Below are 55,327 nucleotides of genomic sequence, written 5' to 3'. Positions count from 1 at the left end.
CTCGGCGAGGTCCCGGGTCTGCGTGCGCAGCGCCACGGAGACGAGCGCCCCGCCGAGCGCCTGGGCCTGCACGCACGCGAGCCGACGGACCGCCTCGGCGGGGGTGAGGGCATCGGACCCGACGAGACCTGAGGAGATCATGCGAGCCGCCGAGATCTGGGCTGAGTCCATGGACTCAGCGTAGCGCGCGGACCTCACCATCTATTACGGTCGAATAACGAGTTGCGCCTCACATCATGACTGACAGCATCTGTTGTGAACGATGTCCGATCATGGAGGGGCAGCACTCCCCACCCACAAAGGAATCCCGAAGTGACTTTGAGCCCCATCAGAGCACGCGACCGCCTGGTCGACGACACCTGCACACGGGCCGTGACCGAGCACGGCCTGCTCTTCATGGTCTCCGGCTACGCGGGGACCGGCAAGACCTGGCTGCTGCGCGCGATCGGCGAGCGGATGATCACAGCGTCGACGGTCTGCTTCGCCACCGCCGACGAATTCGAGAAGGAGATCCCGTACAGCTTCATCGAACGGCTCCTGAGCACGTGCGCCGCTCCCTTCCCGATCATCGATCCGACGCGTCCGCCGATGGAGATCGCCCGGGAGATCCTGCTCGGGCTCATGGACAAGGGCGACGGTCGGCTGCGGACGATCATCGTCGACGACGCCCAGTGGATCGACATCGAATCCCGGCTGGTGCTCCGCTACATCGTGCCGCGCGTGATGCGACAGGGACTCTTCATCGTCGTTGCCGGACGACTGCCCGACATGGATTCGACCGCGATGACGTTCTTCGCCGATCTCGCCGAATCGACCCCTGGAGGGATCACGAAGGTCCTCGAGCCGCTCAGCGTCGAGGAGATCCGGGCCCTGGCCGTCGACGTGCTCGGGGCGTCGATCTCCCCGTTCACCGCCGAGACGCTGCGCAATTCGACGGGTGGGTCGTTCCTCGGCATCGACAGCATCTTCCGCCGTATCACCCCGCAGGAGCGCAACAAGCTCCACCTCCTCTGGGACATCCCCATCCGCGGCGTCGAACCGGCGCGCAACCCCCTTCTCGGACCGTTCCACACGCTGCCGCCCGCCGCGAAGGCGGCCGTGGAGATCGTCTGCTGTGCGGGTCCGGAGACCAGACCGACGACCGTCGCCGAGGTGGCCGACCGCCTCGGCGAGGACGTCGAGATCGGTCCCGCTGTCGCCGCCTCCGTGCTCACGGAGTCCGGGTTCGGTTCGACGGTGTCCCCACGGCATTCGCTCATCGCCCACGCGGTGCGGCAGATGCTCCCGCGCGCTCGGGCCCAGGCGATCTACCGGGCCCTGGCACCGAGTGCGCAGGGGTTCCGGAGGATGTGGTATTCGCTCAGCGGGGCCGCCGAATGGAGTCCGGAACTCGCCGAGGCGGTGCGGGAGTTCATCGACGACGCCGTGGTCAGACGCAGCTATGCGACGATCAACGATGTGCTCCGGCGGAGCCTCGACTTGGCGACCGGCAGCGACCGGGATGCGCTCCTCATCCGGCTCGGCCTCATCAATATGGAGAAAAAGACCGTGTACTCGCTCTTCGACCTCGCCCCCGAGTTCGAAGCGCTGCCGGAGACTCCGGTGAGGGAGTGCATCATGCTCACGATCATGGCCTACCGCAAGGACCAGGAGTTCCCCCGGGCGCGGTTGGCGAAGTTCCTCGCGCTCGAGCACACGGATGCCGATGTGCGCACTCTGCAGGCCTATGCCGGCTTCCTCTCCGTCGTCGAGGTCATCCGCAGTCAGGACTACGACCAGCTGCCGGCCGTCGTCGCCGAGGCCAAGGCGATCATCGCCCGCGGACCGGAGACACCGGAGGAGGTGAGCGATCCCGCTCTCGCGTGGATGGTCGCCCCCGGACCGGTCCTCGTGCTCCTGGACACCCTGACGATGCTCCAGTCCGTCGTCGTCTCCGATGCCGTCACCGTCTCCGGCATGCTCGATGACCTTGTGCCGCAGGTCCTCGCCCTCCCGCCGTCGCCGCACAAGGTCGATGCGCTCACGCCGCTCGCGATCGTGGCGATGATGATCGGTGAGATCAACCGGTCCCGTTCGCTGGCGGAGACCGCCGTCGACCTCCTCGAGCAGGTGGGACGCACATGGGGAGAGGGCACGGTCCGGCTCATCCACGCGCACACGACCTCGCTGCTCGGATCGCTCGATGAGGCGGCCGAGCTCGTCGAACTCGCCACGGAGTCGAGCGGAAGCACGATCGACGTCGAGACGAGGCTGCCGCTGAGCGGACTGCAGGCGTGGGTGAATGCGGTCCGCGGGGTGCCCGACTTCATCGACCTCGACGCGCAGACGGACCGGCAGACGAGTCTGGCCTGGCAGCCGTACGCCGCTGACATGATCGTCAACGCCGAGTGCGAGCGGGCGCGGGCCGCCGGCGATCCGCAGGGCGTCATCGACGCCTCGGCCCCGCACAGGGTGCGCTCGCTCGTCGGCACCCAGCGGGGGTTCCTCAACTATCGGACTCATGCGCTCATCGACCTCGAACGCCTCGGCGAGGCTGCCGAGCTCATCGGCACCCTCATCGACAAGCGGGGCCGGGGGTGGCAGCCGTACTGGGGATCACTCGAATGGGCGCAGGCCAGGCTGCTCTCCGGGTTCCTCGGCACCGCCTGGGCCGGGAGCGAGGAGGCGCGGGCAGGTGTCGAGCGGGCGGGCCTCTCCCCCGATCGGATCGGCGCGGAGGAAGTGGCCCGACTCTTCGACGAGGCGGTCGGGGACGACCGTTTCCCACTCCCCCACGCGCTCACCCTCCGCGACTACGGAATGTTCCTCATCGCCGAGGGCCAGCGGGCGCGGGCGCGGACGATGCTCGAGCGATCCCTGGCGACGGTGCGGCGGATCGGCGCGGCGGCCTATCTGCCGAGCATCCGCGACGTCCTCGGCTCGGTGTCGCAGGCGGAGCGGGATCTCCTCTCCTCGCTCACCGCGCGTGAGCGGGAGATCAGTCGTCTGCTCGCACAGGGGCGGAGCAATCAGGAGATCGCCGCCGAGCTCTTCGTCGCCCCTGCCACGGTCCGCTATCACGTCTCGAACGTGCTCCGGAAACTCGAGCTGAGCAGACGCAGCCAGGTCGCCGCCGTGTTCCACGAATCGGGCATCGCCGTCGGGGACTGACCAGGCGCCGCGCGGGGCAGGCGGTATGCGGGAGGCTGGACCGGGTGACGTGGTCGCGGCCGGGTGCCTTAGTCGCGGCGGGTGTTTCAGTCGCTGCGGGTGCTTCAGTCGCGGCGGCGGACGGTGCGTACGAGTGCCGCACCGACGCCGGCGAGGATCGCACCGACGACGGCGAGCCACCACATCGCACCACCGGTGCGCGGCAGGTCGCCCCCGCCGTCGCCGACCACGGCAGAGCCGTTCGCCGACGACTCTGCGTTCGCTGCGGCATCGGCGTCAGCGCTCGCTCCTGCGGAGGCAGAGCTCGAACCGGAGGCGCCGTCGGGATCCGCTGACGCGTCGGAGGAGGCAGCAGCGGCTGTCGAGTCAGAGCCCGCCGTCGCATCCGACTCCGCAGTCGCGTCCGAATCAGCCGTCGCACTCGAGTCCGTGCTCGAATCATCCTCCGCGTTCGACCCGGCGTTCGAGTCGGGGCTGTCGTCCGCCTCGGCGTCATCACCGCCGAGTTCGAGGAGCACATCGAAGCTTCCCTGCCGGAGACCCACATTCGACCTGTTGCCCGATGTCGCCTCGACCGGGAAGTCGTAGCCGATGGTCACCGGAGTCGTCGCACCCTTGGCCAGCGGGATCTCCATGACCTGCGTCGTACCGGCGGAATCGAGCTCCCTGATCGAGGAGGAGCCCCGGTTCCAGGTGATGCGGAGGTCGTCGTAGAACTCATCGGCGATCGGAGTCTCGAGGAGGTCGACGTTGACGATGCTCACCCGCAGAGTGCCGCCGGTAGGGCCGTCGTTGCGGACCGTGAGAGTGCGCGACGTGGAGTCACCGGGGACGGTGACGGGGAACCCGACGAAGCTCTCGGTCGTCGTGTCGCTGTAGGCACTGCCGTCCCAGGACATCTGGATGGCTCTGCTGCTGTCTGCCGCGAGGGCCGGAGCCCCGGGGATCAGGACGGCGAGGAGGGCGACGAGAAGGGTGCGGACGAGTCTCACCGGCCGACACCTCCCGGACGGAAGGTCTCGTACTTGAAGACGATGTCCCGGTTCGGCTCCTGCTTCGGGTCGAGCCCGAGGCGAATCTTCGCGTTCCACGAGTCCTTTGCCTCGACCTTCGTCCCGGCGGGATCCTCTGCGGTGACGGTCGCAGTGTTCTCGTACTGGCCGACCTCGCCGTTGTTCTTCAGCTTCGCGCTCACGCACCAGTACTCGATCGTCGGATCGGTGGTCTCGGAGTACTCAGCGCTCACCGGGGTCGACCGGAGGTCCTGCGCTGTGGTCGGGGTGTTCGCGACCGTGCACTCGCTCGGTGCTCTCACCCGGAAGACGCTGACATCGGAGGCACCGAAGATGCCTCCGGACCAATCCGGTGGGGTGAGTTCGTACCGCAGGCCCTTGTTGCCCTGGCTGAGCGAGTCCGTCTGCAGCGCAACAGCGACCTCGCCGTCCTTGAGCAGCGTCTCGGCTTCGGCGGCGCCGAGGCTGACGGAGGCCTTCTTGTCCTTTGCCGCCTGCGTGTCATCGACTCGACCCGCGGCGAAGTACTCGTAGCCGCTGGAGATCTCACCGGTCCCGGAGGCGTTGTCGCTCCACAGGGCGAGTGTGCCGCCGCCGATGCCGAGGAGGATGCCGAGCACTGCCGCGAGACTGAGGATGAGGGTGTTCTTGAGTGAGATGTTCGACTTCACGGGCGCACTCCCGGCTCCCGCACCTGGTCGAGGGTGAAGGTGAAGCGGCCGAGGTCGGCCACCTGGACGGGACTCTCGGCCCCGACGCGGTCGCTCATATCGGCGAAGTCGAGGGTGACGGCCACGGAGAAGTCATCGGTGCGTCCGTCGTTGCCGGTCACCAGACGGTTCTCGTCGAGGACGAGATCCGAGCCGACGGGGGTGGGCTCGCCGAGGCGGGTGCCCGTCGAGTCGAGAACTGTGTAGTCCGCGGTGACACCCTCGGGCAGCTCAGCGGGTTCGGCCCAGTCGACGGCGATCCGGGCGGACATGTTGTCGCCTTCGATGCGCGTGGTGAAGTCCTGGGTCATCTCCACGGTGTCGCCTTGGCGGACGAGAAAGGTCTCCGGGTCGATCGTCCGGCCGGAGTTCGCGACATCGCTCGACGTCTCCGTCCACGTGGTCTCCCCCGCAGTGACGTCGAGGTCGCCGGCGATGATCGCTGCCGGCGCCGTGTTGCCTGCGGTCTTCCACAGGGCCATGGTGCCGCCGCCGGCGGCCGTGCCCGCGATGAGGACTGCGGTGGCCAGGAGCGGCAGGCGCCAGCTGGTCCTCGTCGTCATGATCTCGCCTCCGTCTCGGATGCCTCGGTACTGTGTGTCTCAGCGCTGCTGCCCGCGGATCCCACGGCAGCGCTGCTCATCGCGGGCGCCGCATCATCGCCTGCCGCGGATGCCTGGGAAGCCGTCGTCTTCCGGCGCCGGTCCACGGCCGCGGAGACGAACGCAAAAGCGGCGTAGGCGATGAGAAGAACGCCGATGCCGGCCACCAGCAGTCCCGTGTTGCCCCCGACGGCCTGCTGGACGTAGCCGAGTTTGGGGATCGAGTAGAGGACCTTGCCCATCACCTGGGCTTCGACGATGGGGGCGTCGTCGCTGCCGTTGGCGTCCCCGCGGGTGACGAAGGTCCGGCCCTCGTCGGTGTCGGTGACGGCGACGATTCGGTGGGTGATGAGCATCGGGTCGCCTGACCGGGGTTGGAAGGTCACCGGATCGCCGATGCGGTACTGCTCCTGCGGCACCGAGACGACGATGTCGCCGGGTTCGTACGTCGGCTCCATCGACCCGGTGAGCACGGTCAGGGCCGCACCGTTCATCACCTTGGGCACGACGCCCACGGCGACGACGAGGCCGAGGAGACCGAGGAGGAGGATGGCGAACACCCCGGACCGCAGTCCGCGTGCGAATCCTGAAGTCCGGGAGTGCCGCGCCATTCTCATCAACCTCGTGTCTCAGCCGCCTCGGCGGTGTTCAGTCTGCTCAGCGGTCCTGCTGGAGCTGGATGTTCGAGCCGGCCAGAGCAGCCTGCTGCTGGACGAGCTCGCGGTTCGGGGTGTCCTTGGCGAATTCGGCGGTGACGACGACGTTGAAGTCGGCGGTGCCGTCGACGACCGTGCCCGCTGCCACCTGGGTGCCCCCGGGAGCGGTGTTGTCGGACGAGACGAGGGAGACCTCGACACCGGCGTTGTCACCGGTCGCGATCTCCTTGCCCGCGGCGTCCTGAACGCTGTACTTGAGGCTCAGACCCTCGGCGAGAGCGCCTTCGAGCTGGCCGCCGCCGGCGAGCTTGAGCTTCGCGACCATGTTGTCGCCTTCGAGTCCGACGTCGACGCCGTACGTGCCCTGGACGGTGTCGCCCGGGATGATCTTGAAGGTCTTGAGGTCGATGTCGTGCGGGTTGTCGGGGCGGTCGGCCGAGATGTCCTGCCAAGCGGAGCCGGTGACGGCGACGTCGAGGTTACCTGCGGTGATCTGGCCGCCGTCGGCCTCGGCGCTGTCGGTCCAGAGGGCGAAGGTTCCGCCGCCGAGGAGCAGGGCTGCTCCAGCTGCTCCGGCGACGATTCCGAGGGTCTGCTTCTTCACGATTCTCTCCTGTTGTCGTGTATCGGTTCTACTTCACTGCGCCAGAGGCGGAGCAGGTCATGGATTCGCCTGGATTCAGGCGGGTCTTCGGGCACTTCACCGAGGAAGTGGGAAGTCTGTCGTCGACGACGGTGATGCCGTCGAGGGGGGTCTTGCCTGTGTTCGTCACGAGGTAGGTCCAGGTCACGGTCGTGCCGTCTGGGACCGAGTCACCGGCGGGGATCTCCTTCGCCCCGTCGAGTCCCGCTGCGGTCGGGGTGTCCCACGCCTTCTTCTCGATCGAGATGCCGGGTACGAGCGTCTGCTTGTTCGTCACTGTGCATTTGACCGTGTCGCCGGCGGTGACGTCGAAGCCGATGCTGTCCGCGGTCACGGAGATCTTCTTCCCGTTGATGCGGCATTCGGCGCCGTCGAGCTTCCACCCCTCAGCGGTCTGCTTGTCGCTGAGGAGCTCCTCGATGGTCACCTTCGAGGCGCTTGCGGGCTTCGGGGTGGAGAACTTCACCTGGTAGTCGACCGTCGACGTGTCCCCGGTCGTCTGCTGCCGGGCCGGGGCGAGGGTTCCCGGCGCCGAGGCGGTGGCTGAGAAGGTCCATCCCGCACCGCCGGGGCTCGGGCTTGCGGCTCCGTAGGCGAGGGTCTTCTTATCGATCTCGATGTCGGCACGGCACGTCGCTCCCTTGGCCATGCTCGCCATGAGGTCGGCGAGCTCCTCCCACCCGGCTTGGAAGTAGTCGGCGTCGTTGATCGACTCGCCGGTGGTGTACTTCGTGCCGCCGGAGATCGCTGCGAGGTTGGCTCCGCCGCTCGAGACTCCCTCACCGACGCCGACGGCCATGACACGGCTGCCCTTGGCCTTGACGGCGTTGGCGGAGAAGACTGCTGATTCGATCTCGTCGAAACTGGTGGTCGAGCCGTTGGAGTCGGCGTTGCTCGTGTTGTTGATCGAGTAGGTCGGCATGCCGTCGGTGACGACCACGACGAGGTCGTAGGGGTCTGCGGTGTTGGCGACCTCCCACATCGCGCTGTCCCAGTTCGTGCCGCCGCCTGTGGCGTAGGCGTCGATGCGGGACTTGATCGTCTCGGCGTTGCTGCCTGGGTCGATCGACATCGACGGCCAGTTGCGGCCGTCGTCGGTGTTGCTGCGCGGCGAGTCATTGGAGAAGGTGTAGAGGGCCATCGACGAGCTCGTGCCCTTGAGCGCGTCGACCATACCCTTCGACGCGTCCTTGAGGGTGCCCAGGGCGCCGGAGTTCGACACGGAACCTGAGAGGTCGAGGACGAGGGCGACACGGAGGCCGGCCGAGCATGAGACCTGCAGGGCGGGGTTGCGGCGGGTGTTCTGCCAGGTGCCCGTCGAATTCGTCGTGATGTTGCGGCGGCCGGTGTTCATGAACTGGTCACCCGAGCGGTATGTCTGTCCATTGCGCAGCTCTGTTCCGGTGCGGAAGGCGTAGCGTTCGCTCGAGTGGTTCGATGAGGTGCCGACGATGAGGCGGTCGTTGGCGCTCCACCCTTCGGGAGCGGATTCCTGGACGACCCAGAATCGCTTGTCGCGGTTGGCCTGGTTCTCCCACCCACAGAAGACGAGGAGCGAGCAGACCCATTTCCGGTTGGTCTGGGGAACGGTGAACGAGCAGTCGCCGTCGCGGTCGGAGGTGCATGACGCCCAGGTCTCGCTGAGCGGGCTGCCGATGCTTCCTGAGCGGTCAGAGTAGAGGCGCAGCTTCACGCCCTGGAGTCCGTTGACGGTGGTCTCGCTGGTCCGGTCACCGCCGACCTTGACGGTGATGACGGCGTTGTCGCCGGAGGCGCTGGGAACCGATTGAGGCGCGACGGACTTCGGGGATGTGGCGCGTCTGCCGCTCTCCGGAGAGTCCTTCCCCTCTGACGCGTCGCTCTTCGCGGGAGTCTCGCTCTTCGCCGGAGCATCGTCCTTCGCCGGGGTCTCGCCGTCGGTCGGCGCGCTGTCCTTGTTCGACGGGACATCGCCGGTCGCAGGCGGCTCTTCCTGGGCGAGGTTCTGTGCCGAGGTGGGGGCCTCGGCGGGGATGGGGGCCTCGGAGGGGGATGTCGCCTGTGCTGCGGGGACGATGGAGAATACGGTGATCAGGACGGCGGCGATGGTGATCCCGGCCCGGGTGAGCCGGTTCTTCTGCGGGTTTCTCAACGATCTCCTCGAACAGCATGAAGCAACGGTTCGAGTCTAGGAATCTGCGGGCGTTTCGACCCTGGCCGAATGGATGGGTTCGGCGTTGGGAAAGTGTTGGGTTCGGCGTTGGGTGTGAGCCCACAGCCCTGATGCCGGCATTCACGTCGCCACGGGCCGCCTCAGCCACCGCGGGCCTTCTGCACCGCTGCCGCCTGGGCCGGCAAGGGCACCCCGGGCCGCCAGAGCCGCCACAAGCCTTCTGCACCGCTGCCACCTGAGCCGGCAAGGGCATCCTGGACCGCCTCAGCCGCCATAGGTCGATTGCGCAACCACGGGCCGATTGAGCAACCACGGGCTGCACAAGCTAACACGGCTCGCGCGAGCCATCACGGCCCTCCCGAGCCACCGCGGGCTACCCGAGCCACCGCGGGTCCAATGCCCGCTTCACTGTGCGCGGGGTTCGAATCCGGCCCTGCGACTCAGCAGTCCGACGGGCTCAGCAGCCCGACCGGCTCAGCAGCCCGACGGGCTCAGCAGTCCGACCGATACGACAGCGCAGACTCCGAACTCCGCACTCGGTGGTCGGCAGGCTGCCTTTCCAACTGTGACACCTCAGGGTACATGGTTCTCGAGGTGCAGGCGCGTCACGGAGGCGCTCTCATCGACGCTACGGAGGCACTCCTATCGGCAGGACCCGGTCGTCCGGGTCGCATAGTCGCTATGCTGCCGCGCCTCTGAGCTTGTCGACCCGCGCCATTCATCGAGCACGTCGACCTGACCCGGATCGACCGAGGGGGTCGAGACCGGTCATTCACCCGAGGATGTCGATGAGTCCTGGAACCGCGATCCTCGGAAGGGATCCCGAGGTCGCGAAACGGCCCCAGATCCTCCGCAGCTCAGGGCCGGCCACCTCGGCGGCGACACCGTAGTTGAGGAAGCTCGAGTCCCAGACCGGACCGGGGAAGAGCAGCGGCAGGTCTCCGGAGTGGGCGGCGTCGAAGAAGCTGCCGTCGCCGCGGGAGACGATGAGAAGGCGGGCGCCCTGACCGCCGGCCATCCGGTGGCGGTCGTAGAATTCCTTGGCCGCTCGGGTGTAGACCGCCGAGGTGATGCCCGAGATGAGGGATTCGAGCATCGGCGAGGTGAGCCTGCGGTCGTGGAGGCGGTGGAAGGCGGGAACGAAGCCGGCGAAGAATGCGATCTCGCGTTCGGTGCGGGTCATGAGCACGTCGTACTTCGGCGCCTCCCGCGCCCATGCCGCTGCCGCCTCGGAGCGGGACGGCAGGGGGTAGTCGCCGTAGTGGACGCCGTAGCACATGCCGGCGTGGAGTCCTCCGACGAGAGCGGCCTTGTGCACCTCGTCCTGAGCGGCGAGGATCTCGGAGACGGTCGCGCCGTCGGGGATGCGGGCTGCGACCTTCGCCATGGCCCAGTTCATCGAGTCGGTGCCGCCGGAGAGCCCCAAGGGGGCGGAGGCCATGATCACGCGCGAGAACAGGCCGTCGGTCGCCTCGGCGATCATGAGATGGGCGCACGCGTCGGCACCGGCACTCTGACCGGCGAGGGTGACGTTGTCTGGGTCGCCTCCGAAGGCGGCGATGTTGCGCTGCACCCACCGAAGCGCGGAGATCTGGTCGAGCAGTCCGAGATTGGAGTGCTCGGGTCTGCCCTGGCCCAGGTAGCCGAGCACGCCGAGGCGGTAGGTGACGGAGACGACGATGATGTGCTGTTCGTCGACGAGGGTGTGCGGGTCGTAGATCTCGGCGTCGCCTGCCCCGGTGACGTACGCACCGCCGTGGATCCATACGAGCACGGGCAGTCTTGGACCGTCTCCGGTCAGCGGCGTGTCGATCGGCATCGTCACACTCAGCCGCAGGCAGTCTTCGCTGGTGCTCAGTCCGCCGATCTGGTCGAAGCTGATGTCGGCGTTGGGATCGACCCGGTGCTGGGGGCTCGCGGGACCTGGCCTCGTGGCGTCGATGACGTCGACGGCGGGTTCGTCGACGGGGTGGGCGAACCGTTCGGCCCTCGCATAGCGGATGCCGCGGGCGCGCACGACGGTGCCGTCGACCGTCGCACGTACCCGTCCGCAGGGAGCGGGGATGTCGAAGGGTGCGCTCATCCTCGGCGGGTCAGCGCGAGGGCTGGACCGGGGGTTCGGCAGACCAGGGGAAGACGATCCACTGGTCGGTGCGCTTCCAGACGAAGTCGGGGTCGACGATGGAGGCGGACTTCGCGTAGATGACCGCGGACTGGGCCTCGGCGCCGTTCTTCTTGAGAAGTTCGAGGACGAGGGCGAGCGTGCGACCCGAGTCGGCGACGTCGTCGACGACGAGGAGCTTCTTGCCTTTGATCGCGTCGATGTCGAGCATCGGGGCAAGCAGGATCGGGTCGGGCAGAGTCTCTTCGACGTCGGTGTAGAACTCGACGTTGATGGCGTCGGAGAGCTTCAGCCCCAGGGCATAGGCCAGTGCACCGGCGGGAAGGAGTCCGCCGCGGGCGATCGCGATGACGATCTCGGGATCGTAGTCGGAGTCGGCGATGGTCTGGGCGAGCTCCCTGGCCGACTGTCCGAAGGTGTCCCAGGTGAGGATCTCCTTGTCGGTGAGGTCGGACGAATCGGCGTGGTAGGCCTGGCTCATGGGATCTCCTTCTAAGGTCAGCGGCTCGCGGTCCGGCGGGGGATCGATCCGTCGAAGTTCGGTCCCGCGGGGTTCGTCCCGTCGGGATTCTGTCCGACGGGCTCCGTCCCTCGGGGATCGATCCATCGGGATTCGGGCCGTCGGGATTCCAAGGATACGCGTCCGAGCGGCCGGACTGCCATCCGAATCGGCGGCACCGTTTCACCGGATCGACTCAGACAGTGCAGGAGGGAACCCTTCCCTCACCAGGGACGCAGGACGGCGGTTCAGCCGCGCCATCCGAGCCCACTGGTGCCCCAGCTGTGCCCGCGCGTCAGCGAACGGAGTCCTCCAGTACTCCTGCCTCCTCGATCATGAACCCGCGCCTCTCCGGCAGCTCCGCGGCAATCCAGTACTCCCCGGTGTGGGCGTTGCGTTCGAGGTACCGGTAGTCGATGAGTTCGCGTCGGAGGCGGGCGAAGTCCGGGTGGAACCGACCCAGGTACGCATTGAGTTCCTTCTCCGTATAGACCCGATCCGCGTCGAGGCTCGTGCGGATGTCGAGGAGGAGGACGACGAGGGCACGGCGCTTGGTGGGAATTGCGGTGAACGCACCGTCCTTGACGAAGGTCGCGCGGACCTTGTTCTTGTAGCGCTCGAGGGCGGCTTGGGCTTCGAGGTCCGGCGCTTCCGTCTGCCTCACGAGGTTCTCGGTGAGCAGTGCCGCGCGAGCGGACGTGTAGTTCTCCCCCGTCTCGGCCATGCGGGCGCGGATGAGGCTCTTGAAGTCGCTGTTCTTGGTCATCGTGGTCGATCCTTGCTCGACCGAGCTTCGCCCCAGCTCGATGCCCGGTCAGGAATTCACCACTAACAGGACGATCCGAGGATTCGCTCCCCTTCGCCGAATGGTCTGCAGGCTGGGGTGTCAGACCGCGGCTGGGCGTCGGATGCGCCACTGGGTCCGAGTATAGCGGCTGCGCCAGCGCTTGGAGCGCGACGCTTGGAGCGCCGTTCACCCGTCGGCGGGTCCGAGGTAGAGCCAACGGCCCGCGCGGCGGGCGAACGACGAGTTCTCCTCGAGCACGTGTTCGCCGAGGCTGTCTCGATAGTGGGCGCGGAAGTGAACCGTTCCCGTGTCGTCGCCTTCGCCGCCGGCGGTCGTGCCGAGAACCTCGAGTCGGGTCCATGTCACCAGGTCGTCGACTCCGAGATCGGTCGGTCGCGTGCGAGGGTGCCACGTGCGGAACAGGTGGTCGGCGTTCTTCAGGCTGAAGGCGGTGAAGCGCGAACGCATGAGCGCCTCGGCGGTGGTGGGCCACACTTGACCATCAAGGGCGGGCCGGCAGCAGTCTTCGAAGCTGGCTCCTGGGGGCATTCCCGAGCACGGGCAGATCATCAACGCGTCTCACCTCAACTGTCCGAACCGGGGTCGACATAGAAGTCTTCGGGCTCGAGCTGGATCCACTCAGTGAACTGCCCGGTGCCGTTGCGCTTCTCCAAGTGGATGGTCTCGTCGTCGCCGAGCACCTCGGCGATCCGGCTGTAGGCATCGTCGGCATCTTCGCGAGTCTCATAGTGGACGACGAATTCTCGCGGCATGAGCTCTGTGCCGTCCTCGGTCATCTCGACCATGCCCTTCTGGGCGAAGTCCTCGTCCTCTCGCACCTCGAGCCTGAGCCTGTAGACCCCTGTGCTGACACGGTTGTCGTTCTGTTCGCTTTCGAAGTACTCGACCGCTTCACTCATGTCACGCCGCCCTCTCTCGCGTCGGTTGCGAGTCCACCTTATGCCTCTTCGGCCGGAAGCGGCAGAGTTCTCTTCGCAGGGAAAGTCGAGGTTGTCCTCCCAAAAAAGTCGAGCTCGATCGAATCGCGATCTGCCAGACCCGCGGTCACGGCCGCCGGCTGCCCATGTTGCGAATCGGACAATGGCAGGTCGCCACGGGACATGCGAATATGGGGAGATGACTACCGTCTTTCTCTCAGGTGATCCGAAGTCCGACGAACTCCTCGCCGATGACCCCTTCGCCTTGCTCACCGGAATGCTCCTTGACCAGCAGGTGCCGATGGAGGTCGCCTTCGCAGGTCCGGCCAAGCTCGCCGACCGACTCGGCAAGCTCGATGTGCATGAGATCGCTGAGATGAACCCGGATGAGTTCCTCGAGAAGTTCGCCGAGAAGCCGGCTGTGCATCGGTTCCCAAAGTCGATGGCGGCGCGAGTGCAGAAGCTCGCCGAGGCGATCGTCGACGATTACGACGGCGATACCTCAGCGATCTGGACGAGCGGGGATCCGACGGGTGCCGAGGTGCTCAAGCGGCTGAAGAAGCTCCCGGGATTCGGGGAGCAGAAGGCGAAGATCTTCCTCGCTCTCCTCGGCAAGCAGTTCGGTCTGCAGGCGTCGGGGTGGCGTGAGGCCGCTGGTGACTACGGCACTGAGGGCAGTCGCCGCTCGATCGCTGATGTTGTCGACGAGGACACCCTCCAGGAGGTCCGGGCGTTCAAGAAGCAGGCGAAGGCCGCAGCGAAAGCAGCGAAGAAATAGTTCGACACTGACCGGCACTCCCCTGGGGACCGGGCTGTGCCCAGAATCGACTGCAGGCAGGGCTGTGCCCTCTCACGCAGCCGCGTCCGGCCAGTCACCACCGCGGGCCTCGTCCCCGTCAGACCTGTTGCGCTCATCCACGGACTCCGCCGTGAGACCGTCGGAGTTCTCCATGCTGGGCCCGGATTCGTCGGGGTGGTCGTCGAAGAGGGACGCGATGATCTCCTCGGCCAGGAACCTCGGATGCAACAGTGGTCGTCGGGCAGGATCCACCGACGCCGGTGGTCTCCACGCCGGACGCCCATCCAGAAGCATGAGCATCTCCCAGTCGGAGCGATCCAACAGGTGATGGTGGGCACTGCAGGCCAGGGCCAGATTGTTGATCGTCGTCTTCCCACCCCTGGCCCAGGGCACCACATGATTGGCCTCGCACCACCCCGGGGGCGCATCACACCCGGGGAACGTACACCCCTTGTCACGGGCGGTGATGACCGCGACCTGTTTCTTGTTCGCGAACCGTTTCTCCGTCATCACCTGCATCGTGTGCGCGGTCTCACTCATGAGGTGGAAGAACACGTCCCCGTTGAGCCCGTTGGTGGCCAGTTCGTGGATCGGGATCGGGGTCTCGACCCCGGTCGTGCCCTCCCCAGTCCGGAGAGCGAGGTCCTCAGCGGTCGCGGTCACCACGAGCGCGTAAGGCGACCCGGTGCCGGCCTGGTCCATGCTGATCCGAGAGATCAGGGTGGCGAAGCGTTCATAGATCCACGCCCGCGCCGAAGGCCGCTGCCCGGTGAGGTCGACCGGGGTGCCGTCCTCACGCACCCCGACCCCGACCGGGAAACCGGAAGCCACGCCGCCTGTGGTGTTGGTCGGATCGGTGATTCCGGCCGAAGTGGCAGAACCCGTGCCGTCGCCGTCACCGTTGCCGAGCATGTGGGCGTCGTCGGTGGCAGGCGGGGCTGCCCAGTCTGGGGGTGCCTGCGGGATCGGCAGGGGCGCATCGTGGAGGTCCCCGTGGAGGACCTGATCGACGATATCGAAGAGCGCATCTTGGCCCCCGGCAGCACTACTGCCGTCTGTCGATGCGCCGGAGCACCCGGGGGGTGCGGTCTTCGAAGCATCCTCTCCTGCCAGAGGCGCGTCGCCCTGGTCTGCGTCAGCGTTGCTGTGACCGACACCGGCACCGGCGGCGGTACCGTCGGGGGTGACTGAGTGGATGCGGGAGGTGAGCAACCCGTTCAATGCCGCCCCGGACACCGGGTCGAGCAGTCCCCCGAGCACCCAGTCCCCGTTGCGCTTGGGCCGGACCGTCACCGAATAGTCCGTACGCGGGGTCTCCTCACGAGGTTTGGCCCCGTCGGGGTCGATATAGGCCAGCATCCGATCGAAGATCCCCCGCAGATCCTTCACCCGCACCTGGGGTGCGTAGTCGACGAGGCGTTTCTCCACATCCGCCCGCTGCTCGGCTGACACCCAGGCGGGCAGGTCATCAAGGCAGTCATCGATGACTTTCGCCTGCCCTGCCGAGAGCATGCCCGTATGGAGGCCTTCGGCGACTTCCGGGCACAACGGTTGCAGGGCTTGTCCGGTGGTATCGACCCTGCCCCCGAGATTCTTCGCCAACTCGGTACGCCGGTTCGCTTCGGTCGGGGTGAGGTTGAGCCGGTCCCGGATGAGGGATTTCGTGTCCTTGGCACCCGTGTCAGCTGGTGTGCCGACACGTTCGTAGACCGACAGTGCCAGGGTGGAGAGGGCCTCGGTGATCCGGGACAGAGCCTCAGTACCATCGATGAGCAGGAGAGCCTCATCCGGGCCCATGGGCCGGTCGAAGGAGCGCAACCCGGTGCTGAAGTCCATGAGCGTGGTGATACTGGTCGTGACTTCCGGAGCGAACCCCGACAGGTCCGCCCACGCAGTATCAGTGAGCAGAGGGTGGCGACTCACCCACCCAGGAGCATCAGCCGTCTCGACGGTGCCTGTGCCGGAAGTCTCGGCGGTCTCAACGCCGGGAGTCTCGGCAGGCACGGACTCGGGGTGCGTGGGTGACTGTGGCATGGATGCAGCAGTGTCTGGGGTGCCGGCAACGGCGTTGTCGCAGTGCTGTGCGGATTCGTCGCAGGGCCGAGCATCGGTCGCGTTGTCCGGTTCGCAGGTGGTGGGTCCGAAGAGGTCGATGTCGGAGTCATCGATCGTGGAGAAGTAGTCGAAGGCGGGGTCCTCGGGGACCGGGGTGTTGGTGGTGACGGGGTCGAGGGCGTCGAAGTCGTCGGCGAGGGGGTGGCCGGTGAGGTCGAATCCGGCCTGGGCGAGTTGGTCGCGCAGTGACTGGAGTTGCTCGCTGATCGCCTCGTCACGTGGACCATCAGCCGCGGGTGTCCTGCGGGGGTTCGTCGACGTCTCATCGGGCCCGGGCGCATCCTGCGAGGGAGTCGGAGCGTGGCGCTTCGGCTTCTTCGGGGTGCGGTCCGGGGTGAGAGTCATGGCCTCCTGGTCCATTCATCAACGTCGGTGTTGATGCTCCTATTATACACCTATTTCGGCGTTGTCAATGGTTTTCTTTGTTTTTTGTTCGACTATTTGACTACTGTTCTATGCGCTTCGAATCCCTCGTCAACTCTTCTTGTTCTCAAGTGTGCTGGGTGTGTGATGGTCTGCGCTTCTGATCAGGGGCGAATGTGCGCGGTGACTCTCCGAACGCCTTAGCAGTGGTCCCCGGTCGGCTGGGGCGTGAGGCCGATCGACGCGGTCGGTTCGGCTTGGTTGCAGCTGATCGACGCGGCGGGTTCGGCCTGGTTGGGGGTGATCTTACGCGCCGGTGATGACACCGGGGCAAAACACGACCAGCGGAGCCTCAGCCCCGCTCTTCTCCACGCGCGAGTCCTTTGAGGTACTCGTTGTAGGCGTCGAGCTCCTTGTCACCGTGCTCCGCAACTGAGCGGTCGCGGATCTCGTTGTTCTTCGACTCCTGCCGGAACCAGGTGATGAGGATGATGAGGAGGATGAGAACGGCAGGGCCTTCGCCGTAGGCCCACGCGATCCCACCGGCGAGCTTCTGGTCTTCCATCGGGTCGATCCCCCACCTCGGCGGGAGTTGGGCGAAACGATCGACCAACGGAAGGGTCGCCATCATGACGATGACGCCGAAGAACGCATGGAGGCCTGCCTCCATGAAGGAGTGGAAGATGCGGACGACGTGGGATTCGGGAACTGGCAGCGGATCGGCGGGGATGAGGGTCGCGTTGAAGACGATTCCCGTGAAGAGGAAGACGAGCTCGAGCGCGATGTGCACGCCGATCCCCTGGTTGAAGACCCAGCTCGCCGCGTTCGAGAGGTAGAGGCCGTAGAAGAGGACAAGGAAGAGCGGAATCGAGAACAGCGGATGGACGATCACCTTGCCCGGCCATGACCGCAGTCCGAAGATCGCCGTCTTGAGCACCATCCGGCCGGGAAGATTGCGCGGCGTCGACCGCAGGAGCAGCGTACCTGGAGCGCCGAGGAGGAGCAGCGGCGGCACCGCCATCATCAGCGTCATCTGTTGGAACATGAAGACTGAGAACATGACCTGGCCGTAGCCCTCGATCGCAAGGCCCATCGTCGCGGCGAGCAGCGCACACCCGAGGAGGAAGAGGATTCCCCTCCATGCCGGCCACGGCCGACCCTGCACAGCCAGGCGGATCCAGCCAAAGGTATAGGCGAGGGCGACAAGCCCGGCGATGACGGGGATGACGGGAATGGGCTGTAGGTCGAAGCCGAGGAATGCGCTCAGCGAAGGGGCTTCAGTCGGGATCCACGTCAGGTCGGTCATTGTTCAGGTGATACCAATCTTGCAGGGATTGTGCGCACGCTCGTGACGCTCGCACAGCGGCCATGTCCTCGGTCAAGATTACTCCCCGGAGCTGTGCGCGTCGCCGCGTGCTCTTGTCGCGAGGCGTCGTGCGCCTGCCATATCGGTGGGAGGTGCAACGGGCGGTTGGGCCCCTTCGACTCGTGCGCGGGTTATCCACAGATTCAACTTCATCTGTTCTCAATCGGCGGGAACTCGCATAATGTGGTGCTCCCGGGCACCCGGACAGTGACGGTGCCGGAATCACGGACCACAGAGGCGTGGAATGAGAACCGGATTCGCTACACCCGTTCGTCGACCCTGGTTACCTCGCGCGCGTGGAATACGCCGCAGTCGGGCGTCGATTGCAATCGCTGGGATCGTCGCCCTGAGCGCGTTCACAACGGCATGTGCTGACAATTCTCCGGTGAGCGCGCCCACGTCGACGCTCCCAGCGCCACAACCGTCCGAATCGGCCAGTTCGCCATCCGTTCCCGAGTACACCACCGACCTCGACCTCACCGACGAGGAGAAAGAAGCGGTGGAAGGGGCGCTGGTGGCGTTCGATGGGTACATAGAGACCATCAACGAGGTGTTTGCATCGGGTGGAGAGAATCTCGGTCAAGCCGAGAAGTTCGCAAGAGGCGGGTCGTTGGAGTCATTGAAAACGGATGCGGAGGAGATGCGATCAAATAACCAATACATGGCAGGAAAGTATGGATTTTACGACGTACAGATAGAAAGCGTGACGATTCCTGAAGACGTTGACACGCCAACTAAAGTCAGCATCCTCTTTTGCAATCGCGATTCGGAGTGGAGTGTCGTCAACAAAGGCGACCCGCTTCCCTCGTTGGAACCTAAGGCATTGACGATGCAACATATTGCAGACAATCAAGACGGCACGTGGAAGATCGCCAACCAGTACTTGCGGAGCAAGGAATGCAAAAAGGGCTGAGTCTCAAACTCTTTCTCGGTTGGTGCTTGATCGTGGTAGTAGTCACGACGTCGCAAGCCGCAGCACTAGCATCTGGTCCCGATTGTGGATCGATGGTAGGTCGAGATTGCAGTGTTGTTGAGCCTCCTGCTCCCCCTGCCCCTCCCGGCCCGGGAGACGGCGGCGGCTCCGGGGGTGGTGGCGGGGGCGGCTCAGGTGGCGGCGGCTCAGGCGGAGGCGGCGGCTCTGGCGGCGGAGGGGGCTCCGGTGGGGGCGGCAGCGGACCGCCGGACTGCGTGTACGAAGAGCTCGGCTACATCTGCGCGGACCTTCCCGATCCGCCAGGTGGCGGCGGTGGAGGCGGGGGTCCTGCTCGGCCGGAACCGCCGACCGAGATCCCCGAATCACAGTTCCAAACGTTCGACATCCCTGCACCCAAGATCAGTGCATGGCCCAAGGACTGGGCGGTCATCGGCAAACCCGCGGCGTTCTGGACCGACGCCGATGTCAGTTACATCGACATGACTCTCCTCGGCTACGCCGTCACGGTCAAAGTCACACCCGAGAAGTACAACTGGGACTTCGGCGACGGCACCGGCGCGACGACGACCAAGAAGGGATCGAAGCCGAAACCCGGCGACGACCCGGTCATCGGCCACGACTTCCAGAAGGTCGGCCCGACGACTGTCAGCATGACGACGACCTTCAGCGGTGAGTTCTCGGTCGACGGCGGCCCGTGGATTCCCATCAACGGCTATGCCTACGTGGCGAGCAACGAGCTGGCGATCGATGTCTACCGATTCCACCGTTACCTCGTCGACGAGGACTGCGCGACGAATCCCGACGGCCCCGACTGTCAGTGACATCAGTCGGCACAAGCCGAGTCACTTCTCCACACGGTGCTTCCTCCGCTCGAAGAACATCACAGCGATGAAACCGATGACGACGACCGCAGCCGGGACCCACAGCGCCTGCCCCATCGCATCCGCGAAACTGGAGGCTATCGCTTCGGGCATCCCGGATCCGTCAGGTCCAACCCCACCGCCGGCACCACCCGCGCCAGCCCCAGCCCCACCGGAAGCCCCAGCCCCACCGGAACCTCCAACACCGGCTTCACCGCCGCCGGCCAGGCCGCTGGCATCACCGATGTTGGCCTCAAGCCGGGCCTCCATCGCCACAGCGATCGCCGCACTGCCGAGCACCGCCCCGACCTGACGCACCGTGTTGTACACACCTGACCCAGCGCCCGCGTAGTGCAGCGGCAGATTCCGCGTCGCTGTCGAACTGATCGGTGCCCACATGAAACCGTTGGCCACGCCCAGCAACACGATCGCCGGCACCACCCTCCACGGCGACGAGTTCGCATCGAGGAGTGCGCCCAACCAGAACAGTCCCACAGAGAACGCCGCCAGCCCGATCCCCGCCAGCAGCCGCGGATTGCCCGTGTCCACCATCCGGCCCACGAACGGGGCGAGCAGCGTCGAAACGACGGCCATGGGCGCAAGCAGCAGCGCCGCCTGGGTCGGGGTGTACCCGAGGACGTTCTGCGCCCACAGCATGAACGGGAACGCCATCGACGTGACACCGAATCCGACGGTCGTCATGGCGACGCAGGCGAGCGAGAAGTTCCGGTCACGGAACAGCGAGAGGGGGACGAGCACCTCGGCGGTGGTGTGCTTCTGCCACAGCACGAACGCCACGAGGAAGGCCAACCCGCCCCCGATGACGAACGGCACGGTGATCGGCCCGATGAGCGGACCCCATTCGACCGCGTGCGCCTGCTGAATTCCGTAGACGAGGAGGAACATCCCGCACGCGGAGAGGACGACACCGAGCCAGTCGAAGCTGTGCGGATGCGTCTGCAGGCGCGGGACCAGACGCCACGCGAGCACGAGGCCGATGAGCCCCACGGGCACGTTGACGAAGAAGATCCACTCCCAGCCGAAACCATCGACGAGCAGTCCCCCGATGATCGGCCCGAGCAGCGTGGCGATGCCCGCCACGGCACCCCACAGTCCCATCGCGGGACCGCGCCGGTCCGGCGGGAAGACGCGCGTGATCACGGCCATCGTCTGCGGCGTCATCGCCGCAGCTCCGAGTCCCTGGACGATGCGGGCGGCGATGAGCGCTCCGACACTGGCCGTCAGCCCGCACCACAGCGACGCCAGGGTGAACACGACGAGACCGACGAGGTAGACCCTCTTCGGGCCGTACTTGTCACCGAGTCGACCCGTGATGAGCAGCGGTACGACATAGGCGAGTAGATACGCCGACGTCACCCACACGACCGCGTTGATGTCGGCGCCGAGCGACGCCATGATGTCGGGCATCGCAACGGAGACGATCGTCGAATCGACGAGGATCATGAAGAAGCCGACGCACAGTGCCCAGAGTGCTCGCCACGGATTCGCCGGTTGAGACGAGCTCGACGGCTCGGATGACGCTGCTGAGTTGTTCACTGCCTCATCCTCAACCCGTCCATATTCTCAGTCAACTCACACAGGAAAACCCAACAGAACCTGTCAGACTGTCGCCATGGTCTGTCGACTCACCGAGCTGCTCCCCGATTCCCACTGGCCAGTCGTCATCATCGGCGCAGGTCAAGCGGGTCTTTCCGCCGCCCATTACCTATGGCGCGACGGTCTGAAGCCGGGCCGGGACTTCATCGTCCTCGATGCCGCCGACGGTCCTGGCGGCGCTTGGCGACAGCGTTGGGAATCACTCACCCTGGGGTCGACGAACCACATCGCCGACCTCCCCGGCTTCCCGTTGGGCACCCCCGATCCCTCGGTCCCCGCCTCGGCGATCGTCACCGACTACTACTCCCGCTTCGAGGACGAACTCGAACTCTGCGTCGTCCGCCCCGCCGAGGTGGCGAACGTGACCTCGGCCGACCCCGGCACCGGACCACTGCAGATCACCGTCCGCCTCGACGGCGAACGCGCCCACCTCACCAGCGATTTCATCATCAACGCCACCGGCACGTGGACGCATCCCTACGTCCCCTTCGTCCCCAGCATCGCCGAGTTCGAGGGCCTGCAGCTCCACACCGCCCAGTTCCGCGGCGTCGAGGACTTCCGCGGACTGCGCACCCTCGTCGTCGGCGGCGGTATCTCCGCCACCCAGTTCCTCCTCCAGCTCGCCGAGGTGACCGATACCCTCTGGGCCACCCGACGTCCCCCGAACTTCACCGCCAGAGAGTTCGACGGCAACTGGGGTCTCGAAGTCGAACGGGCGGTGCGCTCCCGCACCCTCGCGGGTCTGCCGCCGGCCAGCGTCGTCCGCACCACCGGTCTTCCGCTGCGACGCGAGTTCCTCGACGGTGTCGAGGCCGGGATCCTCGTCTCCCATGGGATGTTCGACGAGATCCTCCCCCACGGCGTCCACTTCCCCGCCCGCCCCGCCGAGGCGACCGCCTCATCCGAAGGACTCGGACCCTCCCGGAGCGACCGCCTCGCCCTCCCCCAATCCTGGCAGCCCTTCCCCGAAGAACGGGTCGAAGACGTCGACGTCATCTTCTGGAACACGGGCTTCCGAGCCGCGCTCAACCACCTCGCTCCCCTGCACCTGCGCTCCCGAGAAGGCGGAATCGCCATGGACACCGAGGTGGCGGTGAAGAACGATCACCGCATCTTCCTCGTCGGCTATGGTTCGGCCAGTTCCACGGTGGGGGCGACGCGCGCCGGGCGCATCGCCGCCCGTGAACTCCTCAAACGGCTCGACACCCTCGACTCCGCCCCCGCGATGGACAGCAATGAGGCAGCGGCGCGTCGGACGTCCGGCGGCGCAGCGGACGCAGCTGTCGCGAGCGGCACGGAACACACCCGGGCTCGGCGAGCGGAGGAGGCGACGGTCAGTTCAGCCCCGGCGGCGGAGTGAGCGCATTTCCGGCGAAGCGCACCGTCGGAAGCATCTGCGCGTAGACGGCAGCCGCCTCGGCGTCATCGGACTTCGCCACCATCTCGACACTGACCTTGTACAGCCGGCCGTCGTCGCGAATCCCGGCCACTGCCCCGTAGAGCACCGACTCCGTGCTCGCGATCGAACGCACCTCCGACGGCCCCAGCACACCCTGGACCGTCCAGAAGACTCCGCCCGGGGTCTCGCCCACCTTCTCGGAGACAACGCGAGAACCCGATTCCGAGAACGTCACGTCCATGGCCTCGTCGGTGACATCCTGAGGCTGCGTCCCGCCCCACGCGTAGCAGTTGACGCTGATGAGGCGCGCATCGCCGTTCGAGTACAGCCAGTAGCCGGAATAGCCCACCCCATCGCCCCATCGGCGATCCATTGCGAACTCGACGGAGATCGGGCACTCCTCACCGAGCGTGACTGCGACCTCCTCCATCCCGTCCGGGATCGCCTTCTCGGTCGGTTCCGGTGTGGCCTCCGCACTGTCTCTCAGCCCGACTTCGACCGGCTTCGAATTCTGTTCCGACGTGCTCACCCTGAGCGCCGAGCACCCTGTCACGAACAGGCTCAGGCTCAGCATTCCGCCGAGCAGCAGCCGAGGGATCATCAGCAGGCCTTCCGTCGTCGTCACAGACATCGTACGGCACAGAGTCCGCTGCGATCCTGGCGCGAGTCTCCGGGGAGGCATAGGCTCAGGTCATGACCGATCTCCCGCTCCTCGATGATTCCGAACTCTCGCGCATCCTCTGCATCGTCGCCCACCCTGATGACATGGAGTACGGCGCATCCGCGGCCGTCGCGAAGTGGACGGGTGAGGGCAAGACCGTTGCCTATCTTCTCCTCACACACGGCGAGGCGGGCATCAGGAACCTCCCGCCTGTCGAAGTCGGCCCGTTGCGCGCCGAGGAACAGGCGAATGCCTGTCGCATCGTCGGCGTCGACGACCTCGAGATCCTCGACTTCCCCGACGGACTGCTCGAACCCGATCAGGCGCTCCGGCACGCGATCGCGAAGAGGATCCGCGAATTCCGTCCCGACGCCGTGATGATGACCAACTGGCGCCTCGAAGTCCCGTGGGGCCTCAATCATGTCGACCACCGCGCAACGGGGATTGCGACGATCGATGCGATCCGAGACGCGGACAATCCGTGGCTGTTCACCGACCTTGCGGCTGCCGGTCTCGCCGCGTGGAAGGCGACCCGTCTCCTCGTCACCGGCTCCGAGCCGACGAACGCGATCGAGCTCAGCTCCGAGGACGTCGCCAAGGGCGTCGCCTCCCTCGAAGCCCACACCGTCTACCTCGAAGCCCTGTCGGATCATCCGGAGCCCGAGAAGATGATCACTGACATCTGCACGAGCGCAGGTGAAGAGGCCGGAGTCGAGTATGCGCTGCCGGTGCAGGTCATCGACATGTGAGGACCCGGCGCCGTGCGCTGCCCCCTCGACCGCGGATCCCCTGGGCGGCCGATCCTCGACCGCGGATCCTCGGCCGTGGTTCCTCGACCGTGGAGATGAACGTCCACCGCAGACGCCGCTGGGGCTCAGCGAACGGATTCGCTGAGCCCCAGTGGACGGCCGGCAGTGTCCCCGGCGGACGGTGCAGGTGGTGCCTCACTCGCCGAGTGCGGCCACCGCTGCGTCGTAGTCGGGTTCGGTGGTGATCTCGTCGACGAGCTGTTCGTAGACCACGGTGCCGTTGGCGTCGAGGACGACGACGGAGCGGGCGAGCAGTCCGGCCAAGGGTCCGTCGACCATGGTCACACCGTATTCCTTGCCGAAGGCGCTGCGGAATCCGGAGGCGGTGATGACGTTCTCGATGTTCTCAGCACCGCAGAAGCGGGCCTGCGCGAACGGCAGGTCGTTCGAGACGCACACGACTGTAGTGTTCTCGAGGCCGGCGGCGAGTTCATTGAACTTGCGGACCGAGGCGGCGCACACTCCGGTGTCGACGCTCGGGAAGATGTTGAGCACGACCCTGCTGTCGGCGAATTCCGAGGAGTTGACCTCGCCGAGGTCGTTGCCGACGAGCGTGTACGCGGGAGCCTGGGTGCCGACGGCGGGCAGATCGCCGACGGTGTGGACGGGGTTGCCTTCGAGTGCTGTGGTCGCCATGCTTCGATCATTCCTTCACGTGAGGCAGATGCGGTCGAAGCTCACTCTACGTCAAACTCCCTGGCTTGACTCCTCGTTCCGCTTCCCGGCGAAACGCGACTCGATGACGATGAGGATGAGGACGACGACGGCACCGACGGCTGCGAGGAGGATCGGTCCGAGCACCGGATCGTAGGGGGCCAGCAGGCCGCCCGCACCGTGCGGCTCCCCGTCGGAGCCCACCTCGGCGGCGGACTGCCACGGCCACAGGGCGCGGAGGGAGCCGAGCATGAGTCCGGCCATGATGAGCAGCGTCCACCAGCGGTGGTTGTGGAGGAAGTAGCGGAGGATGTTGACGAACACCGCGAGTCCGACCACGGCACCGAGCCCGAAGACCGCGATGTAGACGAGGTTGCGGCTGTCGACGGCCTGCAGCGTCGTCGTGTACATGCCGACGGCGAGGAGGAAGAACGATCCCGAGACGCCGGGGACGACGAGAGCGCAGATGGCGATCGAGGCGACGAGGAAGACGAGGATGAGCGGCGGGTTCTCGACCTCCGCTCCCCCGGCCAGCCCCGTCATCCAGAAGGCCAGCGCCGCCGCGGCGAGGAAGGCGAGGATGCCGAGCAGGATCGGTTGGCGGGGCGTCCTGGCCGGCAGCATCCGCAGCGGGACGACGATGCTCGCCGCGACGAGACCGAAGAAGAGTCCGCGGGCGAGCTCGGGGTTGTTCGTGACGAACCCGGCCATGACGCCGGCGATGCTGAAGACGGCGGTCGCCATTCCGAGGAGGACGGGGATGATGAGGAACCAGTCGGTGCGGCGCAGCTCGTCGAGCATGCCTCTGACCCGGTTCGGCCCCGTCACCAGCGTCTTCGCGGCCTTGACGACGTGCGCAGCGGAATCGATGAGCTCATCGTAGACTCCGGTGACCAGGGCGACCGTACCGCCGGAGACTCCCGGGACGAGCTCGGCGGAGCCGATGAGGAAACCGCGGACGAGGTCGAGCGGGATCCACGCCTTCGAACGCGGCACGGGGTTGTCGGAAGCACTCGTGGTGTCAGGGGCAGGTGAGGTCAAGGATCGCCTTCGTCAGGGGGCAGGGAAAGAACGTCTCCTTCCAGGGTCTCATATGCACCGTCCCGACCGCCTGTTCACAGCGGTCTCTGGAGCGTGATGTCAGTCGCCGACGCTGCCGTCGATGCTCTCCCGGATGAGATCGGCGTGACCGGCATGCCGTGCGTACTCCTCGATCATGTGGATGAGCACCCAGCGCACATTGTGCACGTGGCCGTGACGTCGTCGAACCAGCTCCTGATCGAGATCGTCGACTCCGTCGAGGACCCTTCGGGCAGCCGCGCACGCCGTCTCGTGGAGATCGAGGAGATCCTGAAGGGAGTCGTCGGCGGCGCTGTGGAAGTCCCAGTCGGGGTCAGCTCGCCAGTCGATGGTCGCGAACGGTTCGGGCAGATCCTCACCGAGGATGTCCTCGAGGAACCACGAGTACTCGACGAGGCTGAGGTGCTTGATGATCCCGCCGAGCGTCAGCGTCGACGCACCGACCGTGCGGTTGAGGTCCGCAGAGCTCAGGCCGTCGACCTTGCGTCTGAGCACCTGTCGGTAGTACTCGAGGTAGTCGACGAGACCATCGCGCTCACTCGGTGCGGGTCTCGGATCGTCGAGTGGAAGACTCATCGGGGTTCCTTCCTCAGTTCTGCTTCCGACGGCCGATGTCGAAGACGTAGCCCTCGGGGTCCCTGAGGGTCGTCCATTCGATGCCGAACTCGTCGAACGAGCCGACCTTCGTCGCCCCGAGGGCGATCGCCCGGTCGACGTCAGCCGGATAGTGCGGATCGTCGAGGTCGATGTGCAGCGGGTTCTTCGTTTCGACGTGGTCGTCGACCTTGAGGAAGAGCATGCCCGGGGTCGGCGATTCTCCGGAGTGGATGCCGCCGATGCTCGCAACGAACTCATTGGCCCCGTCGTCGATCTCTGCGCCGAGGAGCTCGGCCCAGAACAGCGACTGGGTTTCGACGTCGAGGCAGTCGAAGGTGATGCTCAGGGAGTGAAGTGAAGCCATGCCTTCGGGTTCCTTCCGGGTCGGTTCTCTCTGCTGTGGTGCGATGATCGGCGACGCATGATCGGCGGTGGTGAACTCACCCTAGCCTTCGCCACTGACACGACCGCCCCGCTCGGTCACGAACCGCAGTCGGCCGTCACATGACGCGCGCACGACAGTCCCGAGAGACGTCCGAGGGTCGCACTTCCCCTCCCCGCGTCGGAGCGGTCAGCTGCGAGGCTGTCGGGCGAGCTGCCGGGACTGGGCGACGAGGCGCCCGGTCGAGTCCCACAGCTCGCAGTCCTCTTCGAACATGCCGCCGGCGATGTTGCGCGTCTCGACCTTCACCGCGATCCAGCCCGGCGCCGGGAGGGCGCGGACGTGCGCGGTGAGCTCCATCGTCGGTGACCAGCCGAACCGTCCGAGGTCGAACATCACCGGCGGGAAGGCGTCGAGGAAGGCGAGGAGGGCGAGGGGGTCGGCATCGGCACCGTCTCCGAGCCGGATCCAGCCCTGGAGCAGACCGCGCCCGCTCGGCTTCCCGGCCGCGAAGCCCGCCGTGGCGGGGTCGAGGCGCATGTCGTATTGGGAGACGATCGGTGCGGCGTCGAGGAATTCCCGGGGTCCGTCGGCCATGGGCATGCAGTCCTCGGGCGCGGGGAGGTCCGGTGGACTCGCCGAGGTGGCGACATCGCCCGGCAGTCCACCGAGGCTGCCGTACGTGGCCAGGGCCGTCATCGTCGGTCGTCCGTCCTGGGTGAGCTCGGCTCCCAGCGTCGCACTCGAGCGTCCCGTCCGGATGGTCCGTACGGCCACCTCGGCGGGACCGGCATCACCGGGACCGAGATAGTACGCGGAGATGACGAGAGGGTCCGGAAGGTCGGGAACGGTCTCGGAGAGCGCTCGGCCCATCACGCCGAGGAGGTAGCCGCCGTTGATCGCGCCGGCAACCTTCCAGCTTCCATCGAGATCGGCGGCGAAGGTGGACTCGGACGTCGGCGTCACGGAGGTCGCACGGGCGAAGTCGCTGAGGGTTTGGCTCGTCATGTGATCCACGTTACCACTGACTGAACGTTCGACAAGTCATGTCCGGCGGGCGGACTGGCGTTCGCTGCCACGGCGATAGTTGCCCGTGACGCGGGCAAGGAGCTGCTGGTCGGCGGCATCGCCTGCCCCGAGCTTGGGAATGAGCGCCGCAGCCTGCTTGCCGCCGAGTTCCATCACGGTGCGACCGCCGCGGCCGATGATGATCATGCCGGACTTCGTGATGCGGTAGACGAACGGATCGTCGTCGAGGCTCATTCCCACTTCCCTGTCTGCGTCGTCGCAGTACGGTTGTCTCCATGAGCATAGTCCTCGAGCCGATCGACCCGCGTGCGAGCGATCGCGACCGACTCATCGAGTTCTTCTCAGAGAATGCGTTCCCGTTCCATGCGAACTCCGGAACCCGCACGCCCGAGCAGGCCGCTGCGTTCGTCGACTCCGCCGGGTTCGTCGGCGACGGCGGCGCCGCGTTCTGGGTCGTCGACACGGAGTGCGGGCGGGTCGGTCTCGTCCGGTTCGACGACCTCGGCGATGACACTCCGATGTTCGATCTGCGGCTGGATGAACGGCACCGCGGGCGGGGTCTGGGGGTGCCGACGCTCAGGGCGGTGACCGATCATCTCTTCACGACCACCTCGGCGAATCGGTTCGAAGGGCAGACCCGCGAGGACAACATCGCGATGAGGACGGTGTTCGTCCGGGCCGGCTGGTCGAAGGAGGCGCACCATCGCCGAGCGTGGCCGGTCGGAGACGGCGAAGCCCGGGATGCGGTGGGGTACGCGATCCTCCGGGAGGAATGGGAGACGGGGAACTCGGTTCCGGTGCGGTGGGACGACTTTCGGGCGTGAAGGAGGGGCGCTCCCAGTGGGAACGCCCCTCGCGAGATCTCACACAGTCACATGGTGACTGTCAGAGAACTCAGTTCTTCTTCACCCGACGCATCGTCAGCACCACAGCAGCACCACCGACAAGCAGCAGACCCGCACCAGCAGCAAGACCGGTCAGCTCAGCACCGGTACGCGGCAGATCCGAACCACCGCCGCCGTTGCCACCGTCCTTGCCGTCATCGGAGCCACCGCCGCCGTTGCCCTGGTCATCAGCGACGACCTTGAACGAACCGGTCAGAGGCGACTCGTCATCGGTGTCATTGGCACCCGTGACGGAGACGTCGTACTTGCCGACGTAGACCGAGGGGTTCGAAGCGCTCGTTCCGTAGATCGAGAACATGGCCACACCGTCGGCGTTCGCCGTTTCGGTCAGCTCGATGCCCTTGACGTTCTCCGGGCCGGCCATGACCTCGAGGGTGACCTTCTCGCCCTCGTCGAAGCCCTTGACCGTGATCTTCACGCCCTTGTCCTCCTTGACGAACTCGGAGGCAGCGATCTCCTTCGGCTCGATCGCGATGGCACGCTCGGCAGGAGCCTCGCCGTCCTTCGAGTCGTCGGCGTCAGCGTTGGAGTCCTTCGAGTCAGCAGCCGCATCAGCGTTGGCGTCCTTGGCGTCGGCACCCGCGTCAGCGCTGGAATCCTTCGCATCGGCACCTGCGTCAGCGGTCGCGTCCTTGGCATCAGCACCCGCGTCAGCGTTGGCATCCTTCGCATCGGCGCCCGCGTCAGCGGTCGCGTCCTTGGCGTCGGCGCCGGCATCCGCGTTGGCATCCTTCGCGTCGGCACCGGCATCAGCGTTCGCACCCGCGCCATCGGCACCGGCATCGCTGTCGGCGCCATCGGCACCCGCGTCTGCGTTGGCCGCAGAATCGTCTTCGACAGTCACCTTGAAGTTGACAGTCTCCGAGCGTCCGCCAGCGTTCTTCGCGGTCGCGGTGTAGTCGTAGACTCCAGGGTTGGCCGGACCTTCGACGCTGAAGTTGCCATCAGCGTCAGTCTTGACGGTGTCGTCTCCATTGTCGCCAGCCTGGGGAGCAGGTCCCCACGTGACCTGGACATCGGTATTGGGCGCAGCCTTACCGGTCACCGCACCATTGGGCTTGATCGTCTGATCCGACACGATCGGAGCCGCCGGCGGTTCAGGCGTCTGGTTGGGATCCTTGAAGGTGATCGTCTGTCCGGACTTCTCGAGCGAGTAGTCGAGATCAGCGATCCATGACCACTTGCCGAAGTCCGGAGAGTTCTTGGCGGGGCCGCCGGAGATCACACCGATGGCGGAGTCACCCTGGAACACCGCTCCGCCGGAGTCACCTGAAGCGGAGAACGGCTGGGAGCCCGAGTCGACCTGGAAGCCGTGAACAGCACGGCCACCGATATTCGCGTACTGGAACTCAGTATCGGTCGACACTGTTCCGGTGGTCAGGCCAGTCGTCCGGCCGGACTTGCTGATCGATGCCCCCGGAGTCTCTGTGCCGAGCTGAGTGATCTTCGTACCGGAGAGTGACAGATCGTCATCCTTGGCAGTGGACCAGTCAGTGACTTCGGGCTTCACATTGAAGCCCTCTGCGACCTTGATGACGCCGAAATCGTACGCCTTATCAGGATCGTCGACACTGGAACCGGTGATCGTCGAGCCGTACTGGTACTTGCCCCACGTGCCAGGCGCGCCGGTGCCATTGAGCTGGAAGCCTTCTCCGCCAGCGGCCTGAGCCGTGGACGGACGCTCCGTGTCGACAATCTTCGACTCGTCACCCTCAACGTCGGCGCAGTGGCCAGCGGTGAGCACGATCGGCGCACCGCTTGCATCCCAACCGGAGAAACCGGTCGAGCACACGGCGTTTCCACCGAGCGCAGGTACGTAGAAGAGGTACCCCGCACCACCAACGAGGTCCTTCTTGGCCTGAGGCTCACCGGCGGTGTACTCGCTGGACACCTTGACTTCGACGTTCTTGAACTTCGAATCGAACTTCTTGACACTGTCGGTCTTCTTCGAAACACCGAGGTAGAGTGTGTCGTCGACGCTGCCGAACCGGCCGATCTCGGCGGGCAGTTCGCCCTTGTCATTCGCGAGGTATTCGGCCACTGCATCCTGCACGGCCGATTCGGACTGCACATCGATAACAGGCTTGTCCGCAGCAATGGCGGGGCCTGCAAAGAATGCACTGCCCAGACCGAGCGCCGCAGCGGCGGACAGAGCAAGCGAACTCTGCACGAGCTTCTTCTGCATACTTTCCGTCTCTCTTCTATGGGGAGTTGCTAATGTCACAAAGTGATGACCTTAGTCACAAACAGGTTACGGTCCGCGTCCAGCAACCACCAAGAATCGGGCCCCTGAGCTGTGAACTAAATGAACGAAACAACTCACCCTCTGAGATCGCCGCCAACACAGGGAACAAGCGCCCTTGACTGCGTCCTCGGACATGAAGGAGGGGCGCTCCCGGTGTCACCACCGGAAACGCCCCTTGCGATGTCTCACACAGTCACACGGTGACCGTCAGAGACCTCAGTTCTTCTTCACCCGACGCATCGTCAGCACCACAGCAGCTCCGCCGACGAGCAGCAGACCTGCACCTGCAGCGAGGCCGGTCAGCTCAGCACCGGTGCGCGGCAGATCCGAACCACCGTCGCCACCGTCCTTGCCGTCGTCGCTGCCGCCGCCGTTGCCCTGGTCATCAGCGACGACCTTGAACGAACCGGTCAGGGCCGATTCCTCCTCGGTGTCATTCGCACCGGTGACGGAGACGTCGTACTTGCCGACGTAGACCGAGGGATCGGACGCGCTCGTTCCGTAGATCGAGAATCGCGCCTCGCCATCGGCGTTCGCCGTTTCGTCGAGCTCGATGCCCTTGACGTTCTCAGGACCGGAGACGAGCTTGAGCGAGACCTTCTCGCCCTCATCGAAGCCCTTGACGGAGATCGTGACCGCCTTGTCCTTCTTGACGAAGTCAGAGGCAGCGATCTCCTTGGGGTCAACGGTGATGTCACGTTCGACCGGAGCCGGAGTCTCGGTCTTCTCCTCCTCCACCGTCACGGTGAAGGTCGTCGCTTCGGACTCCTGTCCGCCGACGACGGCCACTGCCGAGTAGTCGTACTTGCCCGGAGCCTCGGGTCCTTCGAGTGCGAAGTTGCCATCGGCATCTGCCTTGACGGTCTTCGACCCTTTCGACGCGGCCTGGGTGCCGTTGGCACCCGCCTCCGAAGCGGGCTTCCACTTCAGCTTGACCTCGGCGTCGGCAGCGGCCTTGCCCTTGACCTCGCCCTTGGGCTTGATCGTCTGGTCCTCCGCCTTCGGGGCGGCCGGCGCCTCGGGCGTCTCGGTGCCCGGCTTCTCGATGTTGAACGACTGTCCGGACTGCTCCAGCGAGTAGTCGAGGTCAGCGACCCAGCCGAACTGGGTTCCGTCCGAGAGAGGACCTCCACCGGAGATGACACCGACAGCAGTGTCTCCCTGGAACACTGCGCCACCGGAATCGCCCGGCTGCGAGAACGGCTTGTCACCCGGCGAGGTGACGCCGAAGCCGTGCACCCAGTAGCCGCCGACATTCGTGTAGTCGAAGTCGTACTCGGAACGCGGGATGACCTGACCTTCGGTGAGACCGGTCGTCCGGCCCGACTTCTGGACCTTGCCCTCGGTGTGCGAGCCGACCTTGGCGATGTTGGTGGCGAGCTTCGCCGACAGATCGTCGGAATCCGCGGTCGACCAGTCCGTCACGCCGTTCTTCACGGTGTACTTCGACTCGTCGACGTTGATGACGGCGAAGTCGATGTCGCCTTCCTTGGGAAGCGGCGGGTTCGGATCGTTCGGATCGAGCAGATCTCCGCTGCCGTAGCTCGTGTAGCCCCACGTGCCGAGGACTCCCAGACCGGAATTGACGAAGCCCTCGCCGCCGTTGGCCTCAGCGGAGCTCGGCTGCTCGGTCTCACCGACGACCGAGTCGCCCTTGATCTCGCCGGTGTCCGCGTTGTAGTCCTTCGAGCAGTGTCCGGCAGTGAGGATGACGGGCTTGCCCGCATCATCCCACCCTGAGAATCCGGTCGAGCACACGCCAGCACCCGCGGGGGTGTTGGCCAGGTAGCCCGCACCGCCGACGACGTCGTTCTTCGCGTAGGGCTTGAGTTCCTTGATGCCTTCGGTGACCTTGATGTTCGTGAACTTCTTCTCAAGCTCTTTGATCTCAGAAGTCTTCTTCTCCACGCCGAGGCTGAGCTTGCCGTTGCGCTCACCGTAGGCGTTGACGCCTTCGATGTCGGACAGAGCCTTCTGGATCTGCTTGTCGCTCTGCACGTCGAGCGTCTGCGCTTCCGCGGCCATCGCGGGCGACGCGAAGAACGCGCTGCCGAGGCTGAGCGCCGTGGCGGCGGTCAGGGCGAGTGAACTCTGCACGAGTCTCTTCTGCATACTCTTCGATTCCCTTGGTCGGATTCATTGATGATTGCCCGATGTCCTCGTGCGCGCGTCATCCGAAGATCACGCTCGGGTCACGAGAACAGCTGTTCAACCACCCGCAAGGTTACGGATCGGCAACGACGACGAGCAAGAACAATGCGTGTTGCTCGTGAACAAAACGAACAAAACCTGGATTCTCCGGTCTCATCCGCGACACCCAGGTGGCCAGGCGGCCTGCCCGTTATGATCGGGACATGGACATTGCCACACAGCATCGCCCGTCCCTCCGACTTCTGCTCGGCGCGGTCGCCCTCGCGGCGACATTGCCGCTGGCCGCGTGTGCGAACGGAGCCGAGCCCTCGGAACCGGCCTCCTCCTCGGCGAGCGATCCGAGCACTCCGAGTGAGACGGAGTCTGCGACTGTCGACCCGGTCGGCAAGTGGACCTCTCCCGAAGCCGGCGAACCGTTCCTCGAGTTCAAAGACGATGGCAGTCTCGAAGGCTCCGACGGCTGCAATGCGATCAAGACGAGCTGGGCCCTCGACGGAGACACGATCACCATCGAACCCTTCACCAGCACGCAGAAGGCGTGCGCGGGAGTCGACGCGTGGCTGTCCAAGGCCGCCGCAGCGACGATCGAAGGAGACGTCATGACGGTCAAGGACGGACAGGGATCGGTCATCGGCGGATTGGAGAAGCAGTGATGACTCAGAACATCAACGGCAGGTGGACCCCGGAGGTGGGATCGAAGGCGTTCCTCGACTTCGGCGAGGACGGCGCACTCACCGGCAGCGACGGCGCCAACCGCATCGTCACGTCGTGGGAGGCCGGCGGAGACGGCAGCGCGACGATCTCCCCGTTCCTCACCACCCAGATGGCGGGACCCGGTATGAAGGCCTGGGTGGCAGGAGCACGCAGCGCCGAAGTCGACGGCGACACCCTCATCGTGTTCGACCATGCCGGCAACCGCCTCGGCGAGATGACCCGCAGCTCACAGGAGGAACAGTAGATGGCCGGCGGTCTCTTCGCACTCCTCGACGACGTCGCCGCCCTCGTCAAACTCTCTGCGGCGAGCCTCGACGATGTCGCCGCCGGTGCCTCGCGCGCCGGCGCGAAGACCATCGGCGTCGTCGTCGACGATGCCGCGGTGACGCCGAAGTTCGTCGAAGGCGTCGACCCGAAGCGAGAACTGCCGATCATCAAGCGCATCGCCATCGGCTCGCTCTTCAACAAGATCGTCATCATCCTGCCGATCATCCTCCTCCTCAGCCAGTTCCTTCCCTGGCTCCTCACCCCGCTGCTGATGATCGGCGGCACCTATCTCTGCTTCGAGGGTGCCGAGAAGGTCCTGGAGAAGCTCGGATGGATCGAACACCACGGCCCGGCGCAGGAGGATCCGCAGGCCAGCGAGGTCAGTGAAGCCGATCGGGAGAAGAAGATCGTCCGCTCGGCGATCACGACCGACTTCGTGCTCAGCTGCGAGATCATGGTCATCGCCCTCAACGAGGTGGCCGACGAAAGCCTGCTCTCGCGCGCAGTCATCCTCGTCGTCGTCGCCCTCGCCATCACGGTCGGCGTCTACGGACTCGTCGCCCTCATCGTCAAGATGGACGACATCGGCCTCCACATGGCTCAGAAGGAGAACCTGGGCTCGCAGAAGTTCGGACGCTCGCTCGTCCAGGCCATGCCGAAGCTCTTGGCCGGGCTCTCGGTCGTCGGCACTCTCGCGATGCTCTGGGTCGGCGGGCACATCATCCTCGTCGGCACCGACGAGCTCGGCTTCACCGCCATCTACGACTTCGTCCACAGCCTGGAGGCTCCTGCCGCCGAGGTGGCGGGCATCCTCGGTTGGCTCGTCAACACCTTCTTCTCCCTCATCCTCGGGGCGATCTGGGGTGGGATCGTCGCCGCGATCGCCATCGGCATCCAGAAGCTGCTCAAGAAGCCGGGTGCCGACTCGGGCCACGCTGCGACGACGGCACCGGCCGCGCAGGGCACTGCGGCGACGTCGGCCACCGGCTCCGAGGCCGACCGGAAGCCCTCGGATCAGGTCGCGGACGGTGAACGGAAGGCACCCAAGGACGACGGCACTCCGGTCGACAACGGTCCGTCGGCCGCCGACGGTGAGGGTCCTGCCGAACGACGGGGACACCAACCGCCCGCGCGCTGAATCGGGCGGTCGGCACCGAACCGACAGACTGCAGAGCGCACAGTGACGGCCGGTCCCGAACGGGACCGGCCGTCACTGTGTCGTTGTCGCTGTGCCGCCGTCAGCCGCCCGGCCTCTGATCAGACCGCCTCGGCGCTCTGACGCTGTGCGAAGGTCTTCTTCGGCGGCCCCGGGACGATCATCGGGGCGCCGGTGACAGGGTCGTCGATGACGCTGCAGTCGATGCCGAAGACGTCGTGGACGAGTTCGGCGGTGACGATGTCCGCGGGCGCTCCCTGCGCGACGATCTCACCGGATTTCATCGCGATGATCTCATCGGCGTAGCGGCATGCCTGATTGAGGTCGTGGAGGACGGCGACGAGCGTGTGCCCGTGCTCGTGGTTGAGCTGGGCGAAGAGGTCGAGCAGCTCGATCTGGAAGGCGACGTCGAGGAACGTCGTCGGCTCGTCGAGGAGGAGCAGCGGCGTCTCCTGGGCGAGCACCATCGCCACCCACACACGTTGGCGCTGACCTCCGGAGAGCTCGTCGACGAGGCGGGAGGAGAGCTCCTCGGTGTTCGTCGCGCGAAGCGCCGAGAGCACGGCGACCTCGTCCGCCTCCGTCCACTGCTTGAGGAACGACTGGTGCGGGTGGCGCCCACGGGCGACGAGCTCACCGACCGTGATCCCCTCGGGAGCGATCGAGCTCTGCGGCAGCAGGCCGAGGCGCTTGGCGATCTGCTTGGTCTTCATCGTCGAGATGTCGTTGCCGTCGAGGAGCACCGTGCCCTTCGCCGGAGGCAGCAACCGTGCCAGAGCCCGCAGCAGCGTCGACTTCCCGCACGCATTGGGCCCGACGATGACCGTGAACTGACCGGCTGGGATCTGCACATCGAGATCGGTGACGATCTGCCGCTGGTCGTAGGCGAGGTCGAGGTTCTCCGCCGCGAGCGGGCTGGGACCGCTGCCGGTGGGACCTTCCGCCGCCGCACCGATGGCCGGTGTGTCCCCTGCGATGGTGTGAGCGCTCATTGTGCCCTCCGAGCTTCTTGGATGAGGAGCCAGATCAGGTAGACGCCGCCGATGCACACGGTGACGACGCCGACGGGGAGTTGGGTCTCGCCCAGGGCATGCTGGGCGATGAGATCGGCCGCGACGAGGAGCAGAGCGCCGACGGCGGCGGCCATGAGCAGGCTTGCGCCCTTCGACTTCGCGAGGCGCCGCCCGATCTGCGGGGCCGCCAGCGCCACGAAGGCGATCGGCCCGGCCGCCGCGGTGACGACGGCGACGAGGGCGACGGCGATGAGGATGAGCGCAGCGCGCACGGGTTCGTTGCGGACGCCGAGCGCTTTGGCCGTGTCGTCGCCGAGTTCGAGTGTTCCGAGGTCACGGGAGAAGAGGCCGCACCCGAGGCTGAGGACGACCACGGCGATGGCCGCCGGGAGGATCGTCGACCAGCCCATGCCGTTGAGGGAGCCGGCTCCCCACGTCGCCGCGGCCATCGCAAGGTCGAGGTCCGCACGCATGATCAGCCACGTGTTGAAGGCACCCAGCATAGCCGTGAGCGCGATGCCGACGATGATGAGGCGGAAGCCCTGCACTCCGCCCTTCCACGTGAGGAGGTAGACGAGGAGGGCGGTGAGCATGCCGCCGATGATGGCACCGGCGGCCGTGGAGACGAAGCTCGTGCCGAAGACGATGATCGTGACGATGCCGCCGGTGTAGGCGCCGGTCGAGAAGCCGATGATGTCGGGACTGCCGAGCGGATTGCGGGTGAGCGACTGGAAGACGGCCCCGGAGACGCCGAGTCCCGCACCGAGGACGATGCCCGCGAGGATCCGCGGGGCCCGCCACTCCCCCACGACGGTGTTGACGATGCGCTTGTCGGCGACCCCGAAGAGCCCTTCGACCACCTCGGCGGGGGTGAGGGTGAACTTGCCGAGGAGGAGCCCGGCGAACCCGCAGATGAGAGCCAGGAGGGTGACGATGGCGGCGGTGACGACGACGCGGACGTCGACGCGCAGCCCGAAGACGCGCGCCATCGGGCGCCCGAAGTCGATCGTCTCCCCGGGGGCGACCGCGCCGCCGGGGACGAGTGCAGTGGAGCTGTCTGAGGACTTCACAGGCCGCTCGCCTTCTTCCGGCGGACCAGGGCGATGAGCACGGGAGCGCCGACGAAGGCAGTGACGACACCGACCTGCAGCTCCCCCGGCTTCATGACGACACGGCCGATGATGTCGGAGCCGAGCAGGAGGATCGGCGAGAGGATGAGCGAATAGCTGAGGATCCACCGCTGATCGGGTCCGACGATCCATCGGGCGATGTGCGGGATCATCAGACCGATGAAGCCGATCGGACCCGCCGCCGCGGTCGCCGCACCGGCCAGCAGGGTGACGGCGATGATCGCGAGGACGCGCGTGCGATGGACCGAGGTGCCGAGGCTCGCCGCGAGATCATCGCCGAGGGCCACAGCGTTGAGCGAGTGGGACAGGGCGAGGGCGAGGGCGACGCCGACGGCGATGAACGGGAGGACGGCGAAGACCGTGTCGAAGCCGCGTCCCGCGATCGCGCCGACGTCCCACGCGCGGAAGGCGTCGAAGGCGCGTTCGTTGGTGAGCAGGATGCCCTTCGTCAGACCGGTGAGCACTGCGGCCACCGCGACCCCCGCCAGGGTCAGGCGGATCGGATCGACGGTGCGGGTGCGACCCGCTGAGCCGATGATGTACACGCCGGTCGTCGCGAGCAGGGCGCCGACGAAGGCGAACCAGATGTACCCGCTGACCGAGGTGATGCCGAAGAATCCGATGCCGATGGTCACCGCGAACGACGCACCGGCGTTGACTCCGAGGATGCCGGGATCGGCGAGCGGATTGCGCGTGAGCGCTTGGATGAGTCCGCCGGCCAGTCCGAGGCCCATTCCGACGAGGAGGCCGAGCACGGTCCGCGGGTAGCGCAGCTCGAGGACGACGAGCTGGTCGTCGCTGCCTGTCGGGGCGAAGAATGCACCGACGACCTCCGACAGGGGCATGTCCCTGGTGCCGATCGCCAGCGAGGCGAGGACGATGAGGACGAGCACGACGAGTGAGACGATGAGGCCGACTGCGCGCCTGACCTTGAGCGCCGTCGACGTCGCCTGTCCTGTCACCGGAGCCTGGACTGTCGATGATGGGGGTGTCGCCGAGGCGGGGGTGGCGAAACCGGTCATCGGGAGGGTCCTTCGACATGGCTGATAAGGGCAGGCTAACCACAATCTAGCCCACTTCACTCACTCAGCCAACCGCGCGTGGGACTATGCGGATGTGATCTTGCCGATCCTCTCGGACACCTGACGCTGGATTCGCGAGAGCATTCCGCTCATTCCGCGCAGTCGCAGCGGACTCACCGCCTCGGTGAGCGAGAGGCGCAGCGGCAGGTCCGCGGGGACGGAGAGGACCGCCTCGGCGGACTGACCGTCGAGCCCTTCCGAGAGGATGCCGGCGAACCCCCGCGTCGTCGGTGCCTCGGGCGGGGCGGAGAAGTGCAGACGTACGGTTGCCTGCTCCCCCTGCTCCGGGTCGTCGACCTCGGTGACGAGGAAGATCGGCGACTGGCATTCGGGGACGGGCTCGAGGAGCTCGGGATGGTCGGCGAAGCGAGCCGGCAGCTCCGGAAGCTCGGAGGAGAACTCGAGGAGGAGCTGCAGCCGCTCGGAGGGCTCGGTCTCGGCGAAGTCGGTGACGATCTCGGCCAGCGACTCGGGGAGATCTGAGGTGACGATGTCCTCACTCATCGGGACGGACGCACCTCACCGGGTTCGGTTCCGGTGGCGATGGGGACGCGCACGGCGTTGCCCCACTCCGTCCAGGACCCGTCGTAGTTGCGGACATTGTCGTAGCCGAGGAGATGGTGGAGGACGAACCAGGTGTGACTCGAGCGCTCTCCGATGCGGCAGTACGCGATGATGTCATCCGCGGTGCCGAGGCCCGCGCCGTCGGTGTAGATCGCCCGCAGCTCGTCGGTGGTCTTGAATGTTCCGTCCTCGTTCGCCGCCTTCGCCCACGGCACCGACTGGGCGCCGGGGATGTGTCCCCCGCGCAGTGCCCCCTCTTCGGGGTAGGCGGGCATGTGGGTGCGTTCGCCGCTGTACTCCTCGGGGCTGCGGACGTCGATGAGCGGTCGAGTGCCGAGGCTGTCCCGGACTTCGGGGAGGAAGGCACGCAGCGTCGAGTCGTCGCGGTCGATGACCGGGTAGTCGGTGGGCGTGCGCTCGGGCCTGTCCGTCGTCATCTCGCGGCCTTCGGCCTCCCACTTCGCGCGGCCGCCGTCCATGAGGCGGACATCGGGGTGGCCGAAGAGGGAGAACACCCAGAGGGCGTACGCGGCCCACCAGTTGGACTTGTCGCCGTAGAAGACGATCGTGTCCTCACGTGAGATGCCCTTGGCGGAGAGGAGCTTCGCGAAGCCCTCGCCGTCGACGTAGTCACGGGTGACGGGGTCGTTGAGTTCGGTGTGCCAGTCGACCTTGACCGCGCCGGGGATGTGACCGGTCTCGTAGAGGAGCACATCCTCGTCGCTTTCGACGACGACGACACCCGGGTCGGCCCCGTGCTCGGCCACCCAGTCGGTGCTCACCAGCCGGGTTCCGTCGGCGTAGTCGGCGAACTTGGGCGTCGGGTCAGTCGGTGTGCTCACTCGGTCCTCCTGGGATGTCGGTACTCGTATTGCTCAACAGTGTGCTCAACCAGCATATTCCGGTCGAGTGAGGAACGTCCGCACGGCCGTCACGAAGGCCTCAGGCTTCTCCGAGTGGACCCAGTGTCCTGAGCCCTTGACGGTGAGCAGGGTCGTGCGGGGGAAGAACGAGCGCATGAGCGGCAGCTGCTCCCGGTCGATGTAGTCCGATTCGGAGCCGGCCACCCAGAGCACGGGACGGTCGAATGTCGTCGCTCCGGTCTCGAGCGCGACGAGTTCTCCCGGATCCGGGAAGCTCCCGATCGTCGGCAGGCTCTCCCGGAGCAGGGTGAGGTTCGGCTGCCAGGAGTATCCGCCCGCACTCGGGCGCAGGTTCTGGAGGAGGAACCCCCGGACCACCGGGTCGGGGATCTGCCCCTGCAGGGCCTGGTCAGCCTCGGATCGCGACGAGACGGTGTCGAGGTCGAGTTCGGCGAGACTGGTGAGGAGATGGTTGAACGTTCCCACGTCCCCTCCTCCGCTGGGAGCGATGTCGACGACGACGAGGCGGTCGACGAGCTCGGGGTGGCGCAGGGCGAGGACCATGGCGACCTTGCCCCCGAGGGAGTGGCCGACGAGGTGGACGGGGAGCTGGGAGGGATCGACCGCCTCGGCGATGGCGGAGGCGACGGCGTCGGCCGTGGCGACGTAGCTGAACTCGTCCGTCCATGCCGAATCCCCGTGGTCGGGGAGGTCGACGAGGAGGCTCGAGAACTCCGGGGTCAGGGCCTTCGCAACGGTCGCGAAGTTCTTGCCCCGGCCGAAGAGGCCGTGGAGGAAGACGATGAGTCTCCCGCTGTCACCGATGCGTCTGCTGGCGATCTCATTCACGCCACCAGACTACCCTTCACCGGCGGCCGGTGACCGTCCTGTCGAGGGAGGCGAGGGAGGCGGCGAGGAACGCAGGCGGGACGACCGGGAACCCGCCGAACTGGTCGCGGACGTCCTGGGTCGTGTCCGACCAGTCGTAGGTCAGGGTCACCTCGGTGCCGGCCTCGACCGGATGGAGATCGTAGCGCCAGCGCCACCCTCCGGTCCTCACCTCGCCGACGGCGTCGGCCTGACCCGGGTCCCAGGCGATCGCCGTGTCCGGCTCGAAGGTCGTGACGACGTTGTCCATCCGGTAGGCGCCTCCCGCCTGCTCGAGGAACATGTTCATCGAGAAGACCTGCCCCGTGCGGGTGATGGGCTCTGTCGTGATCGACGAGCGCACCCAGTCGCCGGGCTCGGTGTCCTGGTGACGGTTGGGGTCGGAGAGAACGGCGAAGATCTCCTCCGCTGGGGCGGCGATGACGCGCGTGTGGGACATCTTGTCGTCGGGATAGTCGGCGTTGCGCCCAGAGGATTCGGCCATGGTCCCAGCCTAGGCACGGGGTGAGCGAATGTGAAGTCGGCCACATAGGTAGGGTGTGGGCATGGACTTGCACTTCTCCGAGTACGACACGCGCCTGGCCGGCTACGCGGTGATCGTCAATGACGACAATGAGATCCTGCTCAGCTGGTTCAACGGAGGCGGCGAGCCGGGGCGGGCGCTGTGGACTCTGCCCGGCGGAGGCATCGACTACGACGAGAGCATCGAGGAGGGCACGGTCCGCGAGATCCGCGAGGAGACCGGGTTCGACGCCGAACTCATCCGCCCGCTGACCACCCACAGCTTCACCGAGAAGCGCCGCGGCAGCGGGCGGCCGTTCAAGGGGGTGCGGGTCGTCTACCTCGCCGGGGTGGTCGGCGGGACCCTGGGAACCCTGGAGATCGACGGGACGACGGACCGGGCGGAGTGGATCTCCATCGCCGCGCTGCCGCGCATCCGGCACGCCCGGATCATCGACGTCGGACTCGACGCGTGGCGGGCCGAACGCGCAGCGCAACGGTGAGCGCTGTGCGCCGCTCAGCGCAGCGCAGCGGTGAGCGGAAACCCAGCGGTGATCGCCGAACCCGGCTGAGTCCGGCGCTGCGGCCGCCGGCTACCTGACGGCCGGTGCGATGAGCTCGGGCATCTTCTCGACTGCATATCGGGCCGAGAGCACGGAGTTGAGCGAGAACGCCTTGCGCAGGTCGTCGTCCTTCTCGGTGAGGACCACGGAGCGTCCGTCCGCGACCGCGGGGATCCGCTGGAAGCCGGGATCGTCGGTGATCTCCGTGTCGGCGACGTAGATGGGGAAGGCGATGAGGAGATCGGCATCGAGTTCGTCGAGCTTCTCCTCCGAGACGGGAGCGCTGAACCCCTCGGCCTTGAGCGCGTCGATCTTCGGTGACTGCTCGAAGCCGAGGTTCTCCATGAACTGGACGCGCTCGGTGCCCTTGACATAGGCGCCCCAGCCCTCCGAGGTCTTCGCCGCCACGGTTACGGTCTTGCCTTCGTACTCGGGGTTGGCCTCACGGGCGGCGGCGAACTGCGCCTCGAGGTCCTCGAGCTGCTTCTTCCCCTCGTCCTCCTTGCCGAGTGCCTCGGAGATCATCGTCACCTGCTCGTCCATCGAAGTGAGGTAGTTGTCCCCGCCCTCGGGCGGGCCGACGGTCGGAGCGATCTCGGAGAGGCGGTCGTAGCGCTCCTGCTCCCCTGAGCTCTTGACGTCAAGGATGACGTCGGGGTCGAGCGCCGCGATCGCCTCGTAGTCGGGTTCCATGGTGGCGATGATCTCTGGGGACGTGGTGTAGAGGTCGGCCGCCCACGGGCCGACTCCCGACCCGCCGAACTCGACCCAGTCGGAGGCACCGACCGGCTGGACGCCGAGGGCAAGAGCGGTCTCCGCGTCGCCCCACCCGAGAGCGACGACGCGCTGCGGGTCGGCCGGGACCTCGACCGCGCCGAACTTCGTGTCCACCGTGGCACCGCCGGCGGTCTCATCCGGGGTGCTGCCGCCGCCCGAGCAGGCGGTCAGCAGCAGTGCCGAGGCAAGGATGGGGGCGAGGAATCTGCGCATGGGTCTCTTTCTCACAGCCGAGCTTGGTCTTAGGTGAGCCTAGCTTAATCGAGGAGGGCGGGTTCCCAGAATCGTGCGCGCGGCAGGTGCGCGATCAGGCCTTCGGAGTGATCTCGAGTCCGTCGACGTCGACGTCCTGGAGGCTGATGAATCGGGATCTGGGGCCGGTGATGAGGCGGTGGAGTCCCCAGACGAGGAGGAAGATCGGCAGCCCGATGTACGCCGAGGCGACTTCGAGGACACGGCCGTCGGCGACGGCTTCGATGTTCTGTCCGGCGACGACGACGATGAGCATGACGAGGGCGATGATCGGCCCGATCGGGAACAAGGGCGCCCGGTACGGAAGGTTCTCGACATCGTGCCCCTGGTGGACGTAGGCACGGCGGAAGCGGAAGTGGCACCACGCGATGCCGATCCAGACGATGAATCCGGAGAGCCCGGAGACGTTGATGAGCCACGTGTACGCCGCCCCGTCGCCCATCACCTCGGTGAGGAATCCGAAGAGTCCGATGAAGGCGGTCGCGACGAGCGCCATGACGGGCACCCCGCGCTCGTTGAGACGGGCGAACAGCCTCGGTGCGGTGCCCTCCTTCGCCATCGCGTAGAGCATGCGGGTCGACGCGTAGAGACCGGAGTTGCCGGCCGAGAGGATCGCGGTGAGGATGACGGCGTTCATCACGCTTGCGGCCACGGCGATGCCTGCACGTTCGAAGACGAGGGTGAAGGGTGAGGCGGTGATGTCCTCTTTGTCGGCCGAGGCGAGCAGGGAAGGGTCGGTGTAGGGCAGGAGGAACCCGATGACGACGATCGCGCCGATGTAGAAGAGCATGATCCGCCAGAACACCGTGCGGATCGCTCGCGGCATGTCCCGGCGCGGATCCTTGGACTCTCCGGCGGCGACGCCGACGAGTTCGGTGCCCTGGAAGGAGAAGCCGGCGATCATGAACACGGCGATGATCGACATCCATCCCCCCGCGAACGGAGCCTCGCCGGTCGTCCAGTTCGAGAAGCCCGGGGAGGGTCCGCCGAGGATGCCTGCGATCATGAGCACGCCGAGAACGAGGAAGACGAGGACGGCGGTGACCTTGATCGCGGAGAACCAGAACTCGCCCTCGCCGAAGGCACGGGCGGAGAGGAAGTTGAGCCCGGTGAGCAGGGCGAGGAAGACCGCGGCCCAGATCCACGAGGGCACGTCGGGCAGCCAGAACGACATGATCACCCCGGCGGCGACGAGCTCGGCGGCCAGCGTGATCGCCCAGTTGAACCAGTAGTTCCATCCCATGGCGAAGCCGAAGGAGGGGCTGATGTACTTCGACCCGTACGTGTGGAAGGACCCGGCCACGGGCAGGTGGGTGGAGAGCTCCCCGAGGGACTGCATGACGAAGAGGACCATGACGCCGATCGCGGCGTAGGCGAGCAGCGCGCCTCCGGGACCGGCCTGGGAGATCGTTCCGCCCGAACCGAGGAAGAGGCCGGTGCCGATGGCACCACCGATCGCGATCATCTGCAGGTGCCTCGTGTGCAGTCCCCGCTTGAGTTCGCGGGTCTCCGTCGCCGAGGTGTCCGCCTGAGTCATCCTGTCCCCTGCTCGTTGCTGTCGGACCCGGTTGCAGGCCCCGGCCATTCTACTCACATGCCGTCGGCGACGCGGGTGCCGCAGCCGGAGCGGCTGGGGGCGGACGGCGGCGTTGACACGTGCTGGGGAGACGACCAGGATCGATCTCACACCGGTGACGAGGAAGCGACGGAGAGGAAGCGCTATGGCTGACGACGACCAGGTCCGCGAAGCAGTGCGGGCGCGTTATGCGGAGGCGGCGACGGCCTCCGCATCCGGAGTGGGCAACGATGAGCTGCTCCGCGAGGACGGCAGCGCGGACTGCTGTCCCGAATCCCCGCGCGGATTCGGTGCCGGACTCTATGACGCGACGACGGTCGGGGGCATGCCCGTCGGCGCCGTCGAGGCGAGTCTCGGCTGCGGGAACCCCACCGACGTCGCCGAGCTCCGGGATGGCGAACGGGTGCTCGATCTCGGTTCGGGCGGTGGTCTCGACGTCCTCCTCTCCGCCCGCCGGGTCGGTGCGACCGGATTCGCCTACGGGGTGGACATGACCGATGAGATGCTCGCTCTCGCCGAGGAGAACCGGGCGAAGTCGGGCCTGACGAACGTCGAGTTCCTCAAAGGCACGATCGAAGCCGTCCCGCTCCCGGACGCCGCCGTCGACGTCGTCATCTCCAACTGCGTGATCAACCTCTCCACGGACAAGCACTCCGTGCTCAGCGAGATGTTCCGCGTGCTCGCTCCGGGCGGGCGCATAGGAGTCTCCGATGTCGTCTCCGAAGACCGTCTCAGCCCGCAGGAGCGCAGTGAGCGCGGGTCGCATGTCGGCTGCATCGCCGGGGCTCTGTCACGAACGGAGTATGTCGACGGTCTTCGCGCTGTCGGATTCGTCGACGTCGCGGTCGACTTCACGCGTGAGGTCGCCGACGGCCTGCACTCGGCGATCGTGCGGGCGGTCAAGCCGGCCGGCTGAGCCTGGAAACATCGCTCGCCCTCGTGCTCTCCGGTCTCGCCGAGGCGGCCCATCGTCTCCGCGCAGGCGGCGGCCGGTGCGCGCGGGCTTCCGAAACCGCGGCCAGGCTGCAGACCCCTCTCCGGTCATCCCGCCCGGTCGATCTCGCCTGCTCGCAGCTGCACGAGAGTGAGGTCGAGCAGCGGGGTCGCGACCCCGAGTCCCGCCGCGGTCGCCGCGAGGCTGCCGAGGATGTGCTCGGTCTCGTTGGGCAGTCCGGCGGTGACGTCGCGATAGAGCGATGAGGTGAATGAGGAGCCCTCGGCGGTGAGCATCGAGAGCGTCACCGCGCGGGAGCGCGCCGAGATCGGGTGTCCGGCGCCCATCGCCACGGCTTCGAGCTCGTCGACGATCGCGACGACGTGGGGTTCGCCGCCGGCGGCCATGATCGCCCCGACGGGCGCCCGGAAGAGGCACGTGACCACGCCGGCTGCGGCGATGAAGACCCACTTCTCCCAGAGTGCGTCATCGATGGCATCGATGACCTGGAGGCGGAAGCCGGGGACGTCGAGGGCCTCGACGATCCCGGAAGGCACCTCTCCCCCGCCGAGGCGGCCGATCGTCATCGTCGCCATGTCCGTCATCTGCACAACGTCGTATCCGCGCATCGTGCCGATGATCTTCACGAGGCCCCCGAGCACCTGCCCGGGGAACTCCCTGTCCAGGCGGTCGATATGGGCCATGCCGTTGAGGAACGGAATGATGAGCGTGTCCGGCCCGATCGCCGGGCGAATGTCGTCGATGACCTGGTCGAGGCCGCTGGCCTTGACGGCGATGAGGACGAGGTCCGCAGGGATCGGGTTCGCTGCGAGCTCCTCGGCGGTCGTCACGGCCACCGGGTTCGTCCTGTCCTCGTCGGGGCCGATGAAGCGCAGCCCCGATGCGCGCAGCGCCTCGGCGCGCTCGGGTCGGACGAGGAAGGTGACGTCACGTCCGGCTTCGACGAGGCGGGTGCCGAACGCTCCCCCGGTGGCCCCGGCTCCGGCGATGAGGATCCTCACAGCTCTCCCTTCAGGGTCGCTGCCGCTGCGGCGGGATCATCGGCCTCGGTGACGGCGCGGACGACGACGATGCGCTCGGCTCCGGCTTCGCGCACCGCGTCGAGCCGCTCACCGGCGGCGATGCCGCCGATCGCGAACCAGGGCGTACTCACCCGTCCGGTGATCTCCCGCAGGGGCTCGAGGCCGACGGCCGGTCGCCCGGGTTTCGTCGGGGTCTCCCACACGGGCCCGAGGCAGAGGTAGTCGATGTCGGGGTCGGCGTCGGCGGCGAGCGCCTGGTCGATCGAGTGGGTCGAACGGCCGAGGAGGACGTCGGGTCCGAGCACGGCACGGGCCTGGCCGCTCGTGAGGTCACCCTGTCCGACGTGGAAGACGTCGGCGCCGACGAGGAGGGCGACGTCGGCACGGTCGTTGACGGAGAAGAGCCTGCCATGGCGGCGGGCGGCGTCCCGGAGGACCTCGAGGGCGGCGATCTCCTCTCGTGCCTCCAGGCTCTTGTCGCGCAGCTGGATGATGTCGACGCCCCCGGCGTATGCGGCGTCGAGGAACGCGGCGAGATCGCCCTGCTTGGTCCTGGCATCGGTGCAGAGGTAGAGGCGGGCCGCCTCGAGCGCGCGCCGACGCGCGGTTCGAGTCGTGGTCTGCGTGTCTCGCTGGGCGGAGGACGTTGTCATCACGGGAACCATGCTCCTAGAGTAGAGGAGTTCGCGGGAGCCTCGCTGGGAGGCTGAGAGGGCTTCGTGCCGACCGCCGCACCTGATGCGGGTCATGCCGCCGGAGGGAGAATACAGTGCACGTCATCGTCATCGGGGCCGGGATCATCGGGCTCGCCACAGCATGGGAGCTGCGTGGCCGGGGAGCGTCGGTCACGCTCATCGACCCCGCACCCGGCGAAGGGGCCTCGTATGCCGCCGCCGGCATGATCGCCCCGGCCGCGGAGATCGCGTGGGGGCAGTCTCCGCTCTTCCCCCTCATGCGCACCTCTGCCGATCTCTACCCCGAGTTCGCCTCGCGACTCACCGCCGAGACCGGGCACGACCTCGGCGAGACGCAGACGGAGACCCTCGTGTGCGCCGGGGACAGGGCGGATCTCGCGACCCTGCGGGACCTGCGCGCCCTGCAGGCCGAGGCGGGGTCCGAGGTCGAACTCATCACCGGATCCCGGGCCCGCGATCTCGAGCCCGCCCTCTCGCCAGGGGTGAGCGGGGCGGTGCGCATCCCCGGCGATCATGCCGTCGACCCACGACGGATCACCGGCGCCCTGCTCTCGCTCCTCGACGACGACATCGTCCGTGAGGAGGCGACCGGACTCGTCCGCGTCAGCGGCCGCACCGTCGGCGTCGCTCTTGCCGATGGGCGCAGCCTCACCGCCGACCAGGTCGTCGTCGCCGCCGGTGAAGCGGTGGGGACGATCGCCGGCGTCCCCGACCTGCCGCTGCGAGCCGTGCACGGCGACATCATCCGGCTGCGCACCGACGCGAGCGCACCGCCGCTGCTCACCCGCACCATCCGCGGACTCGTCGCCGGTCGGCCCGTCTACATCGTCCCGCGCCCCGACGGGGAACTCGTCCTCGGCGCCACGTCCCGTGAGGACGGACGGCCCGGGGTGCTCGCCGAGGGAGTCCACCGTCTCCTCCACGATGCCGAACGGCTCGTGCCCGGGATCCTCGATGCCGAGATCACCGAGATCACTGCGCGTGCCCGACCCGGATCACCCGATGACGTGCCGTTCATCGGGCGCACGGACCCCGGCTGCGTCGTCTCCACCGGGTACTTCCGCCACGGGATCCTCCTCACTCCGCTCGGGGCCCGCCTCGGTGCCGATCTCACCCGCGGTGAGGACTCGCCGTGGCTGCCCGCAGGGGCGCCCGCGGCCCTTGCTCCCCGCCGCTTCTCCGAAGCCGCACAGTCGAACGAGAGCCCGTCTCCGCGCCTTGTGGCGGCGATGACCACAGCAAGGAAGGAACCATGACCATCACACTCAACGGGGAGAGCAGCGAGCTCGCCTCAGGCACCACGGCCCGCTCGCTCGTCGAGCACGTCACCGGCAGGCAGCTCGCGACGGACGGGACTCCCGTCGACGGAGGCCGTCTCGGGGTGGCCCTCGCTGTCGACGGTGAGGTCATCCGCCGTGGACTCTGGGCCGAGTTCGCCATCGTCGACGGCCAGACCGTCGACATCGTCACTGCTGTGCAGGGAGGCTGAGATGAGCTGGACGATCGACGGAGCGACCTTCGACTCCCGCCTCGTCATGGGCACCGGAGGGGCGAGCACCCTGAGCATCCTCGAGAACGCACTGACCGCCTCGGCGACGGAGCTGACGACCGTGGCGATCCGCCGTTTCGACGCTGACGCCAGGGACTCGGTCTTCGCCCTCCTCGAACGACTCGGCATCCGCTCCCTGCCGAACACCGCGGGCTGCTATACCGCCCGGGACGCTGTGCTCACGGCCAAGCTCGCCCGGGAGGCGCTCGAGACCTCGTGGGTCAAACTCGAGGTCATCGCTGACGAGGACACCCTCCTGCCCGACCCGGTCGAGCTCTTCCGGGCGGCCGAGGAGCTCGTCCTCGACGGGTTCACGGTCTTCGCCTACACCAACGACGATCCGGCGCTCGCGAAGCGCCTCGAGGACGCCGGGGTCGCCGCGGTCATGCCGGCAGGGGCCCCGATCGGCTCGGGTCTGGGCATCCTCAACCCCCACAACATCGAGACGATCGTCGCCCGTGCGCAGGTGCCCGTCATCCTCGATGCCGGCGTGGGCACGGCCTCGGATGCGGCGCTGGCGATGGAGCTCGGGTGCACGGCCGTGCTGCTCGCCTCGGCGGTCACCCGCGCCCATGACGCACCGGCGATGGCTCGGGCGATGGCGCTCGCCGTCGAGGCGGGCCGCCTGGCTCGGGGCGCGGGACGGATCCCCAAGCGTCCGCTGGCACTCGCCTCCTCACCTCACGAGGGCAGGGTCACCACGGAGAACCTGGTGATGGGGCCATGAGCGGGACACCTCTGCGCCCGCTCGTCGAGCCCGTCGACGCGCTCACGCCCGATGAGCTCGCCCGGTACGCGCGGCATCTCAGCCTCCCAGAGGTCGGAGATCTCGGCCAGCGGCGGCTGCGGGCCGCGCGGGTCCTCGTCGTCGGCGCCGGCGGCCTCGGAGCCCCGGTGCTCCAGTACCTCGGGGCGGCGGGGATCGGACTCCTCACCGTCATCGACGACGACCGCGTCGAGGTCTCGAACCTTCAGCGCCAGATCCTCCATCGCGATGCCGACGTCGGCCGCCCCAAGGCAGACTCGGCCAGGGATGCGCTGCTGCGCCTCGACCCGCATCTGTCCGTGACCGCCCTCGCGGAACGCCTGAGCCCGGACAATGCACTCGAGCTCTTCGCCGCCCACGATCTCGTCATCGACGGTGCGGACAACTTCGCGACCCGGTATCTGTCCAACGATGCCGCCGAGCTCACCGGCACCCCGCTCGTGTGGGGGACGATCTTCCGCTTCGAGGGCCAGGTGAGCACCTTCGTGCCCGGTCACGGACCGATGCTGCGCGACCTCTTCCCCGACATCCCCGACGCCGATTCGGTGCCCACCTGTGCCGAGGGAGGAGTCCTCGGCGTCCTCTGCGGTCTCGTCGGATCGACGATGGCCGCCGAGGCCGTCAAGCTCATCTGCGGCATCGGGGACCCCCTCATCGGCAGGCTCCTGCGCACGGATGTGCTGGGGACGACCTTCACGACGCTGCGTTTCTCCGCCGACCCGGATCGGCCTGCCGTGACCGACCTCACCGAGGTCGCCGTCGCGTGTGCGGCTCCCCCGGCAGCTTCGGCGCCCGCCGTCGACGAGGTCACCGTCGCCGAGGCTCGTGCGTTGGGGGCCGACGCGGTCATCGTCGATGTCCGCGAGGAGTGGGAGCGGCAGGTCCAGTCCATCCCCGGCACCGTCCATGTGCCCCTCGACGTCGTCGTCGACCGGGGGTGGCCGGCCCTCGCCGAGGTGGTCGGCCCCGCCACCGACATCGTCGTCCACTGCCGGTCGGGAGTCCGGTCGGCGAAGGCCGTGGCGGCCGCGGCTCCCGGCACTCCGGAGGGAGTGCGCCTGCGCTCGCTGGCCGGCGGGATCGAGGCCTGGTCCGCCGCGGACTCCCCTACGCCCGCGCGCTGAGGCGACGGCGCAGGCCGGTCTCGCCTGCGGCCATGACCGCGGCATGCATCCTGGCCGACAGGGGGCGCAGCAGGCGTGGGGCCAGACGCGTCGTCGTCACGCACCACACGGCATCGATGACGGTGAGCGGTCCCGACCGGCGCAGCGTCCACACCCCGGTACCGCGCAGGTCCCCCTCGGCGCTGAGCACGACCTGCCGGGGCGGGTCGATCGCTTCGATGCGCAGCATCATCGACAGGGAGAGGCCGAGGGGGCTGCGCACACCGATCTGCGCCCTGGAGCCTTCGGCGAGCGTTCCGTCGACAGCGTGCACCCACGCCAGTCCCGGCCACCAACCAGGCCAGTCGTCGATGGCGGAGAGCACGTCCCACACCGGCTCGACCGCTTCGGCGACGCGCCAGGTCGTCTCGAAGTGGAACGGAGCGGACTCGCCTGATTCCGCTCGGGTGTGTGCGTGGCTCATGCCGGACCTCCGTTCGGCTCGTCGTCCTTCGACGGTAGTCTGGGGGACGTGTCCGAGGAAAGCCGCAGCTCCCGCAGACCGTCCCCGCTGGCGGGACGGAAACCGACCAAGGACGATCTCGCCCGCTTCGCCACCGACGATCCCGATGCGATCGACGATGTGCTGCCCGCGGGTTCCGGGCAGCTCTCCCTCCTGATCGTCGGCATCAATCCGGGTCTGTGGACGGCGGCGGTCAACGCCCCGTTCGCCCGCCCCGGCAACCGCTTCTGGCCCTCGCTCCACCAGGCGGGGCTCACCGACCACCTCGTGGATGCGTCTCTCGGCCTCTCGATCGAGGATGAGGAGCATCTGCTCTCCCGCGGCATCGGCATCACCAACCTCGTCGGTCGGGCCACCGCGAGAGCCGATGAGCTGAGGAACGAGGAGTTGCGCGACGGAGGGGCGAGGCTCGTCGAGCGCCTCTCGGAGATCCGCCCGAAGGCGGTGGCGATCGCCGGCATCACCTCGTTCCGCATCGCCTTCTCCCAGCCGAAGGCCACACTCGGGGTCCAGGACACGTCCCTCATTCCCGGCTGGCCTGCGGACATCGAGCTGCGGGTCGTCCCGCAGCCGAGCGGTCTCAACGCGCACTACAACATCGCCGCTCTCGCCGAGATCTGGCGACAGGTGTGGGCCGACATCGCCGACTGACCGCAGAGCGTATGGGTCAGGGCTCCGTTGCGGTGCCGTGTCCGAAGTGCTCTCGGCAGCGGGCGACGTACGAGTCGAGGCCGCCGATGTGGCTGGCGTCGATGTCGGTGGCCGACCCGGCGGGTGCAGCGGCGATGCGCTCGTGGAAGACGGCGTCGCGCCCGCACACCGTGCACACTGCCGTGAGCTTCGTGACGTCCTCGGCAAGTGCCATGAACGTCGGCAGTGGTTCGAACGGATCACCGTCGAAGGTCACGCACAGTCCCTCGACGATGACATCGATGCCGCGGGAGAGGAGCTTCTCGACCGCGGGCACGAGGTCGGGGCCGAAGAACTGGGCCTCATCGATGGCGACGAGGTCGACGTCCTCGGCTCGGGCCGCCTCGGCGAGGGAGGCGACGTCTCCGACGGGAACGGCGGGCACGGTCACCCCGATGTGGGAGGTGACGGCGGAGAGCTCCGCCCTGGTGTCGAGGGAATGGCTGATGACCAGCGCTTCGACACCGGCGATGCGGGCGCGACGGACCCGGCGCATGAGCTCTTCGGACTTGCCGGAGAACATCGGGCCGGTGATGACCTCGAGGCGACCACAGGAGCCGGCTGGTGCGTGCATGACACCAGACTACGTCGGCTCACCCGTCGACGGTGACCTTCTTCGTCTCGACGTCGACGGTGACCTCGGACTCCGTGCCCGCGTCGTCGTAGTCGAACTGGTACTCGATGCGGTCGTCGTCGGATTCGAGCTTCCAGCTCGTCAGTCGGCCCTTGCCCTGTTCGGAGGCGCGGTTGAGGGCCTCGTCGAAGGGCAACGGGTCGGTGAGGTCGATGGCCTGCTCGGAGTCGTCGGTCGTGTCCTGTTCGGTCTTGGCGATCTTTCCCGACTGAGCGTCGACGTCGATGTCGAAGTCCGTCCTGTCCTTGAGGATCTTCACCTCGTACTGCCACGCGCCGTCGCGGCGGTCGTAGTCGAGTTCGATCGCATGGACGGTGCCGTTGCCGGCCTCCTTCTGCGCGACGGCGATCGCCTCGTCGGGGGTCACCTGCGGGGAGGCGGAGCTGAGGTCGGCGTCCTCCGGCAGGTCGGAGGCGCCGGTCGGAGCCGACTGCGCAGTGGTGTCGTCGGGGCTCGAGCCCGCGGACCCGGAGTCCTCGGACTGCGTGGGCACCGGGTCACCGCTCGTCGGCGCCTGCTCGGTCTCGTCTCCGCTGTTCGAACAGCCGGCGAGGGTGAGGCTGAGGGTGAGGGCGACAGCGGCTGTGAACGGGACGGGTGAGACGGTGTTCATACCTGCCACGGTAGCAACGCGGGCTCGTCGAGGACATGACTCTAAGAGAATTATCATCGCCGTTGGCCAGGGACGACCCGGCTGACCAGCAGGTCTCCCAGGCGCCGGGTGAAGATCGGGCCCGGGCACCGTCCTGCGGGATCAGTCAGCGCCAGTCAGTCAAGGCAGAACTCATTGCCTTCGGGGTCGGCCATGACGATGAAGCCGGTCTCCATCGGCGGGGCCGGGTCGAACCGCTCGAGCCGAGTCGCACCGAGTCGCTCGAGGCGAGCGCATTCGGCTTCGAGCGCTTCCATCCGCTCGCTGCCCTGGAGTCCCGGAGCGGCACGGACATCGAGGTGGACGCGGTTCTTCACCGTCTTGTCCTCGGGCACCGTCTGGAAGAAGACGCGCGGTCCGCGCCCGGCGGGATCCTCGATCGCCGCGCGCATGTCTTCGGGTCGCATCTCCACGCCGAGTGAGTCGAGGAAGGTCTTCCACGCGGCGAAGGGATCATCGCCGTCGGCAAGGGTGACTCCGGGCGGGCCGGGAATGACGTACCCGAGCACCTCGGCCCAGAACCGGGCGAGCAGGATCGGATCATGGCTGTCGACGGTGATCTGCACGGAACGGCTCATCGTCTCTCCTCATCGAGATCGGGCGGCACGCCTCTCGCGTGCCATCACCTCCGAGGCTAGACGACGACCCTGACACGGGTGCGGGGGGGCATCCGCTCGTCAGGACCACCACCTCGGCGGATGGCCAACTCCACTTGCTTCTGCGTACCATCGCAGAGGCCGTCGCCATCGACTGACTGGAGGAATGCGTGCACACGCAGGACCGTGAACTGACCATGCACATCGGACACGACGAGATCGTCATCCGTCAGCGCTACCAGATGCTCAGCATCACCAACGACGTGCTCATCGGCCTCTGGTTCCTCATCGGCAGCTTCATGTTCTTCTCCGACGAGCTCATGTTCGCCGGCACATGCCTCTTCGTCCTCGGCAGCATCGAGATGCTCATCCGCCCGGTCATCCGCTTCGCCCGTCACATCCACCTGCAGAAGTACCGCGGCCCCGGCTCGCTCGCCACCGACTCGTCGTTCGACTACTGAACCCAGGCTCTCGCCACACCATGGCAGGCGAGCGCCGCGACCACCATCATCGGTGCCCCCACCGCCCTTTCGGCGTGGGAGAGGGCGTGACCGGTCGCTGCCAGCTCGCGCTCGGCGAACCGTGCCCCGGGAAGCATGAAGGGGACCGCGGTGAGGACCCCCGCCGTGTACCGCCTCAGCACCACCGAGGCCGCCACATGCGACCACACGTGGAGGTCGAGCCCGGCGAGCGTTCGGCGATAGAAGCGCGAACGCCCGTTCGTCACCGCGCCCCGCACACACGCGGTCGCGACGACGGCGCCCATGAGCCCGATCGCCACCGCCGACTGCCGTGCGGAGATGCGCAGCCAATCCGCTCCCGGCTCCTCGGCCAAGCGGGAGGTCGTCACGGGTAACGCGATGAGCTCTTCGAGGTCGTGGATCGCCCACGCCGCGAAGAGTGTCACGGGACCTCGTGCTCTCACAGCGGAACCACCATGCTCATGGCCGGTTTCGCCGCTCGGTGAGTCTGCCCGCTTCGAGGCGTACGACCCGGTGCGCCGTTCCCGCCCACCGTTCGTCGTGGGTCGCAGCCAGCACAGCGCCTCCCCCACGAAGGAAGCCCGCGATGAGACCGGTGAGCCTGCTCATGTCCCCATCATCCCTGCCCTGGGTGGGCTCGTCGAGGAGAAGGATCGGCGGGGCCGTGACGAGCAATGACGCAATGACGACGTCCTTGCGTCGGGCAGTCCCCAGGTCGAAGGGGTGGGTCCCGGCAACGCCGGCGAGTCCGGTGGACTCCAGCGCCGAGGCGACCGCCTCCTCCCGTTGCCTGCGCACCGCCTCCCGGTCGCGGCGTCGGTGCGGTGGCAGCGGAGCCGCTCGCAGAAGTTCATCGCGCACGGTGGCACCCGACAGCTGGGCTCCCGGGTCCTGGCCGACCCACCCGAGATGGGCGGCCCTCATATGCGTCGGCAGTTCCGTGAGCGCGATGTCCTCGCCGAAGTGGTGCTCCGTCATCGCGCCCGTGACCGCTGCCCCGGGTTCGAGCAGACCGAGCAGCGCCCTGAGCATCGTCGACTTGCCTGCGCCGTTGGCGCCCATGAGGGCGACGAACT

General features: G+C 67.1%; 59 protein-coding genes and 1 riboswitch (2 of these 60 cut by a window edge). Of the genes, 18 read left to right on the top strand and 41 right to left on the bottom strand.

The window, feature by feature from the left end:
• Positions 1-171 carry the 5' portion of a winged helix DNA-binding domain-containing protein gene (locus tag AC0VYB_RS06955; RefSeq protein WP_144587870.1) on the bottom strand. The gene continues 912 nt to the left of window position 1, outside the view, so the window shows 171 of its 1,083 coding nt (coding positions 1-171); it begins with the start codon at positions 169-171; the stop codon falls past the left edge of the window.
• A 141-nt stretch (positions 172-312) separates the two neighbouring features.
• Between AC0VYB_RS06955 and AC0VYB_RS06950 the strand changes: the two genes are divergently transcribed.
• The gene (locus tag AC0VYB_RS06950; RefSeq protein WP_475385104.1) at positions 313-3,150 is read left to right on the top strand and encodes a LuxR C-terminal-related transcriptional regulator; all 2,838 of its coding nucleotides are present in this window, start codon (positions 313-315) and stop codon (positions 3,148-3,150) included.
• Between the two features lie 104 nt (positions 3,151-3,254).
• Here the strand turns inward: AC0VYB_RS06950 and AC0VYB_RS06945 are convergent, their stop codons facing one another.
• From AC0VYB_RS06945 to AC0VYB_RS06895, 11 genes are all read right to left on the bottom strand, one after another.
• Positions 3,255-4,142 (bottom strand): LPXTG cell wall anchor domain-containing protein, encoded by an 888-nt coding sequence (locus AC0VYB_RS06945; protein WP_259801092.1) that lies wholly within the window; start codon positions 4,140-4,142, stop codon positions 3,255-3,257.
• Positions 4,139-4,834, bottom strand: coding sequence for a SipW-dependent-type signal peptide-containing protein (locus tag AC0VYB_RS06940; RefSeq protein WP_009375121.1), 696 nt, complete (start codon positions 4,832-4,834; stop codon positions 4,139-4,141). Before AC0VYB_RS06940 ends, AC0VYB_RS06945 begins: the two co-directional genes overlap by 4 nt.
• Positions 4,831-5,436 (bottom strand): alternate-type signal peptide domain-containing protein, encoded by a 606-nt coding sequence (locus AC0VYB_RS06935; RefSeq protein ID WP_131248473.1) that lies wholly within the window; start codon positions 5,434-5,436, stop codon positions 4,831-4,833. The genes AC0VYB_RS06940 and AC0VYB_RS06935 overlap by 4 nt, the downstream gene beginning before the upstream one ends.
• Entirely contained in the window at positions 5,433-6,086 is a 654-nt protein-coding gene (locus tag AC0VYB_RS06930; RefSeq protein WP_167560809.1) for a signal peptidase I, read from the bottom strand. The genes AC0VYB_RS06935 and AC0VYB_RS06930 overlap by 4 nt, the downstream gene beginning before the upstream one ends.
• 46 nt (positions 6,087-6,132) lie before the next feature.
• Complete coding sequence (locus tag AC0VYB_RS06925) at positions 6,133-6,735, bottom strand: alternate-type signal peptide domain-containing protein (protein WP_167560807.1); 603 nt, start codon at positions 6,733-6,735, stop codon at positions 6,133-6,135.
• A 28-nt stretch (positions 6,736-6,763) separates the two neighbouring features.
• Positions 6,764-8,905, bottom strand: coding sequence for a DUF7507 domain-containing protein (locus tag AC0VYB_RS06920; RefSeq protein ID WP_009375113.1), 2,142 nt, complete (start codon positions 8,903-8,905; stop codon positions 6,764-6,766).
• A gap of 793 nt (positions 8,906-9,698) precedes the next feature.
• Positions 9,699-11,009: a carboxylesterase family protein gene (locus tag AC0VYB_RS06915; RefSeq protein ID WP_119297226.1), complete on the bottom strand. Its 1,311-nt coding sequence runs from the start codon at positions 11,007-11,009 to the stop codon at positions 9,699-9,701.
• A 10-nt stretch (positions 11,010-11,019) separates the two neighbouring features.
• On the bottom strand, positions 11,020-11,529 hold the full coding sequence (locus AC0VYB_RS06910; RefSeq protein ID WP_009375108.1) for a phosphoribosyltransferase: 510 nt from the start codon (positions 11,527-11,529) through the stop codon (positions 11,020-11,022).
• A gap of 313 nt (positions 11,530-11,842) precedes the next feature.
• Positions 11,843-12,313, bottom strand: a complete 471-nt coding sequence (locus tag AC0VYB_RS06905) for a DUF2087 domain-containing protein (protein ID WP_063250965.1) — start codon at positions 12,311-12,313, stop codon at positions 11,843-11,845.
• A 207-nt stretch (positions 12,314-12,520) separates the two neighbouring features.
• Entirely contained in the window at positions 12,521-12,883 is a 363-nt protein-coding gene (locus AC0VYB_RS06900) for a YchJ family protein (RefSeq protein ID WP_040340944.1), read from the bottom strand.
• 35 nt (positions 12,884-12,918) lie between these two features.
• Entirely contained in the window at positions 12,919-13,254 is a 336-nt protein-coding gene (locus AC0VYB_RS06895; RefSeq protein WP_009375101.1) for a hypothetical protein, read from the bottom strand.
• A 217-nt stretch (positions 13,255-13,471) separates the two neighbouring features.
• On the opposite strand from AC0VYB_RS06895, the gene AC0VYB_RS06890 reads away from it, so the two are divergent.
• Positions 13,472-14,050 carry an HhH-GPD-type base excision DNA repair protein gene (locus AC0VYB_RS06890; protein WP_009375099.1) on the top strand — a complete coding sequence of 193 codons (579 nt, stop codon included), beginning with the start codon at positions 13,472-13,474 and terminating at the stop codon, positions 14,048-14,050.
• Positions 14,051-14,122: 72 nt separating this feature from the next.
• Here the strand turns inward: AC0VYB_RS06890 and AC0VYB_RS06885 are convergent, their stop codons facing one another.
• Together AC0VYB_RS06885 and AC0VYB_RS06880 are read right to left on the bottom strand one after the other, a co-directional pair.
• Positions 14,123-16,546, bottom strand: coding sequence for an HNH endonuclease signature motif containing protein (locus AC0VYB_RS06885; protein WP_197931750.1), 2,424 nt, complete (start codon positions 16,544-16,546; stop codon positions 14,123-14,125).
• A gap of 355 nt (positions 16,547-16,901) precedes the next feature.
• Positions 16,902-17,855, bottom strand: a complete 954-nt coding sequence (locus AC0VYB_RS06880) for a cytochrome c oxidase assembly protein (protein ID WP_009375094.1) — start codon at positions 17,853-17,855, stop codon at positions 16,902-16,904.
• 445 nt (positions 17,856-18,300) lie between these two features.
• Between AC0VYB_RS06880 and AC0VYB_RS06875 the strand changes: the two genes are divergently transcribed.
• Positions 18,301-18,828 (top strand): hypothetical protein, encoded by a 528-nt coding sequence (locus tag AC0VYB_RS06875; protein ID WP_063250967.1) that lies wholly within the window; start codon positions 18,301-18,303, stop codon positions 18,826-18,828.
• A 275-nt stretch (positions 18,829-19,103) separates the two neighbouring features.
• Complete coding sequence (locus AC0VYB_RS06870; RefSeq protein ID WP_259824264.1) at positions 19,104-19,670, top strand: hypothetical protein; 567 nt, start codon at positions 19,104-19,106, stop codon at positions 19,668-19,670.
• A gap of 21 nt (positions 19,671-19,691) precedes the next feature.
• Here the strand turns inward: AC0VYB_RS06870 and AC0VYB_RS06865 are convergent, their stop codons facing one another.
• Positions 19,692-21,266 (bottom strand): DHA2 family efflux MFS transporter permease subunit, encoded by a 1,575-nt coding sequence (locus AC0VYB_RS06865; RefSeq protein WP_259788382.1) that lies wholly within the window; start codon positions 21,264-21,266, stop codon positions 19,692-19,694.
• A gap of 76 nt (positions 21,267-21,342) precedes the next feature.
• Between AC0VYB_RS06865 and AC0VYB_RS06860 the strand changes: the two genes are divergently transcribed.
• Positions 21,343-22,686, top strand: a complete 1,344-nt coding sequence (locus AC0VYB_RS06860; protein ID WP_475385103.1) for an FAD-dependent oxidoreductase — start codon at positions 21,343-21,345, stop codon at positions 22,684-22,686.
• Here the strand turns inward: AC0VYB_RS06860 and AC0VYB_RS06855 are convergent.
• Positions 22,661-23,356, bottom strand: a complete 696-nt coding sequence (locus AC0VYB_RS06855; protein ID WP_205772082.1) for a hypothetical protein — start codon at positions 23,354-23,356, stop codon at positions 22,661-22,663. The two genes, AC0VYB_RS06860 and AC0VYB_RS06855, sit on opposite strands and share 26 nt — an antisense overlap.
• Positions 23,357-23,418: 62 nt before the next feature.
• Between AC0VYB_RS06855 and AC0VYB_RS06850 the strand changes: the two genes are divergently transcribed.
• The gene (locus AC0VYB_RS06850) at positions 23,419-24,135 is read left to right on the top strand and encodes a PIG-L deacetylase family protein (protein WP_009375083.1); all 717 of its coding nucleotides are present in this window, start codon (positions 23,419-23,421) and stop codon (positions 24,133-24,135) included.
• 195 nt (positions 24,136-24,330) lie between these two features.
• On the opposite strand, the gene tpx is transcribed toward AC0VYB_RS06850, so the two are convergent.
• The 6 genes from tpx to AC0VYB_RS06820 form a co-directional block, all read right to left on the bottom strand.
• Entirely contained in the window at positions 24,331-24,831 is a 501-nt protein-coding gene (gene tpx, locus AC0VYB_RS06845) for a thiol peroxidase (RefSeq protein ID WP_009375080.1), read from the bottom strand.
• 51 nt (positions 24,832-24,882) lie between these two features.
• Positions 24,883-25,890 (bottom strand): DUF368 domain-containing protein, encoded by a 1,008-nt coding sequence (locus AC0VYB_RS06840; RefSeq protein WP_223289852.1) that lies wholly within the window; start codon positions 25,888-25,890, stop codon positions 24,883-24,885.
• Between the two features lie 99 nt (positions 25,891-25,989).
• Positions 25,990-26,505, bottom strand: a complete 516-nt coding sequence (locus tag AC0VYB_RS06835) for a DinB family protein (RefSeq protein WP_063250972.1) — start codon at positions 26,503-26,505, stop codon at positions 25,990-25,992.
• 13 nt (positions 26,506-26,518) lie between these two features.
• The gene (locus AC0VYB_RS06830; protein ID WP_009375074.1) at positions 26,519-26,890 is read right to left on the bottom strand and encodes a VOC family protein; all 372 of its coding nucleotides are present in this window, start codon (positions 26,888-26,890) and stop codon (positions 26,519-26,521) included.
• A gap of 207 nt (positions 26,891-27,097) precedes the next feature.
• Positions 27,098-27,916 (bottom strand): thioesterase family protein, encoded by an 819-nt coding sequence (locus tag AC0VYB_RS06825; protein ID WP_063250973.1) that lies wholly within the window; start codon positions 27,914-27,916, stop codon positions 27,098-27,100.
• Positions 27,917-27,952: 36 nt separating this feature from the next.
• Positions 27,953-28,171, bottom strand: a complete 219-nt coding sequence (locus AC0VYB_RS06820; protein WP_063250974.1) for a hypothetical protein — start codon at positions 28,169-28,171, stop codon at positions 27,953-27,955.
• A 41-nt stretch (positions 28,172-28,212) separates the two neighbouring features.
• On the opposite strand from AC0VYB_RS06820, the gene AC0VYB_RS06815 reads away from it, so the two are divergent.
• Positions 28,213-28,761: a GNAT family N-acetyltransferase gene (locus tag AC0VYB_RS06815; RefSeq protein WP_475385102.1), complete on the top strand. Its 549-nt coding sequence runs from the start codon at positions 28,213-28,215 to the stop codon at positions 28,759-28,761.
• 70 nt (positions 28,762-28,831) lie between these two features.
• Here AC0VYB_RS06815 and AC0VYB_RS06810 read toward each other — a convergent pair whose 3' ends face one another.
• Positions 28,832-31,027: a trypsin-like serine protease gene (locus AC0VYB_RS06810; RefSeq protein ID WP_009375066.1), complete on the bottom strand. Its 2,196-nt coding sequence runs from the start codon at positions 31,025-31,027 to the stop codon at positions 28,832-28,834.
• 276 nt (positions 31,028-31,303) lie between these two features.
• A complete protein-coding gene (locus AC0VYB_RS06805; protein ID WP_009375058.1) occupies positions 31,304-33,199 on the bottom strand; it encodes a S1 family peptidase in 1,896 nt (631 codons plus the stop codon).
• Between the two features lie 242 nt (positions 33,200-33,441).
• Here AC0VYB_RS06805 and AC0VYB_RS06800 point away from each other — a divergent pair, with 242 nt between their 5' ends.
• Genes AC0VYB_RS06800 through AC0VYB_RS06790 form a run of 3 tightly spaced genes read left to right on the top strand, consistent with a single transcriptional unit; the run spans position 33,442 to position 35,357 of the window.
• Entirely contained in the window at positions 33,442-33,891 is a 450-nt protein-coding gene (locus AC0VYB_RS06800) for an META domain-containing protein (protein ID WP_009375056.1), read from the top strand.
• Positions 33,891-34,196: an META domain-containing protein gene (locus tag AC0VYB_RS06795; protein ID WP_009375054.1), complete on the top strand. Its 306-nt coding sequence runs from the start codon at positions 33,891-33,893 to the stop codon at positions 34,194-34,196. The genes AC0VYB_RS06800 and AC0VYB_RS06795 overlap by 1 nt, the downstream gene beginning before the upstream one ends.
• Positions 34,197-35,357 carry a DUF808 domain-containing protein gene (locus AC0VYB_RS06790; RefSeq protein WP_009375052.1) on the top strand — a complete coding sequence of 387 codons (1,161 nt, stop codon included), beginning with the start codon at positions 34,197-34,199 and terminating at the stop codon, positions 35,355-35,357. It begins immediately after the preceding gene.
• A gap of 119 nt (positions 35,358-35,476) precedes the next feature.
• On the opposite strand, the gene AC0VYB_RS06785 is transcribed toward AC0VYB_RS06790, so the two are convergent.
• The 7 genes from AC0VYB_RS06785 to AC0VYB_RS06755 form a co-directional block, all read right to left on the bottom strand.
• Positions 35,477-36,367, bottom strand: a complete 891-nt coding sequence (locus tag AC0VYB_RS06785) for an ABC transporter ATP-binding protein (RefSeq protein ID WP_009375050.1) — start codon at positions 36,365-36,367, stop codon at positions 35,477-35,479.
• On the bottom strand, positions 36,364-37,458 hold the full coding sequence (locus AC0VYB_RS06780; RefSeq protein WP_009375048.1) for a FecCD family ABC transporter permease: 1,095 nt from the start codon (positions 37,456-37,458) through the stop codon (positions 36,364-36,366). Before AC0VYB_RS06780 ends, AC0VYB_RS06785 begins: the two co-directional genes overlap by 4 nt.
• Positions 37,455-38,540, bottom strand: a complete 1,086-nt coding sequence (locus AC0VYB_RS06775) for an iron chelate uptake ABC transporter family permease subunit (protein WP_009375046.1) — start codon at positions 38,538-38,540, stop codon at positions 37,455-37,457. The genes AC0VYB_RS06780 and AC0VYB_RS06775 overlap by 4 nt, the downstream gene beginning before the upstream one ends.
• 84 nt (positions 38,541-38,624) lie before the next feature.
• Positions 38,625-39,104: a SufE family protein gene (locus tag AC0VYB_RS06770; RefSeq protein ID WP_009375045.1), complete on the bottom strand. Its 480-nt coding sequence runs from the start codon at positions 39,102-39,104 to the stop codon at positions 38,625-38,627.
• Positions 39,101-40,006 (bottom strand): sulfurtransferase, encoded by a 906-nt coding sequence (locus AC0VYB_RS06765; RefSeq protein ID WP_009375043.1) that lies wholly within the window; start codon positions 40,004-40,006, stop codon positions 39,101-39,103. Before AC0VYB_RS06765 ends, AC0VYB_RS06770 begins: the two co-directional genes overlap by 4 nt.
• A 45-nt stretch (positions 40,007-40,051) precedes the next feature.
• Positions 40,052-40,876, bottom strand: coding sequence for an alpha/beta fold hydrolase (locus AC0VYB_RS06760; RefSeq protein WP_009375041.1), 825 nt, complete (start codon positions 40,874-40,876; stop codon positions 40,052-40,054).
• 16 nt (positions 40,877-40,892) lie between these two features.
• Complete coding sequence (locus tag AC0VYB_RS06755) at positions 40,893-41,399, bottom strand: SRPBCC family protein (RefSeq protein ID WP_009375039.1); 507 nt, start codon at positions 41,397-41,399, stop codon at positions 40,893-40,895.
• 61 nt (positions 41,400-41,460) lie between these two features.
• Between AC0VYB_RS06755 and AC0VYB_RS06750 the strand changes: the two genes are divergently transcribed.
• Positions 41,461-41,919 carry an NUDIX hydrolase gene (locus AC0VYB_RS06750; RefSeq protein WP_009375036.1) on the top strand — a complete coding sequence of 153 codons (459 nt, stop codon included), beginning with the start codon at positions 41,461-41,463 and terminating at the stop codon, positions 41,917-41,919.
• A 90-nt stretch (positions 41,920-42,009) separates the two neighbouring features.
• Here the strand turns inward: AC0VYB_RS06750 and AC0VYB_RS06745 are convergent, their stop codons facing one another.
• The gene (locus AC0VYB_RS06745; protein ID WP_009375034.1) at positions 42,010-42,969 is read right to left on the bottom strand and encodes an iron-siderophore ABC transporter substrate-binding protein; all 960 of its coding nucleotides are present in this window, start codon (positions 42,967-42,969) and stop codon (positions 42,010-42,012) included.
• Positions 42,970-43,063: 94 nt separating this feature from the next.
• Positions 43,064-44,545, bottom strand: a complete 1,482-nt coding sequence (locus tag AC0VYB_RS06740) for an amino acid permease (RefSeq protein WP_119296531.1) — start codon at positions 44,543-44,545, stop codon at positions 43,064-43,066.
• 184 nt (positions 44,546-44,729) lie between these two features.
• Here AC0VYB_RS06740 and arsM point away from each other — a divergent pair, with 184 nt between their 5' ends.
• Complete coding sequence (gene arsM / locus AC0VYB_RS06735) at positions 44,730-45,500, top strand: arsenite methyltransferase (RefSeq protein WP_119296532.1); 771 nt, start codon at positions 44,730-44,732, stop codon at positions 45,498-45,500.
• Positions 45,501-45,625: 125 nt separating this feature from the next.
• Here arsM and AC0VYB_RS06730 read toward each other — a convergent pair whose 3' ends face one another.
• On the bottom strand, positions 45,626-46,540 hold the full coding sequence (locus AC0VYB_RS06730) for a 2-dehydropantoate 2-reductase (protein ID WP_119296533.1): 915 nt from the start codon (positions 46,538-46,540) through the stop codon (positions 45,626-45,628).
• Positions 46,537-47,214: a thiamine phosphate synthase gene (thiE, locus tag AC0VYB_RS06725; RefSeq protein WP_119296573.1), complete on the bottom strand. Its 678-nt coding sequence runs from the start codon at positions 47,212-47,214 to the stop codon at positions 46,537-46,539. The genes AC0VYB_RS06730 and thiE overlap by 4 nt, the downstream gene beginning before the upstream one ends.
• A 23-nt stretch (positions 47,215-47,237) precedes the next feature.
• A riboswitch (TPP riboswitch) is annotated at positions 47,238-47,340 on the top strand.
• Between thiE and thiO the strand changes: the two genes are divergently transcribed.
• The 4 genes from thiO (at position 47,331) to moeB (ending at position 50,695) form a co-directional block, all read left to right on the top strand.
• Entirely contained in the window at positions 47,331-48,512 is a 1,182-nt protein-coding gene (gene thiO, locus AC0VYB_RS06720; RefSeq protein ID WP_063250989.1) for a glycine oxidase ThiO, read from the top strand. (Overlaps the previous riboswitch by 10 nt.)
• A complete protein-coding gene (gene thiS, locus AC0VYB_RS06715) occupies positions 48,509-48,745 on the top strand; it encodes a sulfur carrier protein ThiS (RefSeq protein ID WP_009375023.1) in 237 nt (78 codons plus the stop codon). The genes thiO and thiS overlap by 4 nt, the downstream gene beginning before the upstream one ends.
• Before the next feature lies 1 nt (position 48,746).
• Positions 48,747-49,532, top strand: a complete 786-nt coding sequence (locus AC0VYB_RS06710) for a thiazole synthase (RefSeq protein WP_119296534.1) — start codon at positions 48,747-48,749, stop codon at positions 49,530-49,532.
• Entirely contained in the window at positions 49,529-50,695 is a 1,167-nt protein-coding gene (moeB, locus tag AC0VYB_RS06705) for a molybdopterin-synthase adenylyltransferase MoeB (RefSeq protein WP_101624926.1), read from the top strand. Before AC0VYB_RS06710 ends, moeB begins: the two co-directional genes overlap by 4 nt.
• Here the strand turns inward: moeB and AC0VYB_RS06700 are convergent.
• The gene (locus AC0VYB_RS06700; protein WP_009375017.1) at positions 50,679-51,158 is read right to left on the bottom strand and encodes an SRPBCC family protein; all 480 of its coding nucleotides are present in this window, start codon (positions 51,156-51,158) and stop codon (positions 50,679-50,681) included. The genes moeB and AC0VYB_RS06700 overlap by 17 nt on opposite strands.
• 48 nt (positions 51,159-51,206) lie before the next feature.
• Between AC0VYB_RS06700 and AC0VYB_RS06695 the strand changes: the two genes are divergently transcribed.
• On the top strand, positions 51,207-51,848 hold the full coding sequence (locus tag AC0VYB_RS06695) for a mismatch-specific DNA-glycosylase (protein WP_009375015.1): 642 nt from the start codon (positions 51,207-51,209) through the stop codon (positions 51,846-51,848).
• Positions 51,849-51,864: 16 nt separating this feature from the next.
• Here AC0VYB_RS06695 and AC0VYB_RS06690 read toward each other — a convergent pair whose 3' ends face one another.
• From AC0VYB_RS06690 to AC0VYB_RS06680, 3 genes are all read right to left on the bottom strand, one after another.
• On the bottom strand, positions 51,865-52,461 hold the full coding sequence (locus tag AC0VYB_RS06690; RefSeq protein ID WP_009375013.1) for a thymidine kinase: 597 nt from the start codon (positions 52,459-52,461) through the stop codon (positions 51,865-51,867).
• Positions 52,462-52,480: 19 nt separating this feature from the next.
• Positions 52,481-53,134, bottom strand: a complete 654-nt coding sequence (locus AC0VYB_RS06685) for a PepSY domain-containing protein (RefSeq protein WP_009375011.1) — start codon at positions 53,132-53,134, stop codon at positions 52,481-52,483.
• A 155-nt stretch (positions 53,135-53,289) separates the two neighbouring features.
• On the bottom strand, positions 53,290-53,751 hold the full coding sequence (locus AC0VYB_RS06680; RefSeq protein ID WP_009375009.1) for a VOC family protein: 462 nt from the start codon (positions 53,749-53,751) through the stop codon (positions 53,290-53,292).
• 188 nt (positions 53,752-53,939) lie between these two features.
• Between AC0VYB_RS06680 and AC0VYB_RS06675 the strand changes: the two genes are divergently transcribed.
• The gene (locus AC0VYB_RS06675; protein ID WP_009375007.1) at positions 53,940-54,230 is read left to right on the top strand and encodes a YrhK family protein; all 291 of its coding nucleotides are present in this window, start codon (positions 53,940-53,942) and stop codon (positions 54,228-54,230) included.
• Here AC0VYB_RS06675 and AC0VYB_RS06670 read toward each other — a convergent pair.
• Together AC0VYB_RS06670 and AC0VYB_RS06665 are read right to left on the bottom strand one after the other, a co-directional pair.
• Positions 54,224-54,676: an HXXEE domain-containing protein gene (locus AC0VYB_RS06670; RefSeq protein ID WP_009375005.1), complete on the bottom strand. Its 453-nt coding sequence runs from the start codon at positions 54,674-54,676 to the stop codon at positions 54,224-54,226. The genes AC0VYB_RS06675 and AC0VYB_RS06670 overlap by 7 nt on opposite strands.
• A 34-nt stretch (positions 54,677-54,710) precedes the next feature.
• Positions 54,711-55,327: the final stretch of an ATP-binding cassette domain-containing protein gene (locus AC0VYB_RS06665; protein ID WP_063250991.1), read on the bottom strand. The gene runs 919 nt beyond the window's last position; only the last 617 of its 1,536 coding nucleotides appear in the window; its start codon lies off the right edge, out of view; its stop codon occupies positions 54,711-54,713.

Source organism: Brevibacterium sp. Z349TD_9 (assembly GCF_056173565.1).
Note: the sequence above shows the minus strand (reverse complement) of the source record. Positions and strands in the feature narration are given on the sequence as shown.

Excerpts from the sequence above, each read along its gene's own strand:
- AC0VYB_RS06880 (WP_009375094.1), bottom strand. The coding sequence starts at position 17,855 with ATGACCGACCTGACGTGGATCCCGACTGAAGCCCCTTCGCTGAGCGCA.
- AC0VYB_RS06825 (WP_063250973.1), bottom strand. The coding sequence starts at position 27,916 with ATGACGAGCCAAACCCTCAGCGACTTCGCCCGTGCGACCTCCGTGACG.
- AC0VYB_RS06910 (WP_009375108.1), bottom strand. The coding sequence starts at position 11,529 with ATGAGCCAGGCCTACCACGCCGATTCGTCCGACCTCACCGACAAGGAG.
- arsM (WP_119296532.1), top strand. The coding sequence starts at position 44,730 with ATGGCTGACGACGACCAGGTCCGCGAAGCAGTGCGGGCGCGTTATGCG.
- AC0VYB_RS06915 (WP_119297226.1), bottom strand. The coding sequence starts at position 11,009 with ATGAGCGCACCCTTCGACATCCCCGCTCCCTGCGGACGGGTACGTGCG.
- AC0VYB_RS06850 (WP_009375083.1), top strand. The coding sequence starts at position 23,419 with ATGACCGATCTCCCGCTCCTCGATGATTCCGAACTCTCGCGCATCCTC.
- AC0VYB_RS06820 (WP_063250974.1), bottom strand. The coding sequence starts at position 28,171 with ATGAGCCTCGACGACGATCCGTTCGTCTACCGCATCACGAAGTCCGGC.
- AC0VYB_RS06740 (WP_119296531.1), bottom strand. The coding sequence starts at position 44,545 with ATGACTCAGGCGGACACCTCGGCGACGGAGACCCGCGAACTCAAGCGG.
- AC0VYB_RS06805 (WP_009375058.1), bottom strand. The coding sequence starts at position 33,199 with ATGCAGAAGAGACTCGTGCAGAGTTCACTCGCCCTGACCGCCGCCACG.
- AC0VYB_RS06900 (WP_040340944.1), bottom strand. The coding sequence starts at position 12,883 with ATGCCCCCAGGAGCCAGCTTCGAAGACTGCTGCCGGCCCGCCCTTGAT.
- AC0VYB_RS06690 (WP_009375013.1), bottom strand. The coding sequence starts at position 52,461 with ATGCACGCACCAGCCGGCTCCTGTGGTCGCCTCGAGGTCATCACCGGC.
- AC0VYB_RS06905 (WP_063250965.1), bottom strand. The coding sequence starts at position 12,313 with ATGACCAAGAACAGCGACTTCAAGAGCCTCATCCGCGCCCGCATGGCC.
- AC0VYB_RS06930 (WP_167560809.1), bottom strand. The coding sequence starts at position 6,086 with ATGGCGCGGCACTCCCGGACTTCAGGATTCGCACGCGGACTGCGGTCC.
- AC0VYB_RS06885 (WP_197931750.1), bottom strand. The coding sequence starts at position 16,546 with ATGGACCAGGAGGCCATGACTCTCACCCCGGACCGCACCCCGAAGAAG.
- AC0VYB_RS06775 (WP_009375046.1), bottom strand. The coding sequence starts at position 38,540 with ATGACCGGTTTCGCCACCCCCGCCTCGGCGACACCCCCATCATCGACA.
- moeB (WP_101624926.1), top strand. The coding sequence starts at position 49,529 with ATGAGCGGGACACCTCTGCGCCCGCTCGTCGAGCCCGTCGACGCGCTC.
- thiS (WP_009375023.1), top strand. The coding sequence starts at position 48,509 with ATGACCATCACACTCAACGGGGAGAGCAGCGAGCTCGCCTCAGGCACC.
- AC0VYB_RS06685 (WP_009375011.1), bottom strand. The coding sequence starts at position 53,134 with ATGAACACCGTCTCACCCGTCCCGTTCACAGCCGCTGTCGCCCTCACC.
- thiE (WP_119296573.1), bottom strand. The coding sequence starts at position 47,214 with ATGACAACGTCCTCCGCCCAGCGAGACACGCAGACCACGACTCGAACC.
- AC0VYB_RS06750 (WP_009375036.1), top strand. The coding sequence starts at position 41,461 with ATGGACTTGCACTTCTCCGAGTACGACACGCGCCTGGCCGGCTACGCG.
- AC0VYB_RS06790 (WP_009375052.1), top strand. The coding sequence starts at position 34,197 with ATGGCCGGCGGTCTCTTCGCACTCCTCGACGACGTCGCCGCCCTCGTC.
- AC0VYB_RS06770 (WP_009375045.1), bottom strand. The coding sequence starts at position 39,104 with ATGAGTGAGGACATCGTCACCTCAGATCTCCCCGAGTCGCTGGCCGAG.
- AC0VYB_RS06895 (WP_009375101.1), bottom strand. The coding sequence starts at position 13,254 with ATGAGTGAAGCGGTCGAGTACTTCGAAAGCGAACAGAACGACAACCGT.
- AC0VYB_RS06860 (WP_475385103.1), top strand. The coding sequence starts at position 21,343 with ATGGTCTGTCGACTCACCGAGCTGCTCCCCGATTCCCACTGGCCAGTC.
- AC0VYB_RS06835 (WP_063250972.1), bottom strand. The coding sequence starts at position 26,505 with ATGAGTCTTCCACTCGACGATCCGAGACCCGCACCGAGTGAGCGCGAT.
- tpx (WP_009375080.1), bottom strand. The coding sequence starts at position 24,831 with ATGGCGACCACAGCACTCGAAGGCAACCCCGTCCACACCGTCGGCGAT.
- AC0VYB_RS06745 (WP_009375034.1), bottom strand. The coding sequence starts at position 42,969 with ATGCGCAGATTCCTCGCCCCCATCCTTGCCTCGGCACTGCTGCTGACC.
- AC0VYB_RS06855 (WP_205772082.1), bottom strand. The coding sequence starts at position 23,356 with ATGTCTGTGACGACGACGGAAGGCCTGCTGATGATCCCTCGGCTGCTG.
- AC0VYB_RS06810 (WP_009375066.1), bottom strand. The coding sequence starts at position 31,027 with ATGCAGAAGAAGCTCGTGCAGAGTTCGCTTGCTCTGTCCGCCGCTGCG.
- AC0VYB_RS06890 (WP_009375099.1), top strand. The coding sequence starts at position 13,472 with ATGACTACCGTCTTTCTCTCAGGTGATCCGAAGTCCGACGAACTCCTC.
- AC0VYB_RS06710 (WP_119296534.1), top strand. The coding sequence starts at position 48,747 with ATGAGCTGGACGATCGACGGAGCGACCTTCGACTCCCGCCTCGTCATG.
- AC0VYB_RS06830 (WP_009375074.1), bottom strand. The coding sequence starts at position 26,890 with ATGGCTTCACTTCACTCCCTGAGCATCACCTTCGACTGCCTCGACGTC.
- AC0VYB_RS06755 (WP_009375039.1), bottom strand. The coding sequence starts at position 41,399 with ATGGCCGAATCCTCTGGGCGCAACGCCGACTATCCCGACGACAAGATG.
- AC0VYB_RS06795 (WP_009375054.1), top strand. The coding sequence starts at position 33,891 with ATGACTCAGAACATCAACGGCAGGTGGACCCCGGAGGTGGGATCGAAG.
- AC0VYB_RS06815 (WP_475385102.1), top strand. The coding sequence starts at position 28,213 with ATGAGCATAGTCCTCGAGCCGATCGACCCGCGTGCGAGCGATCGCGAC.
- AC0VYB_RS06680 (WP_009375009.1), bottom strand. The coding sequence starts at position 53,751 with ATGAGCCGTTCCGTGCAGATCACCGTCGACAGCCATGATCCGATCCTG.
- AC0VYB_RS06800 (WP_009375056.1), top strand. The coding sequence starts at position 33,442 with ATGGACATTGCCACACAGCATCGCCCGTCCCTCCGACTTCTGCTCGGC.
- AC0VYB_RS06700 (WP_009375017.1), bottom strand. The coding sequence starts at position 51,158 with ATGAGCCACGCACACACCCGAGCGGAATCAGGCGAGTCCGCTCCGTTC.
- AC0VYB_RS06935 (WP_131248473.1), bottom strand. The coding sequence starts at position 5,436 with ATGACGACGAGGACCAGCTGGCGCCTGCCGCTCCTGGCCACCGCAGTC.
- AC0VYB_RS06785 (WP_009375050.1), bottom strand. The coding sequence starts at position 36,367 with ATGAGCGCTCACACCATCGCAGGGGACACACCGGCCATCGGTGCGGCG.